A 57,671-nucleotide genomic window follows, 5' to 3' on the forward strand; every position below is an offset into this window, starting at 1 on the left:
GCATGCACAAGTGGACAAATCCAGGCGTCTCATGTGCTTGCTGCAATCGGGTTTTCGGAAGTCGAAATGCGCGAAACTATTCGTATCTATTGTGGCCGATATAATGACGTCTCACAAATCGACTACGCCGCGACCGCGATCGCCGACGCAGTTTATCGTATGACCCTTGCGCACTGGACTAATCCTCCAGTAAGGTCCGCGCATGAGGGATGTTCTCACCGATTCTGATCTGCGCCTGCAGTTTGCAGGCCACGAAACTTTCCCGCTTCGCCTGCTGTGGCTGAAGAAGGCGTTCGACGCCGTCGCATATCATGGGGCAGATCGCAGAACGTTTCAAGAACAGTCGGCGATCGCGCAGTTTGGTGTCGGCAAGAATATGGCGCTCGCCATGCGTCATTGGGCGATAGCGACCGGGATGCTGGCGGAAGAGGACGGCTCGCTCGTCCCGACACACTTGGCGTGGTTACTGCTCGACAATCGAGCGGGCCTCGATCCCTTTCTGGAAGACCCGAGCACGCTTTGGCTGGTTCATGCTGCCCTTGCGGGGACGCCGGAGCAGTCGACGACGTTCTTCTTCGCCTTTAATACATTGAATCAGGCTGTGTTTGATCGTGGGGGCTTGGTCGAGGCGATCCACGATCTGGCGAAGATGCGCGGTGCGCGCGCGACGGCGGAGACAGTGAAGCGCGACGTCGAGGTCTTCTTGCGCAGCTATGCCCCGCGCTCTGGCGACGCGGGTGAGGATGCGGCTGAGCCGCTGCTGGCCGAATTAGCCTTGATCCGCGAATCTCGGCTATCAGGGCAGTTCGAGTTCGTGCGTGGCCCCAAGCCGAACCTTCAGGATGGCGTCTTCGCGCTGGTCTTAAAGCGGTTCTGGGCGCGGTGGCATCCCGATGCGCCCACTCTGTCGGCCGAGCAGGCCAGCTATGGCGCAGGGTCGCCTGGCCGGGTGTTCAAGCTTGATGAGGATAGCGTCATGGCACGTCTGGCGAAGATTGGCGACGTTACGAGCGGCGCGATCATTTGGACCGACACCGCCGGTCTTCGACAGGTCTCAATGACCCGCAAACTTGACACCATCGACGACAACGCACTTATTACCTCCAGCTATCCCTATCGGAGGGCCGCATGACGACCCTCGCGAAGATCGTTCGCGTCGAGCGCCGCTTTGCCCTGTCGGCGCGCCTCGATTCCGACCTGACGGGGACACCGCCGTTGACCGGCTATATTCTCCAGCCGAGCGTGCGAAAGTCCCTCGAGGCCATGATCGCCGGTATCGCGGATGGCGGTCAGCGGGCGTTCACCTGGACCGGCCCCTATGGCGGCGGCAAGTCATGCGCCGCGCTTCTCGTGGCCAATCTCGTGGCCGGCGCGCCCGAGCAGCGCAAGATCGCGCGAGAGATTGCGGGCGAAGAGCTCGTCGCGCAATTCGGCCGTGCGTTCCCTTGCGACGATGGGCATTGGGCCGTCCTGGCCTTGACGGGACGCCGGGCTAGCCTTGCGGGCGACCTAGTCGCCGCGGCCACGGACGCGTTCAAGTGGACGAAGGCCACGCGGACGGCGGTCGAGGCGGACGATCGCGCCTTGATAGCGCAGCTCGAAGACGAGGCAAAAAAATGCGGCGGCCTCCTACTTATTGTTGATGAGCTTGGCAAGTTCTTTGAGCACGCAATAGCTGAAGGCGGCGACGTGCATCTGCTTCAGGATCTTGCCGAACGCGCCAGCCGCTCGGAGGGCAGCCTGGTAATCGTCGGTGTGCTACACCAGTCGTTCGAGCAATATGCGGGGAAGCTCAATCGCACAGCGCGCGATGAATGGGCCAAGGTGCAGGGCCGTTTTCAGAACGTGCCCTTCGTGGCGCAGGCCGACGAAATCGCGGCGCTCCTAGCGCGGGCGATCACCAGCGATCGTATACCGGCTGCGGCCGAGGTCCTGGCTCGGAAGACGGCCGAGGCGGTCTCAGCGCGTCGTCCGGTTGATGCAGACAGTCTGGCGGACGCCTTGCGGCAGGCCTGGCCGCTGCATCCGGTCACCGCGCTCTTGCTCGGACCCGTGTCTCGTCAGCGTTTCGCGCAGAATGAGCGCAGTGTGTTCGGCTTCCTGTCGTCGGCCGAACCGCATGGCTTTCAGGCACATTTAACGGCGACCGACGTCCGAGCGGCGGACGCCTGGTTCGGACCGGACCAGCTATGGGACTATCTGATAGCTAACTTCGGGTCGGCATTGTCGGTCGGTCCGGACGGAGCCCGAATGACGCTGGCGATGGAGGCAGTTGAGCGGGCGGCGCTTCGGAGTGCGCTCTGCGCCAGACTGGCCAAGGCGGCCGCGCTAATCGAATTCTTCCGAAACGGCTCTGGCCTGTCGGTCACCGACGACTTTTTGCGTTTGTGTGCGTCCACCGCAACGACCGCCGAGGTTGATGCCGCGCTGGCGGAGCTGGTCTCCCGGGCGATTTTGATCCGGCAACCGCGCCTGGGCGGCTATGCCCTGTTTGCCGGCAGTGACTTCGATCTCGATGAGGCGATGCGTCTGGCGAGTGAGAAGCTCGAAGCTGACGCCCTAATGGATTTACCGGTTCGGTTGGGGATCGGCCCGATCGCGGCGAAGCGTCATTACTTTGAAACTGGCGCGCTGCGCACCTTCGATGTTCTTTTGCAGTTTGGCGAACACGTCCCCAGCGACTGCACGCCCTGGGCGAGGGCGATCGCTGCGCGTTTGGCCAAGGCGAAGCGGCGCGCCAGCGGTGTGCTTATCTTGCTACTGCCTGATGCCTATACCTTCGAGGCCAAACCGGCGACGGCGGCGAAGGCGCTCGGCGAAGCGCTAGAGGAAGCCGGGATACTTGCCGCCGTGGCCACGGCCAAGAACATCTTCATGCTGCGTGAGCACGCGACGGACCTTTACGCCGTTGATCGTATCGAGGCGTCTCACCCTCAATTGGAGGGTGACCGCATTGCCCGTCGCGAGTTGTCCGCTCGCCGATCTCTGATCATTGATGCGGTCCGGCGGGAATTGCTGGACGCGTTCGCCTCCGCGATCTGGTGGCGGCTTGGCGAGCGCGATAAGGATCTCGACGGGCGGTCGCTCAGCATCGTCGCGTCGGCAGTGGCCAGCACGGCGTTCTATGATGCGCCGGTCATTCAAAGCGAGTTGCTCTATCGGGATCGTCCGTCAACTAGCGCCATGGCCGGCTTGCGGGCCTTGGCGCATGCCATGGTCTCCAAATCCGGAGAAGCGGATTTGGGTATCAGCGGATTTCCGGCGGAACGAGGTCTCTACCTGACGATTCTAAAGCCGCTCGGGCTTCATCGGCAGGATGCTGCTGGTGTTTGGCGGTTCCAGGACCCGGACGGCGAAACCGCCGGCAAGAGTTTGCGCCCGGCCTGGAAGGTGCTCGCCACGGCTCGACGCTTGCCGCTCGACGAGCTCTACGACAAATGGAGCAAGCGACCCTATGGCCTCAAGCGCGGGGTTATGCCGATCTTGATCCTGGCCTTTCTCATTACGCACCGCGCCACGATCGCCGTCTATCTCGATGGGCTGTACCAAGCTTTAATCGACGACGTCTTCGTCGATCGGATGCTCCAGGAACCCAAGGCGATCGAGTTCCGGCGCGTTGTGCGCTCGAAGAAGGATGATGCTTTCATTCTGCAGCTCGCCACCCTGCTCTCCCAGAGTGGTGAGGCGGTTGAAGCCGAGGCGTTGCCGGTTGCATCGGCGCTCTATCAGCGCTTCCACGCGCTTCCGACATGGGCGCAGCGGACTGTGAGCTTGCCGCCTGCTGTGACGCGGGTGCGCGACGTCATTTTGAAGGCGAAAGATCCAGAAGCATTGTTATTTGCCGATCTCGCTGAGGTTCTGAAGGATGAAGTCGATCCAGCCGTCGCCGTCGCCAAAGCGTTGGCGGCTTCCGAGGCCGCCTATCCCGCCATGCTCGCAGCGCTGAAGGGTGCGGTCGCCGATCACCTCGGTGTCGAGGTTGACACGTTCGAAGGACTGGGCATCCGAGCGGTTACCGCCGCCGGGGTTACGGCCGATCTGCGGCTGGACGCCTTTGCCATGCGCGCCGGCGCCTTTGAGGCCAACGCGGGCGATATTGAGGGTCTGGCGAGCCTGCTGGTGCATAAGCCACCGCGCAATTGGTCCGACCGTGAGCATGAGCAGGCTCTGTTCGAACTAGCCAAACTCTCGCGCCGCTTCCGCGAAGCGGAGACCTTTGCGGGGGTGAAGGGTAGGGCGCCAACATCGCAGGCTATCTCGGTGATGGTCGGCCTTAATCCGAGGGAGCAGCCGGTTTTCCATACATTTGAAGTGACAGACAAGGAGCTCGCGCAAGCCGAGAAGCTGGCCGATGACTTCCTGCGGCGAATGCGCGGACGCAATTTGCGGTCGACTATCGAGTTGGCGGCGCTAGCGCGGATCGTCGAGCGGTTATCTGTCGAGGAAGCAACGGAGGCTGCATGACCGATATTCGCGAGCGTCATATTCTCGGCATTTCGGGTGGACGAGATAGCGCCGCCTTGGCGGTCCATATGCGGCAGACCCGGCCCGATCTGGATTTGGAGTATTTCTTCACCGACACCGGCAAGGAACTGGCCGAGGTCTACTCTTTTCTGGACCGTCTTGAAGGTTTTCTGGGACGGCCGATTACGCGGCTTAATCCGGATAGGGATTTCGATTTTTGGCTGAAGGAATACAAGCATTTCCTTCCGTCGCCGCGCACGCGCTGGTGTACCCGTCAGCTGAAGCTGCGGCCTTTAGAGCACTGGCTCAAGGATGATCTCGAAGCTGGCGTTATCGTCCATTCCTATGTCGCGATCCGCGCCGACGAACCGAACCGTGAGGGCTACCAGGCGACGAACGGCAACATGGTGGTGCATTTTCCCTTGCGCGAAGCCGGTATCGATCGGGCCGGCGTGACCGACATGCTGGAGAGTGCCGGCGTCGGCGAGCCGGAATATTATCAGTGGCGGACACGGTCGGGTTGCACCTTTTGCTTCTTTCAGCAGAAGATCGAGTGGGTGCGGCTGAAACGTGAGCATCCCGACGCTTACGAGGATGCCAAGCGCTACGAAAAAACGGCGCTTGAGCACGGTTCACCATTCACCTGGAGTCAGGGCGAGAGTCTTATCGACCTTGAACAGCCTGATCGCATCGAAGCGGTCGAAGTCGAGTTCGAGCAGCGGCGCGCGCGCCTCCTAGCGCGGCGTCGCGTTAATCCGCTGGCAGGTGACAAGACCCTGACCGTTGATGACTACTATGGCATCGACGAATCCTCGGCAGGCTGCGTGGTATGCCACAAATAGGTAGCCATGATCCGGTGGACCAGCCGGAATGCTGAGCCGCTGATAGGAACGTCTATTCGCGACCGGCACCCGGCCGCAGGCGCGTGACGAAGGACTGTGGCGCGATCTCGTATTTGTCGCGTAAGAAGTACGTCAGCCATTCGCGAACGATTTGCCAACGCGCCACTGCACTCATGTCGGAAGTTCCAACAAGCGTTTGGATCAAATCAGCAGCGGCCGCATCCGACAAGTCGCTCTGAGCCGCTTTCAAAATGGCGCTAACGGCAGGCATGGTGGAAAACCGATCAGCAACCTGCGTCCGGAATGTCGGTTCGTTCAGCTGGGGCTCGATGGCCAGCGCTTGAAGGTCATGGTCGGCGGCTTCGATAGCCGACGACGTCAACCTTTCTCGGCCGGAAGGCATATAGGCGGTGAACAATCGTTCGGGAGCCGCTAGCTTCGGGAGCCACGGTCGGGCCAGCGCGTCGTCAACTGTCTTCGCGTCAGGAAGAGGAGGTCGTTGCAAAACATCTACGACGGCTTGAATGGCTGCGCGTTCCTCGGCTGTTGCCAAGCGCGCTCCGGATAGTCCCGCCCGACACCGTAGGACCGCCTCGTCGTTTGACGGTACCGGCATGAGCAATTCAAGGTTGGGATCGTTGCACCAGCCAAGTGCCGTCGCAGTCAGGTTTGCAGACCCCGCAAGCAGCAGATCGTCGGAGGCATAAAGTTTGGCGTGCAGGTTATCGAGAAGCCGCAGCGTCACGCCGGATCGGCTGGCGGCGATGTCGAAGACGGCCAAGTCGCTAACGCCGGCCGCGATCTCCTCAGCATGCCACCGGGTGACGATTTCCACTGCGACATCGGGATCAATGGCGTCCAACAAGCGTTTCACCACGCCGAGCTTGATGAAGGGCGCACAGAGTAAGACGCTCCTTTTTGCTCGCGCCAAATGCGCGACGCGTAGATCGCCATCTCGACGCATCAGTCAAGGCCGGAAATGTCGACAGGATCAAGGAAGTCGCGCGCAAGTTTGCCCCAGCTCTCGCGGACCCTTTCATAGCGCGCCTGGTTTGGCGGATCTTCGCGCTCCATGCGCGCCCAAGCGGCGAAGAGAAGCTGGACGGCTTGGCCGGCCTTCAGCAGGCGATCCTGCAGTTCGGTGCTGGACAGCGCGTCAAGGTCGTCATCGGCAGAGACCGTATCGAAGATCATATCGAAGGCGGGATGTCGGCGGTTAAAGACTACCTCGGTGAGTGGCCCACGAGCGACGACGGTGAAGAGCTCGGACGACCCCCCAAGGGCTTTGTCGATGAAGACGACCTTCAGGTCGCCGGATACGACACGGGCGACGATTTCCGACGTGTCTTCGGCATTGCGCCCGTGCTCGGTCAGATCTCCCGAAAGCTCATTCAGATCATCGGTCGACGGTTTGGTATCCCCATCGGGAATCGGGTTGGTCTCGTCCCGCTGCTTCCAGCGCTTGTTGGCCTCTTCGGTTGGGTCGCCGTCGGTGTGTCGTTTGCCGCCCTTTCGGGTGCCTTTGGCCTGGATCTTAATCGTGCTTCGAAGCTGGGCGAGGTTATGCTTGATAGTTTCGCTGAGGTGAAGGAGCACCCCCTTTGGATCGCCCTCATCCTTGAGGCGTGCAACGACCTCCGGCATGGTTTCACCAGGATCAGCGAGATCCTTCCAATCGAGGCCGGAAAGCTCGTTGAAGACTGTTGCCGCCTGCTTATTGTTGGTGACGCCGAAGATTTCGTCGAGGGCCGCGGGAAATTCGACCTCGCATCCCCACCAGCGATCACGCGGGTCGTACTGAATCGTCCAGGATCGGTCGAGCATTAGCTCCCGGCCCTCGCGCATTACCGAGACGCCAATATTGCTAGCCGCATCCTTCCCGTAGGCGGTGTCGCCGCGGTTCACCGAGCCCGCGAGATCAAGCGTAATGTCCTTGGCGACCGAGTAGCGAGTCTGGACCTGATAGGTCTTCTCATTGACCTCCACCGTCACCGGAACGCTAAATACGTCCTTGAACATGGGTTCTTTGTTGAACGGCGGCAGCATGGTCGGCGCCGCGATCAGGTACATTGGATCGTTGATCGTGACCGCATCGGACTCCAGATAGCCGTCCTCGCCGCCCGCTAGCCGGATACTGAGACTTTGGTCACCGACAAACCGGCGGTGGATGCGTCCGAGTAGCCAGCCGGTGTTCTTCAATGTGGCCTTGGCGCCCTTCCAGGTGAGCCTGTCCGGACTAAGCTTGGTCCAGACGACCAATGTGCCGCTATGTCCTAAGCTCAACGCTCTATCACGCCATTCAGCCGGAACCGCAGACGGTTGCGGGATGGGCACATCCCTGCGCAGCCGGTCTCGAATCTCCTGAACATCGAGGAAGCTGTGTAGGGCATTATCGGGCCCGTTCTCCCAGCTCCAAACATCGAGCCGTCCAGCCTGTGAAATGGAAGCATTTGGAAGGCCCATGCCGAAGCGACCGATGCCCGAGCGGTCGTTCAGGCGGGTCCCGTTGCCGAATTGCAGTGCTTTCCGAAGCACTGACGCATTCATGCCCAGCCCGTCGTCGAGCACCGCGATCTTGGTCAAGCGTTTGCGCTTGCGGTCGGCTAGTTGCACCAGCTCTTCGATGCAGATGATCTCAATGCTCTTGGCTTCGGCCTGCACAGAGTTGTCGATCAGTTCCGCTAGAGCATAGGCGGTGTTTTTGTAGCCGCTGTCGCGCATCGCTTGGATCGCGAGATCGGCGGGTATGAAGGACGCGTCTTCAATCGTCGTCTCGTCAGTCGCCATGCCAGACGTCCTCCCAGTTAAAGAATGCCTCGGCAATGTCTCCGAACCCAGGATAGGCGGGATCGTGGACAGTGAGGATTTCGCAGGTATCGTTGCCGCCAGCCTTGGGGCCGCGGGTGGCCCGGCCGACCATTTGGCTATAGAGCACAAGCGATTTAGTCGGCCGCGCGATGATGGCCGCGCTTGTGCGCGGAGCATCGAAGCCAGTGGTGAGGACGCCAAAATTGCAAAGTATCTGTGGCCGGAAGGTTGCACCCTTAAAGGTCTTCAGGATCGAAGTCCGCTTGGCGTTAGGAGTTTCGCCTGACACAACGGCGGACATGACACCATGCGCCGCCAGACCGCTAGCCATGTCCTGAGCGTGTTCGACACTGACCGCAAACAAGATGATCCGCATATGTCCGCGATCGATCAGTCCTTTGGCCGCATCAAGGATCGCAAGGTTCCGGGCCGTGTCTGCAGCGAGCTTGTCCAAAGTCTCATCGGCATAATCATCAAACCTCGCCAACTTCTTCAGCTCAGCCGGAGACGGACGAATGACGGGTGAGTACTCGATCTGTTGAAAGGCAGGCCGAGCCAAATAGCCGTTATCCAGTAGGTATTTGACGGGATTTGGATCGTCGCCGATCTCCAGCACGACCTTCGAACCACCGAAGAAATCCGACAGCGCCTCGTCGGCACCCATGTCATTCCAGGACCGACCTGGCGTGGCGGTCAAGCCGAGCAAGGCGCCTTCACCTCCAGCGCCACATAAACCTTCGACGACGTCCCGGTAGGTCGGCGCCACGGCCTGATGGGCCTCATCCATGATGACCAGGCGGACCTTGGCCGCCAGCTTCAGGAAAGCCAAGCCGTCGCGCTCGCGCCAAGAATGTAATTTGGCGAGCCCAGCGATGAGAATACCATCGGCCATATCGTCTGGCGCTGGCGTGCGAGCGCCCCAGAAACGACGGAGCTCCAGATCACGGTTGCCCATTGACGACCAAGCCGCCTCAAATGTTTCGGCGGCTTGCTCCAAAAGTTCACGGCTGGTGGCGAGCCAGACAACGATGCCCGGCTCAAATTCATTCAGTGCTCGGGAAACCAGGTGCATCGCAGTTCGCGTCTTACCCGAGCCTGTCGGCATGTGAATGAGGGTGCGGCCATATCCGCCACTCACCCGCACATAGGCGCGTCGGACCACTGACCGCTGATGCGCAAAGAGCGAGAAGGACGGCTGAACCTGTTGGCGGTGCAGCGCCGTCGTTCCAACGGCTGCATCCTCGCCCTGCAGACCGAGAAATCCGCTAGCAATAGCCCAGGGCCGAGGAGTTGCGAGATCCCTGATATCGTGTTCGTCCGCGGCGACGTCGACCCCACCTTGGCTTAATCGCGTCTTCAATTCTTCTAGTTTGCCAGGGTCGAGATTGCGTAGCAGGGTCTTCCTCGTCTCAGTATCTGCGATAGATTGCTGCGCGCGGTCCTGCAAAGCTCGCTCGGCCGCAGCTATGAGGGAGGACCGATCGCCTTTAGACGCCAATGGAAGGAGTGGAAGCACGCGTGGGCCGACAATAATCTGAAGATCGCGCGCGGTTAGGCGATCAAGCAAGCTCCCTAGATTCTGACCTGGAGAGGCACCCGCATAGCCCCGTTGTGGATCGAATACCAAACCCCTAGTCGCCCCTGATCGCGATTCGCACCTGCCCTAAGCGCAGCGACTATAGCGGAGGAAGGACCATCCACCACATTTTAGTTTGAATTATTATGCCGCGTTATCATCTTCGGGCCGAACGCCGCGGGTTTGCACGACAATCCCGGCCTTCGAGATCAATCCGCTGTCGATAAGCCCATCCTCCTTTCCGTTTCTGAGGATCAGACCGATGTTTCTCGGATTCTGTCCGATGAGCGCCGCTAGGCGAAGATATGACCCATCACCCTGCTCGGCATCAAACGCGTAGCCGCCCTTCACCTTAGCGACTTCGTTCCCTGCCCGCGTCTCTATGATCTCGCGAATGGCAGCTTCCGCTTTCCCCCTATCCTGCTGCGCTGCGTAGTGGTGTTCCTTGCCGGGGAACAGGGTCCACCAGTCGACTAGCGCCTTTCTCTTCCCCGCGAGATAGACAATCCTTTGAAATAGCCGCTAAAGCCATAATTCGTGTGGCCTCCGGCCGAGGCGAAGCGTCCGTGCATGTCGGATTTCGGCTGGATCTGGATATCACCGTCATTCGGCTTCGCCGCTCGGATTGCAAGAATGCTGTTCCCGACGGTCACGACGAAATAGCCGTTAGCCTCGAAATCCCCCGCTTCCTCGGGCTTGATCGCGACTTCGTCACACTCCTCGTGGTCCCAATCGATGACGCGGCCAGTCAACTTAATTGCCGTCATCTTTGTCATGCTCCGTGCACGAAAACAGGTGATGGAATGTCCTTATCAGTTGGTAGTACTGCCAATGAAACGAGACGAGCGACACATATTGCAACATATAGCCGATACTGCTTACGGTGTCGGGATCACAGGCGAGGGGGAGACCTCACCACATTCCAGCATCAGTTTGGGCAAAGCGGCTATTAATAGCATCGTGGCATTCAGCCGTGCCGACATCAAGAACACGGATGAACTCTACAATGATGAATTTTCCCACGTGACTACAATGCGCTCCGTCGCGCTCTGGCGAAGACCACGTTTGGAAGCGCTGGCTCTACCCTTGGACTCTTGGTCGACGGTGACGAGTCTATCGCGCATGGCCCGCCGGGGAGGCCATTGGCGGCTAAGTAGGCTGTGCCTGCCATTGCGTGCTTTGACCCCGTTATTCCAGTGATCGCCTTGTGAGGACACAGGTGATCGACTGCGGATCGATTTGCGAAGCGCTGCTTGGCGACTGCATTCTTCACGGCGTTATCCGTAACGACAAGATGGAAAAGAGAACATTCCAATGGCGGATCGAGGTTGCCGGGGCCATCGTAACCGCGCCCTTAAAAGGTTCTCTCACCCAACTCCGAAACCTGCGTAATACGGTGCACATCACCAAGATCGCCACGACCAGCGCTATTACCGGACTTGGCAACGGCCTCTTACACGACGGTACCCGAGACTATCAATTCGACGAAAGCATGGAAGGCAGCGCATCCATCGGCAAGCGCGGCACAGTGAACATCATCGACGGGAGAGCGACAACGAAACCGGATCGCGCGACCGCGCAACTGAGACTCCTGGTGGGTCGCTACGCCTGTGTGGTCGAGTTGTATCGAAATATCTTGATGGAGGATAGTGCATGACTGACGAAGAAACCAAGGCGCTCGCCCGAATTGCGAGCAGCACCGATCAGGACGCGCGGCGACAGATGGCGATCAACGCCCGTCGGACATCTGAGACCGTTGAGAGAGCTGCTCTCCGTCGGCTGGCTTCGTTCTCTGCAAGGCATGCCCCAGGTACGGTTGAACACGATTGCTGGGCCATGGTGCACGCGGTTGAGGAACTGCGTCGGCTCAACGGACGGAAAGTGAGCCGCAAGAATCGCTATGCGGCCAAAGATAGAGAGGGAGGGCGAGATTGCCGCCCTCGAATACTGTGCTCTCAATCAGACCGAACGATTCGCGGAGGTGATGGACTACGGGACACCGGAACTCACGGCCGAGGCCATCGTCCTGAGGCACAGGGACCATTTTAGCCAACCGGCGCTTGCCGCCGCCCGCGCGAGGCTATTGAACGTGCTGTGTAGGCTGGCCAGCAGATCAGTTGCCTATCCACCTCATCCTTGAGCTTGTTGATTGATGCCACGAGCGGTAAATTAGCGGCGAGTCCTTGGCCCTGCGCCAACGGGCCAAATGGAGAGGGCAATGTCGGCTTTCGATAGCTCACCTTATTCCGACATTCTCCGCAACCGCGCCTGGCGAGCGAAGCGTTCGGATGCGCATCCACATGGCACAATCACCTAAGCCAGCGCCGCGTCTGCGGCAGCTGCACAAGCTCGTGGGGATGTTTCATTGACGAGGCATCCATTTGGCTGAAGACTCGCGATTCGATCGTTGTGCCCAGCGCCGAAGGGGTGCGCGGCGTGCCGGCGCTGCGGCTGGTCTATCCCGAGCTGATCTACCGGCCATTCACTGCTGGTCTATGTCGCGTCCTGATGGAATCTAGCTGGTTGGTGCTGTTTAGCACCCGCGTCGGCGTAGGGCTTCGCGCGGTCGACGACAATCCGGCCGCCGTTGACACCACTGGCATTTCGCGACTTGTCTGCGCTATCGTGCGGCATCTTCACCGGCGTTCTGACGGGCATGGCCGGCGCGTAGCTGTCGCTCGCCCAGAATGCCGGGTTGTCGAAGGATATGACCGCCAGCGAGGGTTCCATCGCGCTGGCAGCGCTCATCGTCGCCAAATGGAAATCGGTGCCGGCGAGGTTCGCGTGTCTGGCGGCGAAGGTCGCCATTGCCCGGAGGTGAAGCCGGCCAGGCGCTTGCGCTGGTCCATGCGTAATCATGCGGAGGATCGCGCCGCGCCGTGCCGATTGGATCTCTCGTCCCGCTGCGCTGCTGAGGCCTCTTCTGTCAGGCGGTCTAGGTTTCGCGCTTCGGGCCAAGCAGGAACACTGTCAGGGCGGCGACGAACGTGGCAACAGCACTGTAGGCAATGGCACTGGTAATCCCGGCATTGTCCACCAATAGTCCGCCGAAAATCGCGCCGGCTGCGATTGCCACTTGGAACGCTACGACCATCAGCACACCGGCGCTTTCGGCGTGCTCGGGGACGGCCCGCCGCACCATCCACGTCTGCAATCCTACCGGCACCGCGCCGAAGGCAAAGCCCCACGCGGCAACCGCAATCGCCGAGGCCAAGGCCGATGCTCCCGCCGTCAGCAGCGAAACAGCGGCTATCGCTATGAGCAGCGGTGCAAGGGCCGCGACTGCCTTGAGACTGTACTCGGCCAGAAGCCCGCCGGCCAAATTGCCGAAGAATCCGCCGATGCCAAAAGCAAGCAACACAAGCGAGATCGTTTCGACATCCAGCGCGGGAATCTTCTCGAGGAAGGCGCGGATATAGGTGATTCCGGCGAAGTGGCCGGAAGCGACCAGCAGGACGACTAAAAGCGCAACCTTGACCATCGGAATCTTAGCCACATCCAGCAGGCTGCGGACGCTAGCCACTCCAATCGGAGGCAGTCTCGGAATGGTTATGAGTTGCACCAGCAGTGTAGCGGCGCCGCCGGCTGCGGCGAGCATGAAGGCGCTTCGCCATCCCCAGATATCGCCGACATAAGCGCCGATTGGAGCTGCGCAAACGGTAGCCACGGAAACGCCGGTGAGGATGACCGACATGGCGCGCGGCAGGAGGTGGCTTGGAACGAGCCGCATCGCCAGTGCTGCCGACATCGACCAGAAGCCGCCGAGCGCTATGCCGAGCACAACGCGTGCAGTGAGGAGAACCGCCAGTGACCACGCGCCAGCCGCCAGAACGTCCGACAGTATCAGCAGCAGCGTCATCGTCCACATGACGATCCTGCGGTCCAGGCGCTTTGTGATGATGGCCACCGTTGGCGCCGAAATGGCCGCGACCATAGCGGTCGCCGTCATCGCCTGTCCAGCCGCTCCCTCGGTGATACCGAGATCGTGCGCGAGCGGCGTGAGCAGGCTGACAGGAAGAAACTCTGCCGTCACCAGCCCGAAGGTACCCAAGGAAAGCGAAATGACCGCACCCCATGCGGGACCAGACGGTGGGGCGGGCTTTTCTGAGTCGTGCAGAACAGCGTCCACGACGCCTGCCGCGGATTGGGTCATGAACGAAGTCTCCACTTTGATGCAATGCAACGTGATGTTGGCTGCCTTGACCCAAATTTAAAAACACAAGCGCATTTGCCGGCGGCGTTGCACGGAGGAGGGGATGTTCATTGCTTCGCGATATTTTGTGACGGTGCGGCGTGCAACATCGATGCCGGTTTCCTTCAGCCGGGCAGCGATGTCCTCGTCGGAAAGCACGTCGCCGGGAGATTCTGCGGCAATCATCGCTTTGATCCGATGCCGGACAGCTTCGGCGGAGTGCGCATCGCCGCCTTGGCAGGACGCGATCGCGACGGTGAAAAAATACTTCAGTTCAAAGACTCCGCGCGGGGTAAGCATGTACTTGTTCGAGGTCACCCGGCTTACCGTCGACTCGTGCACGCCGATCGCGTCAGCGACGGTTCTAAGATTGAGAGGCCGCAGGTGGGCGACGCCATGTTCCAAAAAGGCATCCTGCTGACGCACGATTTCAGCCGCAACCTTAACAATCGTCTTGGCGCGCTGATCGAGGCTGCGGATTAGCCAGTTCGCGTTTTGCAAGCATTCGTCGAGAAATGCTTGATCTTTCGAATTTTGGGCAGTTTGACGCGAGACTTCGGCATAGTAGCTTTGGTTGATCAGCAGCTTTGGCAGCGTGGCGGGATCAAGTTCGATCTGCCACCCGCCTTGCGGTGAGGGCGTGACCCAGACATCGGGTATGATTGATTCAGACGCACCGGATTGGAATCGGTTCCCAGGCTTGGGATCGAGCGCCCGAATCTCATCCATCATGTCGAGAAGGTCTTCTTCATCGACGCCGCAATGCTGCTTCAGTGCCTCAAAATCCCGTCGCGCAAGCTTTTCAAGATGGGCAACCAAAGCTGCCATTGCCGGGTCGAGCCGGTTTCGCTGGCGCAACTGGATCTCGAGGCATTCTCTGAGACTTCGCGCAAAAACTCCCGGTGGATCAAATTGCTGCAAGGTTCCGAGAACCCGTTCCACAACAGCCTCACGGACATTCAGGCTCTCGGCCAGCTCCAAAAGGTTTGCCCGAATATAGCCAGTGTCTTCCAGATCGGCGGCAAGCTGGCCAGCGATCAGCCGCTCCTGTGGTGTGAACGCAGTGAGGGCGATCTGACGAGCGACATGGTCGTGCAATGTTTCGGCGAGGGTGGCAAACTCGTCGAGGGAAGGGCCATTGCCCGGCGGGTTGTTGGTCGTGTTGCCAAGTGATTTCCATTGCCCGAGCCGTTCAGGCGACCCTGCCCCGGTCGGTCCTTCAACGGCGTTTGCGCCAGGGCCGACAGGCTGATCCGCTCCCGAAATCGAAACGTCGTCAAAAGGCCCGCCATCGCTTGATGCAGATTCCAAAAGCGGGTTCTTCTCGATTTCCCGCTCCACGAACTGATGCAGTTCAGTATGCGCCAGTTGCAGCAGGCGAATCGACTCAATGAGTTGAGGCGATGCGACCATGGATTGCTTCTGGCGCTGAAGCAGGCTTGCTGAGGATTGCATGGTGAGCGCGATAATCCTGTCGAGGAGCCTCTTGGGGCCGGCAATGGCACCAGTGAGACGTATTCTAGGTCATGCGGCGGCTTTCAGCGTTTCGAGAACGTTTTGCGGGGACGAGACGCCATAGGGGTCGGCCTCGCAGTTGTCGGAGAAACCTTCCTCCTCGAACCAGTGCTCCACCACGCCATTGTTGATCAGGGCGGCGTAGCGCCAGGAGCGCATCCCGAAGCCGAGATTGTCCTTGGCGACCAGCATGCCCATCTTGCGTGTGAACTCGCCTGAGCCATCGGGGATGAGCTCGACCTTCTGCAGGCCCAAGGACTTCCCCCACGCATTCATGACGAAGGCATCGTTGACGGAGACGCAATAAATCGCGTCAATTCCCTCCTTCTCAAACTCATCATAGAGCTCTTCGAAATTGGGCAGTTGGTAGGTCGAGCAGGTCGGAGTGAAGGCGCCAGGCAGCGAGAACAGGATGACGCGCTTGCCGGCAAAGTAGTCGTCAGATGTCTTTTCTTCCCAGCGATATGGATTTGGGCCCTGGACTGACTCATCGCGAACACGCGTGAGAAAGGTGACGAAGGGAACCTTCTTTTGAACGGTCATCAACTTGCTCCTCAGGAAAAAACTGGCGCGCCGGATTCTGGCAGAGGCTGGCGCAATACCGAGCAAAGGCTCGTATGCCGGGCATGAAATGAGGCCCTCGCGGCTCGCACCCTCCTTTTTCCATCCCGATGTAGGGGAACGTCTTGGCTGCTGGTCTTCGTCACTCGAACGCCATCGATCTGAGCAAGTGGAGGCTGTCGAGCCGCTGGGGCAATCTTTCCACGGCTATGGCGCCGGAAGCGGCATCCATCGCTTGCGCTCGTGCCCGGGACAAAGTGATAGCGGGCCCGAAGTAGCCAATATCGAACGCGTGTGGAGGCCTCAAATGGGACTTCACGCAAGAGACCCGCGTTACTGAGCTGGTTCGGCGTATTGTCGAAGTTTGCCAGTGACCCGCCGACCTTGGCTTCGGTGGCTCTTTGATGGGGCTCTTGGGCACTCACATGCTGATCAGAACCGGTAAACGGCAATTGCGCGAGCGCCATGTGTTGGCGTGCCGGCATCGGACCAGCCATGCGCAAAGCGGCTGCCGAGGAGGGACCTCCGGAGGAGATGATGTACCGATGTTCAGCGGGAACAGGCACCGTCTCCTCAGGCCACGGTCTAGAGCTTCGCGTGTCGGGCATGGCGCAAGTCGCTTTCATCGTGTTTTGATGGGCTCTGACCAGGAGCAGCAAGCGGCGTGCCATTTCAAATAGAGATGCTTTTGGAGCGATCCTTTTTCTTGGAAGGACCGTGTCTTCAAGACCGGGCGCGCCCTATAACCGCCTCGTCAGCACGCTCGACAAGGGTGCTGTATGGTGCGGATATGCGGCTGCTTCCGCACCGGCTGGACAAAGACGAACCGAAAGCCGAGCCGATGCCCTACCTCACACCGGCGGGCACTGCAGCGATTTCATAGCGTTTGCCGCAAACGTGTTCTTGCGTGCGCAGGCTCGGCTTTCGCGAACATGCGCCTGTCGCAGCAACCATGAACGCGCGCTCTCGAGCAAGCGCCCTGACTCCGTGAGGATCGAATTCCCCAATCGTGTCTGTTTGCCGCCCCTTATGTTCGAAACTGGACCAGAATGTCGCAAGCCCGACCGAAAGGTCGCCCAGCGCGTACTATCCGACACTGTTCTGTCGCCTTTGTTGGTCCGCGACGCCGGCCTATTTCGCCGAGCTCTTGTCTGGCCTCAGGCTAAGCCAGTGAAAAGCAATCACAATTTTTTTCTTCTGCTGGGCCGGCCAAATTGGCACGAGTTTTGAAGCTCCTTCGTTGCGGGCCGGGAGCCGCCGACCGACCTTCATTTCGTGGATGGCACCGCGATCGATGGAACGAAGAAAGAAAAGCAAAATGTCAAATCCGCGTCGGATAGCGTCTATGGACAGGGGGTCCTCGGCGAGACCGCCCTTACCCAACAGCTCGCCGCCCTTGTCGACCCTTGCGCAGGAAATCTTGGCCGGCGGCGAGTCAAAGGCCCACCACACCGACTTTGTCCTGACCTCGAAGGTGCAGGATAACGTTCTGCATCTCGCCGCGCGATGTGCCTAGACAGGTACGCGTTAGCCGATCTTGATAATCGGTCTGCCTTCGGACGACGTCGTCTACAGCCGTCTTAGGTCTTCGCTGCCGCAGCGCCCGCCGGTCACCTTCCGCCCTTCCATCGCTATAGAGTGAAGTGCCACCATGTCCGAACAACCTTTGCCGACGCTGCCGATGTGGCGCGTCGATCACATTGAGCCCTCGCCCGAGATGTTGGCGCTACGCGCCAACGGTCCGATCCACCACGTGCGCTTCCCGTCCGGGCACGAAGGCTGGTGGGTCACAGGCTATGACGAGGCCAAGGCGGTGTTGTCCGACGCGGCGTTCCGGCCCTCGGGAATGCCGCCGGCGGCATTCACCCCGGATTCGGTGATTCTCGGATCGCCGGGGTGGCTGGTCTCGCACGAGGGGGGCGAGCATGCCCGGTTACGCACGATCGTGGCGCCGGCCTTCAGCAACCGCAGGGTGAAGCTGCTCGAGCAGCAGGTCGAGGCGATCGCCGCGCAGTCGTTCGAGACACTGGCGGCCCAGCCCCAGCCCGCCGACCTGCGGCGCCACCTCTCCTTTCCGCTTCCGGCCATGGTCATCAGCGCGCTGATGGGCGTGCTCTACGAGGATCACGCCTTTTTCGCCGGGCTGTCCGACGAGGTGATGACGCACCAGCATGAAAGCGGCCCGCGCAGCGCGTCGCGCCTGGCCTGGGAAGAACTGCGCGCCTACATTCGCGGCAAGATGCGGGACAAGCGCCAGGGTCCGGGCGACAACCTGCTGACGGATCTGCTCGCGGCGGTCGACCAGGGCAAGGCGACCGAGGAAGAGGCGATCGGCTTGGCGGCGGGAATGCTGGTGGCGGGGCACGAGAGCACCGTCGCGCAGATCGAATTCGGCCTGCTGGCCATGTTCCGCCATCCGCAACAGCGCGAACGCCTGGTCGGCGATCCATCTCTGGTGGATAAGGCGGTGGAGGAAATCCTGCGCATGTACCCGCCGGGCGCGGGTTGGGACGGCATCATGCGCTATCCGAGCACCGACGTGACCATCGCGGGCGTGCATATTCCCGCGGAGAGCAAGGTGCTGGTCGGCCTGCCGGCGACGTCGTTCGATGCGCGCCATTTCGACGACCCGGAAGTCTTCGACATCGGACGCGACGAAAACCCGCACCTGGCGTTCTCCTACGGGCCGCACTACTGCATCGGCGCGGCGCTGGCCAGGCTGGAACTCAAGGTGGTGTTCGGTTCGATCTTCCAGCGCTTTCCCGCGCTGCGCCTGGCCGTGGCGCCCGAAGAACTGAAGTTGCGCAAGGAGATCATCACTGGCGGCTTCGAGGAGTTCCCGGTGCTCTGGTGATGCGCGGACGCCGCCGGGAATCGCGATCTTCTCCGCAATTTGCCGGCGCGCCTGGCGCGCCGGTCAGATCAGCCAGCCAACAGGTAACCAATATGGACGTGCAAGAAACCACGGCAACATGCCGGGACGCCTTCGCCGAACTGGCGTCGCCAGCCTGCATCCACGACCCGTATCCATTCATGCGGTGGTTGCGCGAGCACGATCCGGTGCATCGCGCGGCGTCGGGCCTCTTTCTGTTGAGCCGCCACGCCGACATATACTGGGCGCTCAAGGCCACGGGCGATGCTTTTCGGGGACCGGCGCCGGGCGAACTGGCGCGCTATTTCCCGCGGGCGGCGACCAGCCTGTCACTCAGTCTGCTGGCGTCCACGCTAGCGATGAAGGAACCACCGACTCATACGCGTCTGCGCCGGCTGATCTCGCGCGATTTCACCATGGGCCAGATCGACAACCTGAGGCCGACCATCGCTCGCATCGTCGCAGCGCGCCTGGACGGCATGGCGCCCGCGCTGGAGCGCGGGGAGGCGGTGGACCTGCATCGGGAATTCGCGCTGGCCTTGCCCATGCTGGTTTTCGGCGAACTGTTCGGCATGCCCCAGGACGACACGTTCGGGCTCGTCGCCGGCATCAGCGCCATTCTGGAAGGCCTGAGCCCGCACGCCAGCGATCCCCAGCTCGCCGCGGCGGACGCGGCCAGCGCCAGGGTGCAGGCCTACTTCGGCGACCTCATACAGCGCAAGCGCACCGATCCCCGCCACGACATCGTGTCAATGCTGGTCGGCGCACACGACGACGATGCCGACATGCTGTCGGATGCGGAATTGATCAGCATGCTCTGGGGCATGCTGCTGGGCGGCTTCGCCACCACTGCCGCGGCCATCGGCCATGCGGTCCTGGCGATGCTGGCGTATCCCGAACAGCGGCACTGGCTGAAGGGAGATGCCGTGGGGGTGAAGGCATTCGTCGAAGAAGCCCTGCGCTACGACGCGCCCGCCATGTTCAGCTCCATTCCGCGTATCGCCCAGCGCGACATCGAACTGGGCGGCGTGGTGATCCCGAAGAACGCGGACGTGCGCGTGCTGATCGCGGCCGGCAATCGCGACCCGGACGCCTTCGCCGATCCCGACCGCTTCGATCCCGTGCGGTTCTACGGCACCAGTCCTGGCATGTCGATCGACGGGAAGATCATGCTGACCTTCGGCCACGGCATCCACTTCTGCCTGGGTGCGCAACTGGCCCGAGTGCAGTTGGCCGAGAGCCTGCCGCGGATCCAGGCGCGCTTCCCCACGCTGGCATTGGCCGAGCAGCCGACCCGGGAGCCCTCCGCGTTCCTTAGGACGTTCCGCGCGCTGCCGGTGCGGCTGCATGGGCAGGGGGGCTGAGATGCGCGTCCTGGTCGATCAGGATCTGTGCGGAACTACCGGGCAGTGCGTGCTGACGCTGCCGGGCACCTTTCGCCAGCGCGAACCGGACGGCGTGGCCGAAGTGTGCGTGGCGACGGTCCCGCAGGCGCTGCACGCCGCCGTGCGGCTTGCGGCCAACCAGTGCCCGGTCGCCGCCATTCGGGTCATCGAAAGCGACGCTGGCCATGACGAGCGCGCCAGCGCCGACCCTGCGCCTTCTCCGGCGGAGGCCGAGCGGCATGCTGCGAAAGACCAATACAATTCAGGAGACACGATGGGACGGTTTGAAGGCAAGGTGGCCGTGGTGACCGGCGCTGGCGCCGGCATCGGCAAGGCATGCGCTCTCGCCATCGCGCGCGGGGGGGGAAGAGTGGTGGTGGCCGACATTGATGGCTCGGCGGCCATCGCCTGCACCGCGCAGATCGCGGCCGAAGCAGGCCACGCGCTGCCCATAGGCATGGATATCGCCGATGAGCAGGCGGTGGCAGCGCTGTTCGAGACGGCGGAGCGGCACTTCGGGGGGGTCGACCTGCTGGTGAACAATGCGAGCGCCATGCATCTGACCCCGCGCGACCGCGCGATCCTCGACCTGGACCTAACGGTCTGGGATCAGACCATGGCGACCAATCTGCGCGGCACCCTGCTCTGCTGCCGGCAGGCCATCCCACGGATGATCGCCCGCGGCGGTGGCGCGATCGTCAACATGTCGTCGTGCCAGGGACTCAGCGGTGACACCGCGCAGACGTCCTACGCCGCGTCGAAGGCGGCGATGAACATGCTCTCGGCTTCGCTCGCCACCCAATACGGTCATGCGCAGATCCGCTGCAACGCCGTTGCGCCAGGTCTCGTCATGACCGAGCGTCTCCTCGCCAAGCTGGACGAGTGCATGCAACGGCATCTGCGCCGTCACCAGCTCCTGCAGCGCGTCGGCCGCCCCGAGGACGTGGCCGCGCTCGTGGCGTTCCTGCTCTCCGACGATGCTGCGTTCATCACCGGCCAGGTCGTGTGCATCGATGGCGGCATGCTGGCGCATGTGCCGACATACGCCGACGGTGGCAACAGCTGCGCCGCGCGCCCTGCCGGCGACACCGAATCGGCGGCGGCGGCGCGCTGCTGATGGACATGCTGCTCAACCCGCTCAACCGTCGGCACCGGCTGCGATGCGACATCCCGGTCATGCCTGGCGCTTTCCCCCTGGTCGGGCATCTCCCCGCCATTGTCTGCGACCTGCCGCGCCTGCTGCAGCGCGCAGAACGGACGCTGGGCAGCCACTTCTGGCTGGATTTCGGCCCTGCCGGACACCTGATGACCTGCGTGCATCCGGATGCGTTCGCACTGCTCCGGCACAAGGACGTGTCCTCGGCGCTGATCGAAGAGATCGCGCCCGAATTGCTTGGCGGAACGTTGGTTGCCCAGGACGGCGGCGCGCACCGGCAGGCGCGCGATGCGATCAAGGCGGCGTTCCTGCCCAAGGGGCTGACCCAAGCCGGCATCGGCGACCTGTTCGCGCCCGTCATCCGGGCGCGGGTGCAGGCCTGGCGCGACCGCGGCGAGGCAACCATCCTGCGCGAAACCGGCGACCTGATGCTCAAGCTCATCTTCAGCCTCATGGGAATCCCCGCGCAGGACCTGCCGGGATGGCATCGCAAGTACCGGCAACTGCTGCAGTTGATCGTCGCGCCCCCGGTCGACCTGCCCGGACTGCCGTTGCGGCGCGGCCGCGCCGCCCGCGACTGGATCGACGCGCAGTTGCGCCAGTTCGTCCGCGACGCGCGCGCGCATGCTGCGCGCACCGGGTTGATCAACGACATGGTGAGCGTCTTCGACCGCAGCGACGATGGGCTCTCCGATGACGTCCTGGTCGCCAATATCCGCTTGCTGCTGCTTGCCGGTCACGACACCACTGCCTCGACGATGGCCTGGATGGTGATCGAGCTGGCGCGGCAGCCTGTGCTGTGGGACGCCCTGGTCGAGGAGGCGCAACGCGTGGGCGCGGTGCCGACCCGGCACGCGGACCTGGCGCAGTGTCCGGTCGCCGAGGCGCTGTTCCGCGAGACGCTGCGCCTGCATCCGGCGACCACGCTCCTGCCTCGTCGCGCGCTGCAGGAATTGCAACTCGGCCAACGGCGCATTCCCGCGGGCACCCATCTGTGCATCCCGCTGCTGCATTTCTCGACCTCGGCGCTGCTGCACGAGGCGCCTGATCAGTTCCGCCTGGCGCGGTGGCTGCAACGCACGGAGCCGATCCGGCCGGTGGACATGCTGCAGTTCGGTACCGGCCCACACGTCTGCATCGGCTATCACCTCGTATGGCTGGAAATGGTGCAGTTCTGCATCGCCTTGGCGCTGACCATGCACCAGGCCGGGGTGCGGCCGCGGTTGCTGAGCGGCGTCGAAAAAGGCCGGCGGTATTACCCGACCGCACATCCGTCCATGGCAATCCGCATAGGCTTCTCATGAGCTGGCATCGCATGCCCCGTGTGGCGAGGCAGCGGCGCCGGCGAGGCGCGGCATTGCTGCACTCAGCGCACGCGCTCGGTGCGACGCCGGCAACACCGCTGCGGCTTGGCGCTCGCTGTGGCCATCTCGTGTCAGGTACAAGGACATGAAAAACATGCAGACCGGTTCCACGCTACACGACGACCGAACTGGCGTTTCCGCGCTCCGCGGATTGGGCGCGCAGGCGCGCGGCGCATCCGGCAGGCTGCTGCCGGAGATCTGGATGCAGGACGGCGCAAAGCGGGTCGAACAGGCGCTGGCGCGTCTTCTCTGCGCCGAAGACGACGGTGAGACAGAGCTGATGGCGGCGATGCGCTACGCCACCTTGCATGGCGGGAAGCGCACCCGCGCCTTGCTCTGTCTGGCTGCCGGCGCACTGGCCGACACGCCGGCGCACATGCTAGACGACGTCGGCGCCGCCATCGAGATGATGCACGCCTGTACCCTGGTCCACGACGACCTGCCCGCGATGGACGACGACGTGCTTCGCCGCGGCCTTCCGACCGTGCACGTCAAGTTCGGTGAAGCCACTGCGATCCTGGTCGGCGATGCGCTGCAGGCACACGCCTTCCTGACCCTGGCGAGCCTCGATGCGCCGGGCGACAACCGTATCGCGCTCGTGCGCGAACTGGCGCAGGCCGTGTCCGCCGAGGGTGCCGCAGGCGGGCAGGCGATGGATCTGTCGCTGGTCGGAAAGCACGCCGAGCTGGACAGGATCGTGGCGATGCACCGGATGAAGAGCGGAGCGCTAGTGCGCGCGTCCGTTCGCATGGGCGCGCTATGCGCCATCGCGGAGGATGCCGCGCACGCTGCGCTGTACTGTGCGCTCGATCGCTACACCGCCTGTTTCGGCCTGGCGTTGCAGGTGGTTGACGACATTCTCGACGCGACAGCGGATACCGCGACGCTGGGCAAGACCCCCGGTAAGGACGCGGCGGCGCAGAAGCCGACCTGCGCGTCCATCATGGGGCTGCAGGCAGCGCGCCAGTTCGCGCTGGATTTGTTGCGCGACGCCGGGGAGGCCATCGTCCCGCTGGGGCCGCGTGCGGAACGGTTGGCGCAGATGCTGCAGCGGGCCAACGTGTATCTGTCCGCGCCATACGCATGAGCGCGTCCGTCCGCATGGACTCGCCCCCGTCTGCTGCGATCGGCCGGCGGGCGGTGAATGCTGCACTGTGTCCGAACCGACGGGGACGTGCGCGGCGTCTGCCCGACCTGGTTCTCGTTAGCCCTCTGCAGAAGGAACATCCCGCGTGAACGCGCTGTCCGAACAGATCCTTTCCGAATTGCGCCACCTGCTGAGCGAGATGAGCGACGGCGGCAGCGTCGGTCCGTCCGTCTACGACACGGCGCGAGCTCTGCAGTTCCACGGCAACGTCACCGGTCGGCAGGACGCATACGAGTGGCTCATCGCGCAGCAACAGGCCGATGGCGGATGGGGAAGCGCGGACTTCCCGCTGTTCCGCCATGCGCCCACGTGGGCGGCGTTACTGGCATTGCAGCGTGCCGATCTTCTTCCCGGCGCTGCCGACGCTGTCCAGGCTGCAACCCGGTTCCTCGAGCGCCAGCCAGATCCCTACGCGCATGCGGTGCCGGAAGATGCGCCGATCGGCGCGGAGCTGATCCTGCCGCAGTTGTGCGGCGAGGCCGCATCCTTGCTGGGCGGCGTGGCGTTTCCGCGTCACCCGGCGCTGTTGCCGTTGCGGCAAGCGTGCCTGGTCAAGCTGGGGGCGGTGGCGACGTTGCCGAGCGGCCATCCGTTGCTGCACTCCTGGGAAGCCTGGGGGACGTTGCCGACCACCGCATGCCCGGATGACGACGGCAGCATCGGCATCAGTCCGGCGGCCACCGCCGCGTGGCGTGCGCACGCCGTGACACAGGGGAGCACGCCGCAGGTCGGGCGCGCCGACGCGTATCTGCAGGCGGCATCGCGGGCGACGCGCAGCGGCATCGAAGGTGTCGTTCCCAACGTCTGGCCGATCAATGTGTTCGAGCCATGCTGGTCGCTGTACACCCTGCATCTGGCCGGGCTGTTCGCGCACCCCGCGCTCGCCGAGGCGGTGCAAGTGATCGTCGCGCAGCTCGACGCGCGCCTGGGCGTGCGCGGTCTGGGCCCGGCCTTGCACTTCGCGGCCGATGCGGACGACACCGCCGTTGCGTTGTGCGTCCTGCGCCTTGCAGGCCGTGACCCGGCGGTCGATGCGTTGCACCATTTCGAAATCGGCGAGCTGTTCGTCACCTTCCCCGGTGAGCGCAATGCCTCGGTGTCGACCAACATCCATGCCCTGCATGCGTTGCGACTGTTGGGAAAGCCCGCCGCCGGCACCAGCGCCTACGTCGAGGCCAATCGAAACCCCCACGGTCTATGGGACAACGAGAAATGGCACGTTTCGTGGCTGTATCCCACCGCGCATGCGGTCGCTGCGCTGGCGCAAGGCAAGCCCCAGTGGCGCGACGAGCGCGCGCTGGCGGCGCTGCTGCAGGCGCAGCGCGACGACGGCGGCTGGGGCGCCGGTCGCGCGTCCACATTCGAGGAAACCGCCTATGCGCTGTTCGCGTTGCACGTGTTGGACGGGAACGAAGAGCCGACAGGGCGCCGGCGCATCGCGCAGGCGGTGGCGCGTGCGCTGGAGTGGATGCTCGCCCGCCATGCGGCGCATGCATTGCCGCAAACGCCGCTGTGGATCGGCAAGGAACTGTATTGCCCCACCCGAGTGGTGCGCGTGGCCGAACTCGCCGGCTTGTGGCTGGCGCTTCGTTGGGGGCGGCGCGTCCTGGCTGAGGGAGCAGGAGCGGCGCCATGATCCAGAACGAACGCGCGCTGCAGCAGGTGCTGGAGTGGGGGCGTTCCCTGACCGGGTTCGCCGACGAGCATGCCATGGAAGCGGTCAGGGGCGGCCAGTACATCCTGCAGCGCATCCACCCGAGCCTGCGCGACACCAGCGCCCGCACCGGCCGCGATCCGCAGGACGAAACGCTGATCGTGGCGTTCTATCGCGAACTGGCGCTCCTGTTCTGGCTCGACGACTGCAACGACCTTGTCCTGATCGCGCCGGAACAGATCGCCGCGGTGGAGCAGGCGCTGGGGCAGGGCGTGCCGTGCGCGCTCCCCGGATTCGAGGGCTGCGCTGTGCTGCGCGCTTCGCTGGCCGCGCTCGCCTACGATCGTCGCGACTATGCTCAGCTTCTCGACGATACCCGGTGCTACTGCGCGGCGCTGCGCGCCGGACACGCGCAGGCGGCAGGGGCGGAACGCTGGTCCTACGCCGAGTACCTGCACAACGGCATCGATTCGGTCGCCTACACGAACGTGTTCTGTTGCCTGTCGTTGCTGTGGGGGCTGAACATGGCGACCTTGCGCGCGCGTCCGGCGTTTCGCCAGGTCCTGCGGCTCATCTCCGCGATAGGGCGCCTGCAGAACGATCTGCATGGCCGCGACAAGGACAGGTCGGCCGGCGAGGCCGACAACGCGGCGATCCTGCTGCTGCAGCGCTATCCGGCTATGCCTGTGGTGGAGTTCCTCAACGACGAGCTGGCCGGCCATACGCGCATGCTGCACCGGGTGATGGCGGAAGAACGCTTTCCCGCGCCGTGGGGACCGTTGATCGAGGCCATGGCGGCCATCCGCGCGCAGTACTACCTGACCTCGAACAGCCGCTACCGCAGCGACGCTGCGGGGGGAGGCCAGCGTGCGCCGGCCTGAACGCGCGGGAGGCGGCGGCGTGCGCGCGCTGCCGTCGGTCCGATCCGACGCAACGCCGTCGCCCGATGAGACGGATGGAGCGAGCATGAGCGACACCGCCCTGAGCCGGCGCAAGGACGACCATCTGGACATCGTGCTGGATCAGCGAACGGCGCCGGCCACGGTCGCCGCCGGCTGGGAGTACATCCGTTTCGAACACTGCGCATTGCCCGAGTTGGACCTGACGCAGATCGACCTGCGCGCCTCGCTGCTGGGCAAGACCATGCGCGCGCCGCTGCTGGTCAGCTCCATGACCGGCGGCATGCCACGCGCCGAGGCCATCAACCGGCATCTGAGCGAGGCAGCGCAAGCCTTGGGGATCGCCATGTGCGTCGGTTCGCAGCGCGTGAGCCTGCAATCCCGCAACTCCCAGGGGCTGACGCGCACGTTGCGCCGCCTGGCCCCAGACATTCCCTTGCTGGCCAATATCGGCGCCGCACAACTGCGCGAGGCCGACGGCCTGGACCTGGCGCGCCGGGCGGTGGATGCGCTGGAGGCCGATGGACTCATCGTCCATCTCAATCCGCTGCAGGAAGCGGTACAGCCGGAGGGCGACCGCGACTGGCGCGGCGTCCTGGCGCAGATCGCTCGCGCCGCGCGCAGCGTGGGCGTGCCGATCGTGGCCAAGGAAGTGGGGTCGGGCCTATCCGCCCCGGTGGCCTGTGCGCTCGTCGAGGCGGGCGTGGCGGTGATCGATGTCGCCGGCGCCGGCGGCACCAGTTGGGCCGCGGTGGAGGGCGAGCGCGCCCGCGATGCCGCCGACCGTGCAGTGGCGATGGCGTTCGCCGATTGGGGGATTCCGACCCCGGCCAGCGTGCAGGCGGTACGTCGGGCGCTGCCAAAGGTGAAGCTGATCGCGTCGGGCGGGATCCGCGACGGCGTCGACGTGGCCAAGGCCATCCGCCTGGGCGCGGACATCGCCGGGCAGGCGGCCGGCGTGCTGCGAGCGGCTACGGTATCCACCGAGGCGGTTGTCGCGCATTTCGAGATCGTCATCCGCCAGTTGGCCGTCGCCTGCTTCTGCACCGGCTCGGCTGATCTGGCGTCGTTGCGTCAGGCGCGCTTGTTGCCCTCGGCACATCTGCCCGCCGGTTGATGCCGGGGTCGCCCGCACGTGGCGGCGGGCGCCTAGTCTTACTGAGTCAGAAAGGATGGAAAGCGCTACCGGGCTGGGCTTCGCCGTCGCCACCACTCTCGCCGAGTCGGCGGTGAACTCAGTCGTCGGGAAACGTATGGTCAAGAAGCAGCAGATGCGCTGGTCACTTCACGGTGCGCATATGCTCGTGCAGCTCCGGGCGGCGGAGATCAACGGCGAACTTCGCAACCGGCTTCGGGCGCCTTTCCGACAGCCAGAACTGAACGGGCCGCCAATAGCCTACGCGCTTTACCGTCTATCTCAGCTGCGCTGTCGATTATGTCCGCAGCCAGGGCATCGATATTCCCGCCGAGTTGCTCTCCCAGGTCGCACCGGTTCCTTGGGCTCATATCGCACCCACCGGAGCAATGAGATACCTTTGCGTATCATCGCGCATTGGAATAGATCGTATAGGTATCATGATGGCATCTGAATCGGAAATTCTGCGCGAAATCGGTCGGCTTTTCAGGCAGGCGAGGCTGGCCGCTGCCATGACGCAGGAGCAGGTCGCTGATTTGGCGGGTATATCCCGTCCCCGCTATCGCGACATTGAAAAGGGAGCCGCAGCGGCGCGTGCGACGACGCTCATGAATATCGCTCGCGCACTCGGTCTGGAAATGATGATGGTTCCGCAAGTCATGGTGCCGGCTGTCCAGGCTCTATTGCGTCCGAATGATGATGACGATCGACCCGCTTTTGTTCCTCAACCTGACGATGACGATCATGGCTCCAGTTTTTCGCGCCGCTAAGACGATCCCGTCGCTGGACGTGCTCTTGAACGCACTGAAGGTCGGCACAATCGTTAGGACGCCGGGCGATTTCAATGCATTCAACTTCGATGAGGCCTACCGCGCGACGGGCGGCTTTCCGGTTTTCAGCCTGTCGTTCCGGGCAGCGACGGGAGGATTGCGGAAAGATCCGAAGCCTCTGGCGGGCGCCTTGCCCGCTTTCTTCGCGAACCTCCTGCCGGAGGAGAAATTGCGCGAGGCGATGGAAAAGCACCACGAAGGCATTGTCCGGCCAGGCAATGATTTCGATCTTTTAGCGGCGCTGGGCGCCGATCTGCCGGGAGCCGTACGGGCGTTGCCCAGTGACGGCGCGATAGCGGTTTCGCAGGATGCTTCAAAAGATAAGCCCAAGGCACGGTTCTCACTTGCCGGCGTGCAGATGAAGCTGTCGGTCATGAAGAACACTGGAAAAGGCGGTGGCCTTACCTTGCCGATGGACGACGAGCAGGGCCGGTACATCGCCAAGTTCCCTTCGGCGGCGTTTCCGGGCGTTTCCGAGAACGAATTCGCCAACCTGGCGCTGGCTGCAGCGATCGGCATGGAGGTTCCTGAATGCGAACTGGTCGAGAAGTCCGATTTTGAGGGCGTTCCCGAAGAATTCAACACGCTGTCGGAGGGCAAGGTCCTTCTCGTCAAACGCTTCGATCGCGGCGCCGATGGCGAGAGGATACACATCGAGGATTTCGCTCAGGTCTTCGGTGTCTATCCCTCGCGCAAAAATGAGGGGGCCGCTTATCACGACATAGCCTTGGCCCTTGGCGTAGCCGTCTCGCCTACGGCGGCTCTCGAATTCGTCCGCCGCCTGGTGCTGACGGTCATCACCGGCCATGGCGACATGCACCTGAAGAACTGGTCTTTGATTTATCCCGGCAACGGCGACAAGCCGGTGCTTGCACCAATCTACGACGTTCTGTCGACCGTGCCATATATTCCCGCCGACGCCATGGCGCTTTCGCTTGGAGGGGAGCGCTCGTTCAAGGCGCTAGCAGCACCGCGATGGAAAGCATTCGCGAACCGTGCAAGGCTTCCGGAGCCGGCAGTCCTGAAGGCAGTGGTCGAGACCGTCGAACTCGTCAACGAGCACTGGTGGCATCTGCCTGAGCGCGACGTTGTCGCGGCGAAAGTGCTCGAGCGGATCGACGAACATGTGAAGGCGATGACGCCGATACTGAACTCCTGCGCCGATAAGTGAGCCGAGCCTCTTGGGTTGATGCCGGATGATCGCCCGCAGCCCCGAATTGCTGGCGGTGGCTCGCAGGTATGCCAGCGTGGCGCAAGATTCCGCGCAGTGTCGATGAGGGCACGCGAGACCAAGCACGTCAGCTCGCCGGAACAGGAGAGTTCGCAGCATCCCGCAAAAACGCAAGAGGGTCGAGATGCTGTTCGCCCACTCAACACAACGATGCGGTCCGAACGAATGCGTGACTGAGGATCGCGATCCGCCGCTTTGTGTCGCCATTGTCGGGTCCGCTACACGGCTTGTTCCGACGATCCTTTCTGCGGCTTCAAGCTAAATACCTGAAAAACAACCACAAAATTATTCTTCGATTCGACGAGCCAAATTGGCACGAGTCTTGAAACCTTGGGTGCGAGGCGGCGACAGCTGCCCGACCGGCATTCGTGTCGCGGCAGCCGCGATGAATGGAACGAAGGAAGGAAAGCTACATGTCAGGTTTGCGTCAGATCGCCTTTTACGGCAAGGGCGGCATCGGCAAGTCCACCACCTCCCAAAATACCCTCGCCGCCCTTGTCGACCTCGGGCAGAGAATCCTCATCGTCGGCTGCGACCCCAAAGCCGACTCCACCCGCCTGATCCTGAACGCGAAGGCGCAGGATACGGTCCTGCACCTCGCGGCAGAGGAAGGTTCGGTGGAAGACCTCGAACTCCAGGATGTGCTCAAGGTCGGCTACAAAGGCATCAAATGCGTGGAGTCGGGCGGCCCCGAGCCGGGTGTCGGCTGCGCCGGTCGCGGCGTGATCACCTCGATCAACTTCCTCGAGGAGAACGGCGCCTATGACGATGTCGACTATGTCTCCTACGACGTGCTCGGGGATGTAGTGTGCGGCGGTTTCGCGATGCCGATCCGCGAGAACAAGGCTCAGGAAATCTACATCGTCATGTCCGGCGAGATGATGGCGCTCTATGCCGCCAACAACATTGCCAAGGGTATCCTGAAATACGCTCATTCGGGTGGCGTGCGGCTCGGCGGCCTGATCTGCAACGAGCGCCAAACCGACCGCGAGCTCGACCTCGCCGAAGCGCTGGCTTCGAGGCTCAATTCCAAGCTCATCCACTTCGTGCCGCGCGACAACATCGTCCAGCACGCCGAGCTCAGGAAGATGTCTGTGATCCAGTATGCGCCGGACTCCAAGCAGGCCGGGGAATACAGGGCGCTGGCCGAGAAGATCCATAACAATTCGGGCCAGGGCACCATCCCCACCCCGATCACCATGGAGGAGCTCGAGGACATGCTGCTCGACTTCGGCATCATGAAGACGGACGAGCAGATGCTTGCCGAGCTTCAGGTCAAGGAAGCGGCGAAGGCGGCCGCACGGTAACGACCGCTACTGACTGGTGGCGCGGCCTGACGTGGCGCGCCTTTCAAAGAACGGCGCCTCGTTGGTGAGGCGTCACCCTGAACCTTGAAAGGGGTCTCATGAGCCTGGAATACGAGAATGACGGCGCCCTCCATGCGAAGCTTATCGAGGAGGTGCTGTCGCAATATCCTGACAAGGCGGCGAAGCGCCGCAAAAAGCACCTCAGCGTCGCAAAGAGCGGCGACGAGGCTGGCGAGGAAAGCGAGGTCCTTTCCGAATGCGAGGTCAAATCGAATATCAAGTCCATCCCCGGAGTGATGACGATTCGCGGCTGCGCCTATGCCGGCTCGAAAGGCGTGGTCTGGGGTCCAGTCAAGGATATGGTCCATATCTCGCACGGCCCGGTCGGCTGCGGGCAATATTCCTGGTCGCAACGCCGCAACTACTACGTCGGCACGACCGGCATCGACACGTTCGTCACGATGCAGTTCACCTCCGATTTCCAGGAGAAGGACATTGTTTTCGGCGGCGACAAGAAGCTGGAACGGATCATCGATGAGATCGAGGAACTGTTTCCGCTGAACAAGGGCATGAGTGTGCAATCCGAATGCCCGATCGGCCTGATTGGCGACGACACCGAAGCGGTGTCCCGCAACAAGGCCAAGGAGCACGAAAAGACGATCGTGCCGGTGCGCTGCGAGGGCTTCCGCGGCGTCTCGCAATCACTCGGCCACCACATCGCCAACGACGCGATCCGCGACTGGGTGTTCGAGAAGAAGGACGTCGAGTTCGAGGCCAGCCCGTACGATGTCAATGTGATCGGCGACTACAATATCGGTGGCGACGCCTGGGCTTCGCGCATCCTGCTCGAGGAGATGGGCCTGCGCGTGGTCGGCAACTGGTCGGGCGACGCTACGCTGGCCGAAATAGAGCGAGCGCCAAAGGCCAAGCTCAATCTCATCCATTGCTACAGGTCGATGAACTACATCTGCCGGCATATGGAGGAAAAGTATGGCATCGCCTGGATGGAGTACAATTTCTTCGGCCCCTCCCAGACTGAAGCCTCTCTGCGCAAGATAGCCAAGCATTTCGGGCCGGAAATCGAGGCCAAGGCCGAGGCGGTCATCGCCAAATACCGACCCCTGGTCGATGCCGTCATCGCCAAATACCGGCCGCGCCTCGAAGGCAGGACGGTGATGCTCTATGTCGGCGGCCTGCGCCCCCGTCACGTCGTCACGGCATATGAGGATCTGGGCATGGTGATCGTCGGCACTGGCTACGAATTTGGCCATAACGACGATTATCAGCGCACCGGCCATTACGTGAAGAAGGGCACGCTGATCTATGACGACGTGACTGGTTACGAGCTGGAGAAGTTCATCGAGGGGATCCGTCCTGATCTCGTTGGCTCCGGCATCAAAGAGAAGTACCCGGTCCAGAAGATGGGCATACCGTTCCGTCAAATGCATTCCTGGGATTATTCCGGCCCGTATCACGGCTACGACGGCTTCGCCATCTTCGCCCGCGACATGGATCTGGCCATCAACAACCCGGTCTGGGGCCTCTACGACGCTCCCTGGAAGAAAAAAGCCGAGCCGTCGGCGGCGATCGCTGCGGAATGAAAAACCTGGCCTCCCGGAAGCCGGGAAGGCCGATGAACGCCTGCGGCGCTTTGTCCGCGGGAGACCTGAAACGTTTCGACGTCCCTGTGCCGCCGTATGGCGCGGCCAGATGGAGAAGAGGTAACCATCCATGCCGCAGTCGGCTGAAAAAGTTCTCGACCATGCGCCCCTGTTCCGCGAGCCGGAATACAGGCAGATGCTCGCCGAGAAGAGGCTGAATTTCGAATGTCCTCACCCGGACCAGGTCGTTACCGACCAAGGCGAATTCACCAAGACGTGGGAATACCGCGAAAAGAACCTCGCTCGCGAAGCGCTTGTCGTGAACCCCGCCAAAGCCTGCCAGCCGCTCGGCGCGGTGTTCGCGGCCGCCGGTTTCGAGCGAACCATGTCCTTCGTCCACGGCAGCCAGGGCTGCGTGGCCTACTACCGCTCGCACCTGTCGCGCCATTTCAAGGAGCCTGCTTCGGCAGTTTCCTCCTCGATGACCGAGGACGCGGCAGTGTTCGGTGGCCTGAAGAACATGGTCGACGGGCTCGCCAACACGTACCAACTCTACGACCCGAAGATGATCGCCGTCTCGACCACTTGTATGGCGGAGGTCATTGGCGACGACCTGCACAGCTTTATCGAGAACGCCAAGGACGAAGGCTCGGTCCCGCGCGACTTCGACGTGCCCTTCGCCCACACGCCGGCCTTCGTCGGCAGCCATGTCGACGGCTATGACGTCGCGGTCAAGGGCATTTTGGAGCATTTCTGGAAAGGCGAGGAGCGAACGGAAGCCGAGGGAACCATCAACATCATTCCGGGCTTCGACGGCTTCTGTGTCGGCAACAACCGGGAACTCAAGCGCCTGCTCGATCTGATAGGCGTGTCCTATACCTTTATCCAAGACGCCTCTGACCAGTTCGACACGCCGTCGGACGGCGAATATCGCATGTATGACGGCGGCACGAAGATCGAAGACGTGAGGAAGGCACTCAACGCCGAGGCGACACTTTCGTTACAGCATTACAACACCCGAAAAACACTGGAGTATTGCGAGGGGGTAGGGCAGGCGACTGCCTCGTTCCATTACCCGCTCGGAGTCCAGGCGACCGACGACTTCCTGATGGAGGTCTCCGCGATTTCCGGCAAGCAAATCCCCGAGGCAATCCGCCTGGAGCGCGGCCGACTTGTTGACGCCATGGCGGACAGCCAATCCTGGCTGCACGGTAAGAAATATGCCATCTACGGCGATCCGGACTTTGTCTACGCCATGGCCCGCTTCATCATGGAGACGGGCGGCGAGCCGACCCATTGCCTCGCCACCAACGGCACCTCGGCATGGGAAGCGGAGTTGAAGGAACTGCTTGCATCATCGCCCTTCGGCAAGGACGCTCAAGTCTGGGCGGGCAAGGACCTCTGGGCCATGCGCTCGCTGCTCTTCACCGAGCCGGTGGACCTGCTGATCGGCAACTCCTATGGCAAGTATCTGGAGCGCGACACCGGCACGCCGCTGATCCGGCTGACGTTTCCGATCTTCGACCGGCACCATCACCATCGCTTTGCGCTCATGGGCTACCAAGGCGGGTTGCGCGTCCTGACGACGATCCTCGACAAGATCTTCGACAAGCTCGATCGCGAGACAAGCGAGACGGGCATGACGGACTATTCGTATGACCTCACCCGCTAAGGGTGGCGGCCGGCTCTTCGGTGAGGCCGGTTATCTTCCCGAAGGGACTTCGGAGACCAACGCAATGTCCTCGCTCAGAGCCAAAATCCAGGATGTCTTCAACGAGCCTGCCTGCGAGCAGAACCGCGGCAAGGATGCCAAGGCGCGCAAGGAGGGCTGTTCGAAGCCACTGACCCCCGGGGCGGCGGCCGGCGGCTGTGCCTTCGATGGCGCCAAGATCGTGCTGCAGCCGATCACCGACGTCGCGCACCTGATCCATGCGCCGCTCGCCTGCGAGGGCAATTCCTGGGACAACCGCGGTGCGGCTTCGTCCGGGCCAACGCTGTGGCGCACGAGCTTCACCACCGATCTCACCGAACTCGACGTGGTGATGGGGCGGGGCGAGCGGAAGCTCTTCAAAGCGATCCGCGAGATCAAGGAAGCGTATGGGCCGCCGGCTATCTTCGTCTATCCGACCTGCGTGACGGCGCTGATCGGCGACGACATCGAGGCCGTCTGCAAGCGCGCGGCGGAAAAGTTCGGCCTACCGGTGGTGCCGGTCAATGCACCAGGCTTCGTCGGCTCCAAGAATCTCGGCAACAAGCTTGCCGGCGAGGCGTTGCTCGAGCATGTCATCGGCACGGTAGAACCGGACGACGCCGGACCCTATGACATCAACATTCTTGGCGAATTCAACCTCTCGGGTGAATTTTGGCTGGTGAAGCCGCTGCTGGATCGGCTCGGCATCCGGGTGCGCGCCTGCATTCCGGGCGACGCGCGTTACTTCGACATTGCCTGCGCGCACCGCGCCCGGGCGGCTATGATGGTGTGCTCGACCGCGCTCATCAATCTCGCCCGCAAGATGGAGCAGCGCTGGGACATCCCGTTTTTCGAGGGCTCCTTCTACGGCATCACCGACACCTCGGAAGCGCTCAGACAGATCTCTCAGCTGCTCGTGAAGAAGGGTGCCGATCCGGAGATCCTCGGCCGCACCGAGGCCTTGATTGCAGAGGAGGAGGCGATCGCTTGGAAGAAGCTCGCGGCCTACCGGCCGAGGCTCGAAGGCAAGCGCGTGCTGCTCAACACCGGCGGTGTGAAGTCCTGGTCCGTCGTCCATGCGCTGATGGAGATCGGCATCGAGATCGTCGGCACCTCTGTCAAGAAGTCGACCGTCGAAGACAAGGAGCGCATCAAGCAGATCCTCAAGGACGACAACCACATGTTCGAGCAGATGGCGCCGCGCGAGCTCTACGCCATGCTCTCAGAACACAAGGCCGATATCATGCTGTCGGGCGGGCGCACGCAGTTCATCGCGCTGAAGGCCAAGACACCCTGGCTCGATATCAACCAGGAGCGCCAACATCCTTACGCCGGCTATGACGGCATGGTGGAACTCGTACGCCAGATCGACCTCGCCATTTATAACCCGATCTGGTGCCAGGTGCGCGAGCCCGCACCATGGGATTGCCAGCCTGCGGTGAGGGAGGAACTGCCGAGCACGAAAAGCGAGACCGCGATCTTGCATGTTGTCCAGGAATTCGCCGGCACGACGGCCGACGATTTCGGCGAGTGTTGAGGAAAGCCGATGGTCCGCATCCTTCCCAAGACCAAAGCGGCGGCGGTCAATCCGCTGAAGTCATCGCAGCCGCTGGGTGCCGCCTTGGCCTTTCTTGGCGTCGACGGTGCGATGCCGTTGTTCCACGGCAGCCAGGGGTGCACCAGCTTTGCGCTCGTGCTGTTCGTGCGGCATTTCAAGGAAGCCATCCCCTTGCAGACAACGGCGATGGACGAGGTGGCGACGATCCTCGGCGGGGCAGACCATCTGGAAGAGGCGATCCTCAATCTCAAGGCCCGCACAAAGCCAACGCTGATCGGGGTCTGCACCACGGCGCTGGTGGAAACCCGGGGCGAAGACTCCGCAGGCGATATCGCCAATATCAGGCTGAAGCGCAGGGAAGAACTCGCGGGTACGGAGGTGGTGCTAGCCAACACACCGGATTTCGACGGTGCGATCGAAGAGGGCTGGGCCAAGGCTGTCACCGCGATGATCGAAAGGATTACGCGGCCCGGCGAGCAGGCGCGGCAATCGAAGAAGATCGTGATCCTGCCTGGCTGGAACCTCACTGTGGCTGATATCGAGCATTTGCGTGAGATGATTGAAAGCTTTGGACTTAAGCCGGTGATTCTGCCGGACGTCTCCGGCTCGCTCGACGGTACGGTGCCCGACCGCTGGATCATGACCACCTATGGCGGCACCAGCGTCGAGGATATCCGCGAGCTTGGCACGGCCGAGCAATGCGTCGTCATCGGTGAGCATATGCGCCGCCCGGCCGAGCTGCTGCAGAGGTTGACCGGCGTGCCTTACGTGCTGTTCCGGTCGCTGACTGGATTGAAGGACGCCGACCGGTTCGTCTCGCTGCTGTCCGCGGTTTCGGGCGCGGCGGCGCCGGCTGGGGTGCGCCGTCGCCGCGCGCAGTTGCAGGACGCGTTGCTCGACGGACATTTCCACTTTGGAGGCAAGAAAATTGCGATCGCTGCTGAACCAGACCAACTCTGCCAACTCGCGAGCTTCTTCATCGGAATGGGCTCCGAAATCGCGGCGGCGGTCACCACGACCGACATGTCGAAAATTTTGGAGGAAGTACCGGCGCAGTCGGTTCAGATCGGCGATCTCGGCGATTTGGAAGCTCTTGGCGCCGGCGCTGATCTTCTCATCACCCATTCCCACGGCCGCCAGGCGGCGCAGCGCCTCGGCATTCCGCTCATGCGGGTCGGCTTCCCGATCTTCGACCGGCTCGGCAGCCAGCACAAGCTCACAATCCTCTACCAGGGGACCCGCGACCTGATCTTCGAGGTTGCCAACATCTTTGAAGCCAACCGGCACGCGCCGACGCCTAAGGCGCTTGATCCACTCCGTAAGCGAGAAATACCAGATGAGCTCCGTTCGTCGCCTCTCGCTCGTCACTGACGAGGTCCACGCACTGACACCGAAACGCCAAGCCGGCGCATTGCGCGTGGCGATCGCCACGCAGGACATGAAGAACCTCAACGCCCATTTCGGTTCGGCCAGGCGCTTTGCTGTCTACGACGTGATGCGCGAGGAGTGGAATCTCGTGGAAGCCGTGGCCTTCGATGACGTTTCCGACGAGAGCGGGAAGCATCGGACTGAGGGCGACGACCGCATCACCCCGAAGGTGGAGGCGCTGAAGGGCTGTCATCTCCTGTTTTGTCTGGCGATCGGAGGGCCTTCGGCAGCCAAGGTTGTTTCGGCAAAAATTCATCCGATCAAAGTGCCGCACCCCCAAACCATCCAAGAGGTGCTGTTGCGCACGCAGATGATGCTCAGGACGTGTCCTCCCCCTTGGCTGCGCAAGGTGCTGACGCAGGCAGGTGTCGCCGAACAGAAACCGTCCTTTGAGGACGAGGACTGAAATGAGGAGTGGGCGAAATGTCTGACGCCGTGGTTAGCCCTGCTGTCGCCGAAGACGAGGCGGCCCTTGCCACCCCGTTCGTGAAATGCCTCGTGCGGCTGGTCCGGGCTCATGATTCCCACGGGTCTTGGGAAGGCAAATCGGACGCCGAGCTGCTGGGCGACTTCATCATCACCAGGGAACAGCGCCGCGCGATCCCGATCATCGGCGATCCCGATCCGGACGTACTGTGGAGGCTCGAGATTTTTTACGCCGCCGTCGGGCTTGCGATCGAGGAACGCTCCGGCCTGATGGCATCGCCGATGATGGAGGTGAGCCATGAGGGCTTCGGGCGCGTGCTTTTCACGGCCGGGCGGTTGGTCGTTCTGTCGAAGACCCTGCGCGACGTCCACCGGTTCGGCTTTGAGACGTTCCGGAAACTCGCTGCGGCCGGTACGAAACTGGCCGGCGATGCGACCGCAGCCATTGAGGCTCATCCCGAGGTGGCGCGGGCGTGATGGAACCGATTTTTGATCAACGGGATCGTGTCAGGCCTTGAGGACATGCGATGGCCAGCCCTCTCAATCGAGGCGATGGAGGCCGATGTGGTTCTTGGGGCAGCGCTGATGAAGCCACTGGTCCTGATCTGTTCGCAGGATCCGGAGTTCTATCTGGTCCACAGCCACATTCTGGAGGTGGACGGCTTCACGATTCAACTGGCCGGCGGCGTGGAGGAGGCGCTTGCATTGGCCAGTGAACGGGAGCCGAAGGCCGTGGTGCTGGACTGCCAGCCAACAAGCGCGACAGGCTCCACAATCTGCGCCCGGTTCAAGGGGGAGCCCCGGACCGGCGGCCTGCCCGTAATTGCGCTGATCGCGCCCGGCGCCGAGAACCAGCACCTGGATCTCTTGAAGGCTGGTATTGACGAGAGCTTTGTGCGGCCCTTCGCGCCGGCCAAGCTGCTCGACTGTCTACGGACGAAGCTGGCGCTGCCGAAGCCGGGTTCAAACGGGATTGAAAACGGCGGCTGGATCTCCTGTGGCGATCTTGAGATAAGGCTCGATGCCCACCGGGTTCGGGGTAATGGCCACGAAGTCCACCTTGGGCCGATCGAGTTCAACCTGCTGCGGCTTTTGCTTGAGAGTCCCGGCAAGGTCTTCACCAGAGACGAGCTGATCAGCGCGGCCTGGCCGGCCAATATCCATGTCGGTGTACGCACCGTTGATGTCCATATCAGCCGGCTCAGAAGGGCGCTGAAGGCGGCCTCCCCCTCCAGCGTCATTCGTACCGTCAGGTCGGCCGGCTACTCGCTCGAGTGGCCGGACGGCTGAATAGCGAACGGATGTAGTGCCACCCCCCCATCTCCGTCGTGCTGGGGGCAAATCTTGCGGCTTCGAAACGCGCCTACAGGTACGACATATTCAGAAAGAAGCAGTCAAATGGCTTTCAGAAGCGTACTCAGTGTGACGGGAGCTGACCACTCCGATCAGGATGTCAGAACAGCTGCCAGCTTGTGTGCCGAAGTCGGCGCGTATCTTTCCGTACTGGTGATGTCGCCTCCGCCGCTCATTATGCCGTCTCCGCTGCTCGGCGATTTCATCCCCGAGTGGCCTGGACAACGCGCACAGGCCATCGCCAGACTGGACAAACGGTTTAGGCAGATCGAGAGATTTTCACAGGACATGGCCAACCTGGAAAAGACATCCAGGGAAATTCACAAGCTGCTGAGAGCCACGTGGCGCTGCTATGAGGTCGATACCGAACACTGGGACAAGGCCGGCGTCGGTGACGCGGTGCGACAGCGGGCGCTCTGCACCGACGTGACCATCATCGGCCCCGCACTTCTCGACGACACTCGTCTCGGACCTCTTGTTATCAACGGCAGCTTGTTCGATACGGGAAAGCCGGTGCTTGTCGTGCCGGAGGGCGCTGAGGCAACTCTGTCTCCACGGCGCGTGCTGGTCGGCTGGGATTCGCGAGTCGAGGCGTCCCGTTCGGTTCGGGAAGCGCTGGATCTGCTAGCCGGTGCTGAGGAAGTTCGTGTCGCACTAGTCGATCCGGAGGCGACCTGCACCGGAAACGGCGCCGAGCCGGGAGCCGACATCGCTGCCTATCTCACTCGGCATGGTGCTCGGGTGTTGGTCGACCGGCTGCCGAGCGCCGGCAAACCGGTGGCCACGGTGCTCGCGCAGCACGCAATAGACACGTCTGCCAACATGATTGTCATGGGTGCCTATGGCAGCCGCCGGCTGCGCGAGCGGCTCTTCGGTGGCGTGACAAGATGGATAGTTGGCAAGCCGCCATTGCCGCTGTTTTTGGCTCGCTGACGGGTTCTGAAGTAGCACCGATGCTGTCCGAGGCGCTCTACTCCCCTGGTCACCTACCCTGATGCGAAGTCGGAGAAAGGTCGCGGCAAAGCGCAACTTTCGCGAAGCTCGAATCTGCAAGCGCCGTCGCCGAGACATCCCGGACGTCTCTAACGCGCGCTCGGGGGTTCTTCTCGCCCGAGATGATCCGTAACGCGGAGCTCAAAGGCCGCGCAGAGGTACAGGCGCTCCTCAATGCGCTCAAAAACACCGATGCTTGGGTCGGCGTCAGGTCGAGAAAGAAAGTCGTTTCAGCGCAGCAGGCCGCGTTCGGACCGTAGCCGCATCCGTATTGGCGTTATCGCGATTTCCCTCACCACTGGCCGTGAGTGAACACCGCAACGACCGTGCAGGGCCGAGGCGCCGACCTTCGAGTCGGACGGTCGGGCTCTTGCCGGCTCAACGATGGCATCAATCACGTTGTCATCGCCTGGGATGGTAGCCGGGTCAGCGGCGAGGGAGGCCGCATCTTCGGCGTTTTCAGTCTGCCCGGCCCACCGCGTGGCGACCGAGCGGCCTTGAGGCTGGTCAAATTCCGACAACGCTCACATTCGCACCAGGCGGTCCCTTTAGCGCCTGAGCACAGGGAACACGGAAGATAAACGACAGCAGCAGGAACCCCGGAAGGCCGCACATGCCAGCACTCATCCTGACCTTTTCGCCACGACCACAATGGTCGAGCTGACGATGTGGCGGTATTGGCGAGCCGAAGCTGGACCGGCTTCGTCGTGAAGAACTCCCATGACGTCAGCCAGGAATTCAATCGCAAGGCGGGTGAGGGGGCCACAGGCCGCGCTCGGATGTAACAGCCTTTTGCAATCGCAAATGGCGAGATCCACTACCGCCTGAGGTACCGGAACGGCAAGACGCTCAAGCCAGTGGCGTGAAGCGGTGACGACGAGCCTGTCGGCAGCTAACGCAGTCAAGATGTCCATCTGCTCGTCGCTCAGCCCGAATGCCTGTTCAGTCATTCGTGGCCACGCTTCTGGCGGGGCAAAGCGAGTGATGCGTGTCCAAAACCGGACAGCGGCAGAAAACATGTCGGGTTCAATACAACCGGCCATCTTGGCAGATCGAGGCTTTTGAAAGCGAAATCATGGGGTTACTGCCCGCTGAGCGCGCTGGCACGGCCTTTGCGAATTGAGATGCGGCAACACGAAGTGAAGGCTGACTGCACGCAGACGCGCGAGACGAGCGATGCTCTCTTTTCCCTGCCCGTGTGCCCCCTTTCCAGAGGGAAACAAGCTCGCGCATAAAGTCGCGCAACCTTTGGCCATAGCTTTGGAGAGCAACATGGTATTGCAGATGGGGTCATCGGCTCCTTCGATCAAAGTGGAGAACTGGCTGCGTGGCGAGCCCCTTACGAACCTCCAGCCCCGCAAAGTGTATATCGTCGAATTTTGGGCAACTTGGTGCGGACCATGTGTGTCGGCGATGCCCCATCTGATGCAGCTGCAGGAGAAATACAAGGACAGCGGACTTGAGGTCGTCGGGATCGCGGCTGATGAGGACGCTCCAACGGCCGTCGAGGGCCGAACCAGGTTGGACGCTTGGTTGACCGAAAAGTGCTCGAATCTAAACTATCGGATAGCGTTCGACTACACAGGCGAAATGAACAAGCTTTGGATGGAACCCAGCTTTTCTGTCGGGATTCCGACCTCGTTCGTGGTCGACCGAGACGGCCACATCGCCTTTATCGGTCATCCGACGGAACTCGATGAGGTCTTGCCGAAAGTGCTTAACGGCAGCTGGCGCACCAGCGATCAAGCGAAATCCGCCGATACGGAGCGGATCGCCAAAAACGAGCCCATGGCGCGCGAACAAGCGTTGAAGAAGCCGATCAATGACAGATTTTGGGCGGCGGTGAAGACAGAGGATTGGAAGACGGCGCTCTCGGCGATCGAAGAGGGCATTGCCTTGTTGCCGGACAACCTCAATTTCCGCCTGGCTCATGCGAATCTGGTGCTTCACAAAATGCACGACATGTGGACCGGCTTGCCCCTCATGCACCAATTGGTTCGCGACGCGATCGACAGAAACTCCGAGGACTGGATGATCGCGGCGCTAGACCAACTCTTCCATCCGAACCTTGACCATTCGCGCTTTCCGTCTGCTGAGCGCTTCGCGATAGGCAAAGAGCTGTCCGAACACGTGCTGGCACTGAATCCCCCGCAAGGCGACAGCCCAAAGTTTTGGTCTTATCCGGCGGTCGCTCGGTATTATCATCAGAGCGGCAACAAAAATCGCGCGATCGAGTTGGTCGAGCTGGCACTGAAGTCGCTGGACGGTCCGGAGCCTATCCCTGACGAACTGAAAGAGCACCTTCTACCGGAGTTGCTACAGGCCTTGGCCAACTACAAGGATGAAAAGGTTTGTCACGGCGCTCTCTGCGCGGCACCGCAAAAGAATTTTTTGCCGAAGGTGTCAAAGCGCCCCCCGTAAAAGGGGGTGATGGTTGGAATGTGTACTGGCCAATTCGTCCATTTCCCTGGCGCGGCCGCAGCAAGTCGGTTCCATGCAGCACAGTGTGGATCGCTTGCAGCGGGTTCGAGGCTCCAATCTTGCGATGACCTCCGGCCGCATCACGGCGGAAGCGATGCTCGACGCGAATTCCGGCCGGGGTGGAAGACCTCGCAGTCGAGGACGTGTTCAAGGTCGGCCACTGGGACATCGATTGCGTGGAATCGGCCGCCCCGAGCCGGGCGCCGGCTGCGCAATTGTGGCCGAAGTAGGCGTCCCCGAAAAAAGGAATCGTCAATCGAGGAAGAGGACTGCAATGAGGAGAATATGAAATGCCTGAAGCCGCGGTCAGCCCTGCTGTCAACGAGGACGAGGCGGCGCTTGCCACCCCGTTCGTAAAATGCCTCGTGCGGCTGATCCGTGCTCAGGAGTCCTACGGCTCATGGGAAGGCAAATCGGACGCCACGCTGCTGGCCGACTTCATCGTCACGAAGGAACAACGTCGTGCACTCCCCACCATAGGGGATCCCGATCCGGCCGTGCTGTGGAGGCTCGATATGTTCTACACCGCCGTGGGGCTTGCGATCGAGGAGCGCTCCGGCCCGGTGACATCGCCAATGATGGAGATGAAACCCATGGGGGCTTCGGACGATTGCTTTTCACGGCCGGGCGGTTGGTCGCTCTGTCGAGACATCCACCGGTTCGGCTTCGAGACGTTCAGGAAGCTCGCGGAGGCCGGTACGAAACTGGTCGACGATGCGACTGCAGCCATTGAAGCCTATCCCGACGTGACACGGGCGTGAAGAAACAGATTTCGAGGAAGGATCTATGTCAAAGCTAGATGAGATGGGGAAGAAAGTCCGAAAGCTTCAGCTGCGCGCGGCAATTGCCAAGATGAAATTGCGCGACCTTGCAGAGAATCTGCCGGGAAAATGGACGGAGTTAGAGGATGTTGCCGAGGAAACGTCGGCCGTTTTTGCCGAGTTGGATGGTGCCAAGAGAGCGCTCGCTGCAATGAAGAAGTTACGATGACGAGCACATTCACCACCCGCGACGGCTCGGGATGGGTGCCGGAATATCTCACCGCTATAGACGGCACGACCTGCATCGGCTGCGGCCGCTGTTTCAAGGTCTGCTCGCGCGAGGTCATGCATCTTTACGGCGTCGATGACGCGGGTGAAATCCTCGGCGCCTGCGACGACGAGGATGACGATTTCGATGGCGATCTCAATCGCATGATCATGGTCGTCGATCATGCCGGCCGCTGCATTGGCTGCGGAGCCTGCGCCCGCGTCTGCCCGAAGAACTGCCAGACCCATATTGCGGCCGACCAGGTCGCAGCATGATCTGAGGAGACAAAACCAGGAGAACGGCGTTGCCCTTAAAAATCTTTTCTCGCGTCCTGGGGCTGGTGCTGTGCAGCAACGCTCTGATTGTCTACTTCGCTTCTCATTCCATCCGCACAGTAGTCGTCACGACGCTGGCTTGCTCGTTGCTCCTTCAGTTGGCCTATTTCGCAAGCGTGCTCTTTCTGATCTGGCGGTCTGGCTGCGTTAGCCGAGCTGGCCAAAGGGCTGAGCATTCCGACAGTTGCAAGGAAGTTGGATCCGAGCCACCAGACCTTGATGAGGTGACGAATGAATCCGCAGATTTGCTCCAGCGCGACCAAATGTTGGCCATATCGCTGCTGCTGCCTTGAGGTGCCATGACAAGGTCAGAGCTCAAGCTGGCGCAAATTTTGGACCAACCATAAACATCGAGCAGATATTAGAAGGAATACTGTGCTTGAGAAATCGATAGTGACCGCAATCCGGTCGTTCTAGTTAATCCAGGATACAGTTCTTGAATGCCACGCATTGGGTAGTCTCTCGCACGCTGGCGTGCGGTTGCAACTCTCAATGACGAACGGGGCGCTGGAAATAGTAATGGGACTCTTCGGCGCCGGATAACGCAGAGGACGTCAAATCAAAGACACCTGTAGAATGAATCGTGCATGGCAAATTCAGCTCCATCACGTGTTGCCGGAGAGAAAATGCTGGAAAAGTTCGAACGCTATCCGCTCACCTTTGGACCCACGCCCATCGAGAAACTCGACCTTTCCCAGCATCTGGGGGGCAGGGTGGAAATCTACGCCAAACGCGAGGACTGCAACTCCGGTCTCGCGTTTGGCGGAAACAAGCTGCGCAAGCTCGAATACATCATCCCCGATGCGATCGCGTCAAATGCCGGTACGCTTGTCTCCATCGGCGGCGTGCAGTCCAACCACACGCGGATGGTCGCCGCGGTCGCCGCCAAGATCGGCATGAAATGTCTCCTTGTTCAGGAGAGCTGGGTACCACTTGAGGACGCCGTCTACGACCGGGTCGGCAACATTCTCTTGAGCCGGATCATGGGAGCAGAAGTGCGCCTTGTCGACAAGGGCTTCGATATCGGCATCCGCCGCAGTTGGGAACAGGCGCTCGATGAGGTCAAGTCAAGGGGCGGCAGTCCCTACGCGATACCGGCCGGGGCCTCAGTTCACAAATATGGCGGGGTTGGGTACGTCGGGTCCGCGGAGGAGGTGCGCGCCCAAGAGAAACAGCTTGAGTTTGGCTTCGACTACATCGTCGTTTGCACGGTCACGGGCTCGACGCATGCCGGCATGCTCGTCGGGTTCGCCAAGGACGGTCGACAGCGCAACGTGCTCGGTATCGATGCCTCCGCCACCCCCGCCCAAACCAAGGCGCAGGTGCTAAACATTGCCCGGGATACTGCGAAGCTCGTCAAGCTTGGCATGGAAATCGTGGACGATGACGTGGTGCTGCTCGAGGGGTACGCGGCTCCCGGTTACGGCCTTCCGTCCGAGGCAACGAAGCAGGCCATCCGCCTGTGTGCGCGGCTCGAGGGTATAATTACCGATCCCGTCTACGAGGGCAAATCCATGCAAGGGATGATCGACCTCGTCCAGAAAGGCTTCTTTCCAGAGGGATCGAGGGTGCTTTACGCGCATCTCGGCGGCGCGCCGGCCATCAACGGGTACAGCTACACCTTCCGCAACGGCTGACGCTCGACAGATTGCGATTGCGCCGTCCTGCCGTGCCGGCGATGGCGCCCAACGCTCGTTCGAGGGCCGCCCGGCAAACCGGAGCCGGCGGTTGGTTGCCGCCCCTTGGGAAGCTGACTGAGTTCATTTGGAAAATTTTGATCGAGGGATTTTTGCTGAGGAAATCGAAAATTCGCCGAGAGTATTACCGTGGAAACACTATAATACTAGTCGATAGACCGGTATCGTAAGGACGTAACTAAATATCTGCTGGCAGAAGAAGCAACATTCCATCAGAATTAAATAAGCTAACTTGTTGTTTGAAGTTCAGGATTGGCCAAGAGCGTCAGAAAAGTGGAGGTATCCGATGATCTTACAGGAACTGGGCTCTGCCATCCCGGGCGGCAGGGTTTTAGAAATAACGACGACCACCGGCTGCATCGTCGGATGTTCTTATTGTCCGCAGGACAAGTTCGCCCATCGGCAAAGAGCGGTCTCTCATGTGAAGCATCTTCGTCTTGAAGATTTCAAGCGATGTCTGGCGCGCGTTCCAACTTCCGTCGACATTAGTTTCGCCGGGTACTCCGAGCCTTGGCTCAATCCGGATTGCACCGAAATGGTCGAGCACGCTTACGCCAGAGGCCATGGCATCCGGATTTTCACGACACTTGTAGGAATGAAGGGGCGGGATCTACAACGGCTGCGAGCGCTGCGCTGGAGGGTATTCGTGATCCATGTTTTCGATGATGGCGCGTATATGAATGGCCGCCTTGTCGGAGACAAGTATCTCGCTTTGATTCGTCAAGTGGTCGACACAGACATTGCCTCGATTCGGTTTATAGTCCTGGGCGAGGTCCATCCGGATATCGCCGGGATAATCCCCGCCGAAGCGCTAGTTCGCGCGCGGCCTCTGAGCAGCAGGGGTGGAAGCGTCGATCGGAAGGTCGTCGAACCACGGCAGCCAGTCGTCGGAGAGCTGACATGCGTTGACGGACGGCAGTATCGGAATGTTCTTCTCCCAAACGGTGACGTTACGCTCTGCTGCATGGATTTTGAACGGCGCCACGTATTGGGCAATCTTCTGCGCGACGAATACGCAGATCTTTTTGAAGGGCCAGTTTTTAGCGAAATCGCCGATCGCATGAATGGGAGAGATGGCTTTCTGCTTTGTAGGATGTGCGAATATGCCCATCCAACGGCGTCCGCATGCTGATTGGAGGTCGGCGAACCGCCTGAAAGCGGGGCCGGAGCGAATGTCGATCCTCTTGAGACTGCATCAGGCGGGCCGCCTCCTTCTGCCTCGCGTGAACCCGGTCGATGGAGTCTAGTCCCCATTTTTACGCGGCTTCGACACATCCTGTGGTAGCATCTCCCAGCACGAAGCTGTCTGGTTATTGGCCCAAGAGGGGGGAGAACCGGCTTAGCCTGGTCTCACCTATATCCTCCGCTGTCGGCTTTTCGAAACCCTAATCCTCATTCAGGGCAGAGTTGGTCGAGACGCTTCAGAAGCGGTCCGAAAGCGCCCCGACATTGAAGAACGCCGACATCGCCGCTACGCCGCTCGCTCGCTACCGCGCTGTTGAGGGCGCGCTCGCGAGCGGCTTCGCTACCGCCGAGCTACACCACTAGCCGGGGCACGATGGTTCGTGTTGCTGCCGGAGCGCCTGCAACACGTTAGCATGCTGCTGCATGGCAGAAGCGCCTGTCACCCCATGAGCCGGTGCTAGCGCTGAGCTTTGATAGGATTGGCAGGGCGTTTCGCCGGGTACAAGCAGGTGCGTCAACTACCAAATACCGTAGTATCGACGCTTCCCCGAAAACTCTAGAACTGAGTTCGTTCCAACGCATAGACGAGAGATATCGCCATGCAGAGCAACGTGACTACGGTGGAGGTTCCGAAGGCGTCAGTGCAGTTGAGCTGGCGCGCGAGTCCGGTCTCCCTTTTGGCGCGGACCTTTTTGAGGAGCGTGTCGCATTACGAACACACTCCTGGGAGGTCACGACCGTCCCAAAGTTCCGCCTGGACCGTTCCGATCTTCAGTGAAACTAAAAACAACCGCAACCGACCAAACGCATTTAATCACTGGCTCGTTGAACGCGGCACGACATGCAGAGGGACCCTGAAATGAACAGCGACGTTTTTGCAGCTCATGAGTCTAATGTTCGTCGCTATGGGCGATCGTTTCCCACAGTCTTCACGAAGGCGCTTGGGGCGACAATCTGGGACGAGGCCGGCAACCCATATATCGATTTCCTCGTAGGGTCCGGCGCCCTCAATTACGGACACAACAACCCGAATATTATGGCGCCAGCAATTGAATACCTGGTTGGCGAGAACATTCTTCTATCGCTCGACATGTATACGGCGGCAAAGCGTGACTTTATTGAAGCGTTTGTTGATTCGATCCTGAAGCCCAGAGGCCTCTCTTACAAAATCCAATTTCCTGGGCCGACCGGCACAAACGCAAACGAGGCGGCGCTGGCCCTGGCGCGAAAATATACCGGCCGCCCGAGCGTAATGGCCTTCTCGAACGCGTTTCATGGCATGTCGCTTGGCTCTCTGGCGGTATCGGGTTCGGCGTCAACTAGGGATCTGGGCGGCGTCGCTCGCCACGATGTGATCCGTGTCCCTTATGACGGATATCCGAACCAAGATTTCGATTCCGCGGGCTACATAGAGTTCGTATTGGGCGACCCAGGGAGCGGCATAGAAAAGCCCGCCGCAATCATCCTGGAGACCATCCAGGCAGAAGGCGGCATGAACGCCGCATCCGCAGCTTGGCTTACAGAAATTCAGCGCATTTGCCGCAAGCACGGTGTTGTTATGATCGTCGACGACATCCAGGCGGGTGCGGGACGAACGGGCGAGTTCTTCTCATTCGAGTTCGCGAAAATCGAACCCGATATCGTATGCCTTTCGAAATCCCTAAGCGGTTCAGGTAGTCCGTTTTCCATTGTTCTGATTCGCCCCGACCTGGACATATGGAGACCCGGAGAACATAGCGGGACTTTCAGAGGCAACAATCTCGCCTTCGTGACAGCAGGAGCTATGTGCAAACTGTGGTCCGACAGGCAGTTTACTGCAGGCATCGAGCGGACTGCGGTCAAGCTGCAAACGCACCTTGACCGCCTTGTTGCGAAATTTCCCAAGTGCATCGAACAAAAGCGCGGCCGCGGTCTGATGGCCGGCCTCAAGTGCCGTTCGCAGGCCGTTGTCGGCCGTGTGCACGATGTCGCGTTCGAAAATGGCCTGCTGATCGAATCTTCAGGACCAAATCGCGACGTCATCAAAGTCCTTCCGCCGATAACCATCACCGATGACGAACTCGATCATGGCATCGCCATCCTTGATCACGCACTAAAGGAGCAAGCCAATGGAGACTAATCAGTTATCCCAAGCCCCAGCCACCTCGCCTGTTGCGATCAGAGAACGAACCGGCTCGATCAGCACTGCGGACATCACCTCAGTCCTGAAAGGTGAGATCACCGCTCTGCACATCAGGCAAGCTTTCAGCACCGAAATAGCCGAGGAGATCACCGCGAACTTCAGTGGCAGTCCCGGTCTCAAGGAGCGTAAGGATGGCGTTCCCGGACAATATGTCGGCGCATCCCACTACAGGAAGGATGCAGCCACCTATTTCGCAGAGGCGGAAACTGCGCGACCGTACGTCGACGCGCTTTTTGAGAATCTGGTTGATCCGGTCCGAGCATTGTTCGACGCGTTGAAGCGCGACCTTCGCAAACAGGGCATTGAATTGCGGCTGGCCCGTTCGGAGCACGGTCAGGCTAATGTTTGTCGCGCTCTCAGTTGGTCTGGCAGCGGCAGGTTCTCCTTGGACCCCCACGACGACGTCGCTCAAGTGTTATGTGCTGGGAACGATTACGAGCTTTCTGCGGTGGCGCACAACACCGTCGCAGCACTCAACTTCTATCCCAGCATGCCCGAGGAAGGTGGCAATCTGCGGCTCTGGAGCCACAAGCCGACAGTCACGGACCGAAAGTCGCAAGGTGTGGAGACTACGGGCTATCCCTATTCGGCAGCCTATCTCGAGGGCGTTCCTTGTCGCGACTTCCAGCTCAGGGCGGGGGATATAGGCCTGATCGATGGCGGTTTCGTTCACGGGGTCACCGGTCAATCGGGCAACGGAAAGCGTCGCCTGGTGTTGAACAGCTTTTTCGGGTTTGCTCGCCCGGATCTTGTTCTCTGGTGGACCTGAAGTTGGACGTCGTAACGACCGACCGGCTCCCGCCGACAGGTGTCACATCGGTCGAACGCGGGGGGGAGGCCCCTTTAGTCACAGCGGCCCTCGGACTGTTTCAGACCGACACTATCATGAAGCCCTTGGCGTTTCAGGTGCTGCCGGTCTACGACACGATTTACCAATTACCTGTCCGCGCTACCCGGCGCTCCACCGTTCCCGGTGCCGAGCCGAACACGCATCGCGAGGTGATGTTAAGCAAGGCAGAAGCAACGCGAGAGGTGATCTAGCCGACGTATACTTCTTCCTACATCGATCGGGTATTTACTTGCGTCAGTGTGCAGTGCACCGCGGCTCGACTTGGACCGTTTCCGAAATGGACCGAAGATTAGTGCTCACACCGCTCCGACAGATGCAGTTCAAGAAAACTCCTGGCACAACCGATGTTAAAATCGCCGACTCGCAAGAGTACGTACATTTCTCCGTAACAGAAGGATCGTGGTTTAGCCATGACATTTCTTTGTGCGAGATTTTCGGCCGATCTTTTACAATTCGATAATTCTAGATTGAAGCGCTTTTATTGCTGCTGTTGTTCTACTAACAGTATCCATCTTTCTCATAACATTTTTTATGTGGAAGTTAACAGTGTTTACAGATATACCTATAATCTGCCCTATTTCCCACGACGACTTCCCTTTCGCCGTCCATAGAATGCACTCCTTTTCTCTTGGAGAAAGGGTAGGTATCTCCTCGATGCCGCTAATCCGCCGGTGTTCCATCGTCTCTGCTCCACAGCCGTTTGCACAGGAGGGTGTCACTGGCGCGCAAAACTGCCGGGGTTGTAAGGCTTCGGCTCTGCGCGCCGTCCTGGGCAGCTCTGCATCGCCTCAGCTCTACCATCTCATTGCGGTTGGCGAGGTTATTTCAACTTAAAGTTATGTTTCGCCATCATCATGCGAGTGCAACATAGAGGAAACATAGTCTGTATTCTTCAATCACCGTAGCGTTCGATCAATAATCAACAGTGATGTTGAAAGTGTTTTTGCGACCGCATCGTTTAATTCGGCGCGACAAAGAAGAAGTTGAAACCCAGAGACCTCAAATCGGTTTGTCAAGGTAAGGCATATGCGATTAATTTAGGCCTGAGGCAAATCCGAGGACCTGCGGGCTCTGCGGCACGCCTCATCCTCCGAGGATCGGATGGTCATCACATTCGAGGCAGACCCCAATGGTGCTGGAGGATGCCAACAGTGCAGGGATATCCCTGGCGCTGAGCAGGCAAGTTATCCCGCGATCACCCTCTTGAGATTGGGGATCGCCTCGACGAGCGTGACGACATTGCCGGCGCAAACGACCGAAGGCGTGTGCGCCCCCGCGCAGGATATCCGCTCCGGGATCGTCGCCTTTCCGAGCGCGCCGGCCGCAATGCCCAGGGAAGAGGTAATCAGGGGCTCATCGACGGGGTGTGGCGGGTTCGTCTTCCGGCAAAGGCGCGCGCACAAAACTCTGACCATACGGTCCCGTTTTTCACTTCAATTTGCGCGGTCGGCGGCAAATTCGAACGAGTTCCGGCCGATTTTCGGAGTAGGTCAAGCAGGCTTTCGTAGATCATTTATAGAAAACTCTTCTAGACTAGCATTACATTCTGTGTACCATTTGTAAATTGTTCCTGCAAAATATCTAACAGCGACGAACGAGATGTAACAATAGCTCTACAATTATTAATTTATCCCGTATTGCCATTGCCGGCAATTCGATAGATATATTCGTGCATGGTGAAACTATATCCAGCCGAGATACACCGCGGACAAGAACGCCGACTTCTAAGCTTTCCAGAGCCCCACAAGGGCCAAAGCACCAACGGAGAAGCGAATATGACCACGCTACCACAAATTTCACTGGCGAAACTGGCAGCCGATGCAACGCAACGTGAAGAGCAACGGCGCTTGCAAATGGCCTGCGAGGAGTACGGATTCTTCTACCTTGTCGAGCACGGCATCCCGAAGGAACAGATCGCACAAGCCATCGAGGCTTCCCGGCGGTTTTTCGCGTTGCCAGAGGCGATCAAGGAACGCTATGGTCACGCCTCTCAAGGCATGTATCCTACTATCGCCCGTGGATACAGTCCGTTGCACGGCGAAATACTCCATCCCGAGGCCGGCCGCGATCCAAAGGAATTGTTCGATCTCGGAATTGAGAACGAAGGCGACCGGCGTCCGTTTGCTGGAATCACGCGCTTTCCGGATGAGGCCTTGGCTCCTGGTTTCGCCCGAAGCCTGCTTGCTTTGCAGGCTACCGTGCTCAGCGGAGTTGTCCCGCTGCTTGGAACCGCGCTTGCCGACCTGATCGGTATGGAACAGGGCTGGTTCCGAAGCCATTTCAGCCCGCCGACACTCTTGCAACGCGTGATCCGGTATCCAGCTCGCGGCGGCACGTGTGCCAAGCACACCGACGGTGGCTTCTTCACGCTGTTGCTGCAGGAGGAACTCCCCACCCGGTCCTTGCAAGTGTGGTTCCGCGAGCGTTGGATGCCAGTGCCGAGCCTGCCCGACAGTCTCGTAGTCAATTTGGGCGACATGCTTCAGGCCTTGAGCGACGACCGCTTCAAGAGTACGCCGCATCAGGTCGCCCACAGTGGACTGAGTGACCGAATTTCGCTTCCCTTCTTTATCTATCCCGATATCGACGCTAGCCTGACTTCGCCGCAAGGGCGGCACACCTTCAGTGTTGCGGAAATGATGCTGCGCAACTTCGAGTCAGTCGAAACAGGGCATGGCGCCGGACGCGCACGAGACTTGCAGTAAGTGTTCGATTTTCTCAAGCGTGCGCAAACTATGGCAACGACCCGGCGCCCCCTCGGTGTGGTACGGCGGAAGAACACTCCTACAATCTAGACCGTCCCGCCGTCCACCGTCGCCCACATTGCGCAACGGCTATGCGCCTCGGCATAAAGCGCGCTGATGCTGTCGTATTGTTTGAGTTGTGGCCGCACGAGATCCAGCGGTGCTTTTCAGGCGAGTCTACAGCGCCATCGCTGCTCTGAGGCGATGAATCCGGATTTGGGAAGCGAAGCGACCAATCCGGGATGGAACGAGGAGTACTTCTCCAGGCCGCGACGGGCCCCGCACAAATGAGCGTATTCGCGGACCCTGCGGTCGTAGTTCGCAGATCCGAGCGAATTCCGGGGTTAGGTTTTGTCTTTGGGATTTAGTCCGCGACCGCCAGGGACATCGGCACCAACGGCATCATCTCTCAGCCACGTCCATCCGCCGTTTTCCTGGCAGCGCTAGGCCCTCCTGACCAGGTTGGTCTGCCTCAAGGCCGACAAAACGCATTTCGACACTTAATGGCGACTAATCTGATCCTGACAAACCTTTAAGGACAGGAGAATGCTTATGTACGTGAGCCGTGATCTAAACTATGCATTGCAAGCAACGCTGAATTGGATCAGCGATCTGGCGTGGAGACTTCGCTGGCATGATCGCGAGCGGGTTTTCCAAGCCCTGATTGCGACGCTGCATGCCCTGCGCGACTGTCTGGACCGCGACGAGGCTGTGTACATGGGCGCGCAGCTGCCAGCCTTACTGCGCGGCTTTTACTACGAGGGTTGGCATCCCGGCCGCCGCGCGATAGCCAGAAACCGCAATTCGTTTCTCGACCGGATCCACGACAGCGTCCACTGCGACCCGGCGGTGGATCCGGAAGAGGTTGCCCGCTCGGTCCTAGGTCAATTGGCCGACCGTTTGTCTGCAGCAGAGATAGAAGAGGCCAAGGCCGCCACTCCAAGAGTGCTGCATGACCTTTGGCCAGCCTGAGACACACGTCTGCCCCATGGGCGTATACACGAAGCCACCGCTTTTGCTATGCTTCCTGACGCTGCAACAAAAGCAATCTTGGCACGCTTGAATACCTGGCGTAGGCAACGCTCTGATATCGTAGAAAGAGTCTGCTGCGAACCAGCATTGCTTCAATAATCGCCAGGTGTCCATGGCGCCTGGTTCGCTAGGCTAAGGCTAGTGAGTTTGGCGATTTCGAAAGGTTCTGGGCGGTGGCCGGGAGGTGGAACTCGTCGCGGGGACCGCACGGCTCGTACATCCCGCCATACTCCACCCTATACGCTACCACACCCACTGCGTTCAGTCAGTATCGCGTCAGATATCTTTTCGGCGACCATAATTGTTGGGATATTCGTATTTGCTCTAGGGCAGAATGGCATCACCGACGCATCGGCGACTCTTAAGCCCGATACTCGGTGAACGCGCCCGGATGGATCCGTAACACTAGTTGGATCCAGAGCGGCTCCCATCCGGCAAGTTGAAGTCGGATGGAAGTTTCCAAAGACATTCTGGCGTACAAAGCGGTCAAGAAACTCGTCGCTATCGAGGAGGTCTGATATACTACGACCATCGGTGATCGTATATCTTATTAGCCTTCGACGCAACCACGAGGAACTATCCATAAGCGTGGCGACAATGTAGGTGAGCCCGAAATTTAGGCGATTGTATTTGCTGATCCGCTTTGCTCGTCCAGTCCAAGTAGAAGGAAATGGGTCAAGCGCGACCGCCACCAGCGCCTTGTGCTCAAGCAGCTGTGCTACTAACCGAAACGCCTCCTTCAATCGCTCAGCATCGCGTTTGTCGCTCAACATATTGAAATTCACCCCCGGCTCAGTAGCATGAGAAGAATTCTTGAGCGAAACCGTTCCTGTCGAGTAGGCGCGGTTGACCCAGAAAGCCAAGGTGCCAAGGCGTTTGCCGACCGGATGCCACGCAGACTTGGCGAGGGCCGAGATAGCCATGTCGGTTGAAGGGCAGCCCTCGTAACCTGACGAGTAACGAGCATGCATCTGAATATAGCCGGTCGCGTTAGGCGCCATACGATCGTCCGGCCTCAAATATGCTGAGATAGCCACCCCCGGGTGCTCTTGCAGATTTTTTCCGACGCCGTTTATATCTGCGACAACTGGAATGCCGAGTTTTAACAGCTGCTCAGCTGGGCCGATCCCGGATCGCATCAGCAAGGCCGGCGAATGAATGGCCCCGGCACATAGGACAACCGTTGACGCGCGATAGGAGTGCCGGCCGGTCTTACTTTCGGTCTTCACACCAGTTATGTGACGGCCTGCACAGGTTAACCGTGTGACCGTCGTCTCAGACAAGATTGTAAGGTTGGGCCGAGCTCGGATGGTCTCCGACAAATAAGCCATCGCAGCTGAGACGCGACGTCGGTTGCGGTTCGTCAATGGAACAACTGAGTGACCATCGCCAAATTCGCCGTTAAAGTCTGGTCGGAACGGTATACCTCTGTCTTCATAAGCCATCGATACAGCACGAATAAAGCCAGACCATTCTGCTTTGGACACGCGTCTAATTGGCAGCGGACCGTCGTTGCCATGAAATTCATTGCTAAAATCAAGATCGCACTCAAGTCGGCGGAGGTATGGCAAGACACCTTCCCAATCCCAGCCCGTCGCACCGCTAGACGCCCATTCGTCATAGTCCGCAGGGCCTCCCCGATTAGCTACTTGAGCATTGATGCTAGAGCCCCCGCCCATTACCCGGGCTTGCTCATAGCGTGTACGCCTGCTTAGATCCTGCACTATGGTCGCGTTGAGTGACGGCCACTGATAACGAGGATTGTAGTAAGCCCTCGTAGGGTCGCCATCGAGGATATCATCTGGGATGGCATCTGGGGAAAAGTCAGGACCGGCCTCAATGAGCAGGACGCGACTTCCATTGGCCGATAGCCTGTTCGCCATGACGCATCCGGAGGAGCCGCCACCTACAATTATATAGTCGAATAACAAAGACGATCTCGCTTCCATCTGTATGCCCTGCACTACGGTTGCCGGTGTTCATAGGTACTTCAGCAAAGTGCGTCCTCCTAACGCAGGAAATCCACACTAAACGTTAGTAGTTGGCGAGCGGTAGAGATCACCAAGCTTGAGCGATGATCGCTAAACCATGTTCACCTCTCGCGCCTTCACGCGCACCATGGGTCCACAGATATGGTCAGTCGCCCTCGATGGGTCTTTCAAGGAACGCTTTGACCCGTCGATCTCTTCGCACAGCCGGCTGACCTGGCTTTTGGAGATGCCGCTCATGCCCATGGCCTTGACCAGGTCGTCGACCGAGCGGGTCGAGCTCCCCTGGACATAGGCCTCTGGATGACGGCGGCCTCTCGGCCATGCGGCGCGGTTCTAGGAAACCGGGGAAATAGGAGCCCTTCCTGAGCTTGGGGATGCGCAGCTCGACGGTGCCGGCGCGCGTCTCCCAGTCGCGCTCGCGATAGCCGTTGCGCTGGGCCGTGCGCAACGGGCTCTTCTCGCCATAGGCGGCGCCGGTGGCGGCGCCCACCTCCAGCTCCGTCAGCCGCTCGGCGGCAAAGCCAATCATCTCGCGCAAGATATCGGCATCGGGGGTCTTCTCCACAGCGTGCGCAGGTTCATCATGTCGTCGGTCATCGATGGTTCCTTCGAATCAGGTTGGTGTCAGCAACCCGACCTTACCGGCGAACTGTCGGTCACCACCGCAAAGCCGCTCGCTCGCTACAGCGCTATCGAGGGCGCGCTCGCAAGCGGCTTCGCTACCGCCGAGCTACACCACCTGTGCGGCGCGGCCGCGATACACGCCGGGCACATTCGTGCCCGGTGTTGTGCCGCAGCGCCCCAACAACGGCACGAGCCAACGCTCCAAATCAGCTTGCCAGTGTCCATCCATGGCCGGCGCCTCCCAAAAACCCGACCTCCAATGGGCACTGAAGACTCCTCTTGGGAATTTCAAAATGCCCGTCTCGCTAACAATCTGCCAAAGTACGGCGATAGTCACCTACGTGTGTTGGTAGGTATCACGAGGCAGAGGACAAGCTATTTTCAAAACTGGTAGATGTGATCGAGATGCGACTTGATGATTTTTTTAGTAAGGAGATTTTTAGATCGTCGAGTAGCATTGTAGTACTCAGTTTTGTGGGTGCCGATATGAGGAAGACACATCTTGTTGCAGATTACGATGCATTTGCCTATATATGAATAGTAAATCACTATCTTGAATCCAAATCGAGAAATAAATTTGGGCCCGCGCAGAATATCTCCGATTATGCTCGGGCAATCAAATTTATCGAAGGAGGACTTCAAAGTTGATGTGTGGCGACATAGAGCTGTTGACCGCTTAGAGCGTACGGGTAAGCGGTTGCAGGTCTTGGCGAAAGCTCTCGACATCTAACCGCCACCGGTCATGACGCGGGCTCACGGTTAAGCCGAGGCCTTTGCCAGGCCATCCGTGCAACCCGCGACACCTACGTCAGCAGTGGTGCGCGTCGAGGAGATTTCCAGAGAGGACTTCGATGTCTGGCACAGAAGTGATCAAGAATTTCATCGATGGGGAGTGGAGGGATTCTTCGTCAGGCAAGCGGATCGAGGTTGATGATCCCTCAAGCGGGGAGACGATCGCGGTCGTCGCGGAAGCAGGATTTAAAGAAGTTCATCTCGCCGTTGCTGCCGCCGACCGCGTTTTTCGCGACCGCGTTCTTATAGACATGCACCCTTACGACCGTGGGCGGATGCTGTTTCGCGTGGCGGACGTACTCGAGGCTCGCGGCGACGAGATCGCGATCATCAACTGCATCGAGACGGGCAAGGCGTTGGACCTCGCCCATGGCGAAGTGCGGACCGCCGTCAGACACTTGCGGTACTATGGTGGCTTAGCCGACAAGCTTGAAGGTCGCTCGATCCCACGCGGGGCCAATCTGGTCGACTACACTGTCAGAAGTCCGTTCGGTGTGTCCGCCCAGATTGTTCCGTGGAACGGTCCACTGGAACTGACTGCCCGTTCGCTGGCCTGCGCCATCGCGACCGGCAATTCAGTGGTGGTGAAGTCGCCAGAGCTGGCTCCCTTGTCCGGAATTGAGATCGCACGTGCTTGCGAGACCGCGGGGCTGCCTGCCGGAGCTGTGAACGTGCTCACCGGTTACGGCGAAACGGCAGGTCAGGCGCTAATCGACCATCCCGATGTGCGCCACATCGTCTT

49 protein-coding genes and 4 pseudogenes (2 of these 53 running past the window's edge) are annotated in these 57,671 nt (G+C 60.7%); 40 read left to right on the plus strand and 13 right to left on the minus strand.

Annotation, left to right across the window (positions count from 1 at the left end; translation table 11 throughout):
- The 4 genes in view from NKH42_RS15970 to NKH42_RS15985 are tightly spaced (each overlapping or abutting the next) and all read left to right on the plus strand, a layout consistent with a single transcriptional unit that may run on beyond the window.
- A protein-coding gene (locus NKH42_RS15970) for a cysteine desulfurase family protein (protein ID WP_352974243.1) crosses the window boundary here: on the plus strand, positions 1 to 228 show its final stretch. Its footprint begins 993 nt before the window's first position; the window shows 228 of its 1,221 coding nt (coding positions 994-1,221); the start codon falls outside the window, past its left edge; it ends in the stop codon at positions 226 to 228.
- Positions 203 to 1,132, plus strand: coding sequence for a DUF4007 family protein (locus NKH42_RS15975; protein WP_352503038.1), 930 nt, complete (start codon positions 203 to 205; stop codon positions 1,130 to 1,132). Before NKH42_RS15970 ends, NKH42_RS15975 begins: the two co-directional genes overlap by 26 nt.
- The gene (locus NKH42_RS15980) at positions 1,129 to 4,464 is read left to right on the plus strand and encodes a hypothetical protein (RefSeq protein ID WP_352494980.1); all 3,336 of its coding nucleotides are present in this window, start codon (positions 1,129 to 1,131) and stop codon (positions 4,462 to 4,464) included. The genes NKH42_RS15975 and NKH42_RS15980 overlap by 4 nt, the downstream gene beginning before the upstream one ends.
- Positions 4,461 to 5,306, plus strand: a complete 846-nt coding sequence (locus NKH42_RS15985) for a phosphoadenosine phosphosulfate reductase domain-containing protein (RefSeq protein ID WP_352494981.1) — start codon at positions 4,461 to 4,463, stop codon at positions 5,304 to 5,306. The genes NKH42_RS15980 and NKH42_RS15985 overlap by 4 nt, the downstream gene beginning before the upstream one ends.
- Before the next feature lie 52 nt (positions 5,307 to 5,358).
- Here the strand turns inward: NKH42_RS15985 and NKH42_RS15990 are convergent, their stop codons facing one another.
- From NKH42_RS15990 to NKH42_RS16010, 5 genes are all read right to left on the minus strand, one after another.
- Positions 5,359 to 6,270 carry a phospholipase D family protein gene (locus NKH42_RS15990; RefSeq protein WP_352974245.1) on the minus strand — a complete coding sequence of 304 codons (912 nt, stop codon included), beginning with the start codon at positions 6,268 to 6,270 and terminating at the stop codon, positions 5,359 to 5,361.
- Positions 6,270 to 8,093: an ATP-binding protein gene (locus tag NKH42_RS15995; RefSeq protein ID WP_352974247.1), complete on the minus strand. Its 1,824-nt coding sequence runs from the start codon at positions 8,091 to 8,093 to the stop codon at positions 6,270 to 6,272. Before NKH42_RS15995 ends, NKH42_RS15990 begins: the two co-directional genes overlap by 1 nt.
- Positions 8,083 to 9,561 carry a DEAD/DEAH box helicase gene (locus NKH42_RS16000; protein ID WP_352494984.1) on the minus strand — a complete coding sequence of 493 codons (1,479 nt, stop codon included), beginning with the start codon at positions 9,559 to 9,561 and terminating at the stop codon, positions 8,083 to 8,085. The genes NKH42_RS15995 and NKH42_RS16000 overlap by 11 nt, the downstream gene beginning before the upstream one ends.
- A 273-nt stretch (positions 9,562 to 9,834) precedes the next feature.
- On the minus strand, positions 9,835 to 10,041 hold the full coding sequence (locus tag NKH42_RS16005) for a hypothetical protein (RefSeq protein ID WP_352974249.1): 207 nt from the start codon (positions 10,039 to 10,041) through the stop codon (positions 9,835 to 9,837).
- Between the two features lie 122 nt (positions 10,042 to 10,163).
- Complete coding sequence (locus tag NKH42_RS16010; RefSeq protein ID WP_352974250.1) at positions 10,164 to 10,457, minus strand: hypothetical protein; 294 nt, start codon at positions 10,455 to 10,457, stop codon at positions 10,164 to 10,166.
- A 452-nt stretch (positions 10,458 to 10,909) separates the two neighbouring features.
- Between NKH42_RS16010 and NKH42_RS16015 the strand changes: the two genes are divergently transcribed.
- Together NKH42_RS16015 and NKH42_RS31270 are read left to right on the plus strand one after the other, a co-directional pair.
- Complete coding sequence (locus NKH42_RS16015) at positions 10,910 to 11,347, plus strand: hypothetical protein (RefSeq protein WP_352494986.1); 438 nt, start codon at positions 10,910 to 10,912, stop codon at positions 11,345 to 11,347.
- Positions 11,348 to 12,111: 764 nt separating this feature from the next.
- Positions 12,112 to 12,481: pseudogene (locus NKH42_RS31270) on the plus strand (ABC transporter permease subunit); the annotation flags it as partial.
- Positions 12,482 to 12,625: 144 nt separating this feature from the next.
- Here NKH42_RS31270 and NKH42_RS16025 read toward each other — a convergent pair.
- The 4 genes from NKH42_RS16025 to NKH42_RS16040 form a co-directional block, all read right to left on the minus strand.
- A complete protein-coding gene (locus NKH42_RS16025; RefSeq protein ID WP_352974252.1) occupies positions 12,626 to 13,843 on the minus strand; it encodes an MFS transporter in 1,218 nt (405 codons plus the stop codon).
- A 57-nt stretch (positions 13,844 to 13,900) separates the two neighbouring features.
- Positions 13,901 to 15,337 carry an RNA polymerase factor sigma-54 gene (rpoN, locus tag NKH42_RS16030; protein WP_352974254.1) on the minus strand — a complete coding sequence of 479 codons (1,437 nt, stop codon included), beginning with the start codon at positions 15,335 to 15,337 and terminating at the stop codon, positions 13,901 to 13,903.
- Positions 15,338 to 15,406: 69 nt separating this feature from the next.
- Positions 15,407 to 15,940 carry a peroxiredoxin gene (locus tag NKH42_RS16035; protein WP_352472428.1) on the minus strand — a complete coding sequence of 178 codons (534 nt, stop codon included), beginning with the start codon at positions 15,938 to 15,940 and terminating at the stop codon, positions 15,407 to 15,409.
- Between the two features lie 1,149 nt (positions 15,941 to 17,089).
- Positions 17,090 to 17,410, minus strand: coding sequence for a hypothetical protein (locus NKH42_RS16040; RefSeq protein WP_352974256.1), 321 nt, complete (start codon positions 17,408 to 17,410; stop codon positions 17,090 to 17,092).
- Positions 17,411 to 17,609: 199 nt separating this feature from the next.
- Here NKH42_RS16040 and NKH42_RS16045 point away from each other — a divergent pair, with 199 nt between their 5' ends.
- From NKH42_RS16045 to NKH42_RS16140, 21 genes and pseudogenes are all read left to right on the plus strand, one after another.
- Positions 17,610 to 18,812 (plus strand): cytochrome P450, encoded by a 1,203-nt coding sequence (locus NKH42_RS16045; RefSeq protein ID WP_352974258.1) that lies wholly within the window; start codon positions 17,610 to 17,612, stop codon positions 18,810 to 18,812.
- Positions 18,813 to 18,904: 92 nt separating this feature from the next.
- On the plus strand, positions 18,905 to 20,194 hold the full coding sequence (locus NKH42_RS16050) for a cytochrome P450 (protein WP_352974260.1): 1,290 nt from the start codon (positions 18,905 to 18,907) through the stop codon (positions 20,192 to 20,194).
- A 1-nt stretch (position 20,195) separates the two neighbouring features.
- Positions 20,196 to 20,321, plus strand: a pseudogene (locus tag NKH42_RS16055) (ferredoxin); the annotation flags it as partial.
- Positions 20,322 to 20,489: 168 nt separating this feature from the next.
- On the plus strand, positions 20,490 to 21,332 hold the full coding sequence (locus NKH42_RS16060) for an SDR family oxidoreductase (RefSeq protein WP_352798338.1): 843 nt from the start codon (positions 20,490 to 20,492) through the stop codon (positions 21,330 to 21,332).
- The gene (locus tag NKH42_RS16065; RefSeq protein WP_352798316.1) at positions 21,332 to 22,675 is read left to right on the plus strand and encodes a cytochrome P450; all 1,344 of its coding nucleotides are present in this window, start codon (positions 21,332 to 21,334) and stop codon (positions 22,673 to 22,675) included. The genes NKH42_RS16060 and NKH42_RS16065 overlap by 1 nt, the downstream gene beginning before the upstream one ends.
- Before the next feature lie 154 nt (positions 22,676 to 22,829).
- The gene (locus NKH42_RS16070; protein WP_352798339.1) at positions 22,830 to 23,822 is read left to right on the plus strand and encodes a polyprenyl synthetase family protein; all 993 of its coding nucleotides are present in this window, start codon (positions 22,830 to 22,832) and stop codon (positions 23,820 to 23,822) included.
- 145 nt (positions 23,823 to 23,967) lie between these two features.
- Positions 23,968 to 25,518 (plus strand): hypothetical protein, encoded by a 1,551-nt coding sequence (locus NKH42_RS16075; RefSeq protein WP_352974262.1) that lies wholly within the window; start codon positions 23,968 to 23,970, stop codon positions 25,516 to 25,518.
- Positions 25,515 to 26,417 carry a terpene synthase family protein gene (locus NKH42_RS16080; RefSeq protein ID WP_352974265.1) on the plus strand — a complete coding sequence of 301 codons (903 nt, stop codon included), beginning with the start codon at positions 25,515 to 25,517 and terminating at the stop codon, positions 26,415 to 26,417. The genes NKH42_RS16075 and NKH42_RS16080 overlap by 4 nt, the downstream gene beginning before the upstream one ends.
- An 85-nt stretch (positions 26,418 to 26,502) precedes the next feature.
- Entirely contained in the window at positions 26,503 to 27,552 is a 1,050-nt protein-coding gene (fni, locus tag NKH42_RS16085; RefSeq protein ID WP_352974267.1) for a type 2 isopentenyl-diphosphate Delta-isomerase, read from the plus strand.
- Positions 27,553 to 27,643: 91 nt separating this feature from the next.
- Positions 27,644 to 27,790, plus strand: a pseudogene (locus NKH42_RS31275) (ISKra4-like element ISMet1 family transposase); the annotation flags it as partial.
- Positions 27,791 to 28,013: 223 nt separating this feature from the next.
- Positions 28,014 to 28,340: a helix-turn-helix domain-containing protein gene (locus NKH42_RS16090; protein ID WP_352565968.1), complete on the plus strand. Its 327-nt coding sequence runs from the start codon at positions 28,014 to 28,016 to the stop codon at positions 28,338 to 28,340.
- Positions 28,315 to 29,571, plus strand: coding sequence for a type II toxin-antitoxin system HipA family toxin (locus tag NKH42_RS16095; RefSeq protein WP_352974269.1), 1,257 nt, complete (start codon positions 28,315 to 28,317; stop codon positions 29,569 to 29,571). Before NKH42_RS16090 ends, NKH42_RS16095 begins: the two co-directional genes overlap by 26 nt.
- Positions 29,572 to 30,044: 473 nt before the next feature.
- Positions 30,045 to 30,938, plus strand: coding sequence for a nitrogenase iron protein (nifH, locus tag NKH42_RS16100; RefSeq protein WP_352706820.1), 894 nt, complete (start codon positions 30,045 to 30,047; stop codon positions 30,936 to 30,938).
- A 98-nt stretch (positions 30,939 to 31,036) separates the two neighbouring features.
- Complete coding sequence (nifD, locus tag NKH42_RS16105; protein ID WP_352706817.1) at positions 31,037 to 32,539, plus strand: nitrogenase molybdenum-iron protein alpha chain; 1,503 nt, start codon at positions 31,037 to 31,039, stop codon at positions 32,537 to 32,539.
- Positions 32,540 to 32,669: 130 nt separating this feature from the next.
- Positions 32,670 to 34,211 (plus strand): nitrogenase molybdenum-iron protein subunit beta, encoded by a 1,542-nt coding sequence (gene nifK / locus NKH42_RS16110; protein ID WP_352974271.1) that lies wholly within the window; start codon positions 32,670 to 32,672, stop codon positions 34,209 to 34,211.
- Between the two features lie 64 nt (positions 34,212 to 34,275).
- Entirely contained in the window at positions 34,276 to 35,766 is a 1,491-nt protein-coding gene (gene nifE, locus NKH42_RS16115) for a nitrogenase iron-molybdenum cofactor biosynthesis protein NifE (protein WP_352974301.1), read from the plus strand.
- 9 nt (positions 35,767 to 35,775) lie between these two features.
- Entirely contained in the window at positions 35,776 to 37,158 is a 1,383-nt protein-coding gene (gene nifN, locus NKH42_RS16120; RefSeq protein ID WP_352974274.1) for a nitrogenase iron-molybdenum cofactor biosynthesis protein NifN, read from the plus strand.
- Positions 37,124 to 37,621, plus strand: coding sequence for a nitrogen fixation protein NifX (gene nifX / locus NKH42_RS16125; protein WP_352974276.1), 498 nt, complete (start codon positions 37,124 to 37,126; stop codon positions 37,619 to 37,621). Before nifN ends, nifX begins: the two co-directional genes overlap by 35 nt.
- Positions 37,622 to 37,638: 17 nt before the next feature.
- The gene (locus NKH42_RS16130; RefSeq protein ID WP_352974278.1) at positions 37,639 to 38,118 is read left to right on the plus strand and encodes a NifX-associated nitrogen fixation protein; all 480 of its coding nucleotides are present in this window, start codon (positions 37,639 to 37,641) and stop codon (positions 38,116 to 38,118) included.
- Positions 38,119 to 38,145: 27 nt separating this feature from the next.
- Entirely contained in the window at positions 38,146 to 38,931 is a 786-nt protein-coding gene (locus NKH42_RS16135; protein WP_352974302.1) for a response regulator transcription factor, read from the plus strand.
- A gap of 54 nt (positions 38,932 to 38,985) precedes the next feature.
- Positions 38,986 to 39,927: a universal stress protein gene (locus NKH42_RS16140; protein WP_352974279.1), complete on the plus strand. Its 942-nt coding sequence runs from the start codon at positions 38,986 to 38,988 to the stop codon at positions 39,925 to 39,927.
- A 683-nt stretch (positions 39,928 to 40,610) separates the two neighbouring features.
- Here the strand turns inward: NKH42_RS16140 and NKH42_RS16145 are convergent.
- On the minus strand, positions 40,611 to 40,937 hold the full coding sequence (locus NKH42_RS16145; RefSeq protein WP_352974280.1) for a hypothetical protein: 327 nt from the start codon (positions 40,935 to 40,937) through the stop codon (positions 40,611 to 40,613).
- Between the two features lie 322 nt (positions 40,938 to 41,259).
- Here NKH42_RS16145 and NKH42_RS16150 point away from each other — a divergent pair, with 322 nt between their 5' ends.
- From NKH42_RS16150 to NKH42_RS16195, 10 genes are all read left to right on the plus strand, one after another.
- Positions 41,260 to 42,408, plus strand: a complete 1,149-nt coding sequence (locus tag NKH42_RS16150) for a TlpA disulfide reductase family protein (protein WP_352974281.1) — start codon at positions 41,260 to 41,262, stop codon at positions 42,406 to 42,408.
- A 350-nt stretch (positions 42,409 to 42,758) separates the two neighbouring features.
- A complete protein-coding gene (locus tag NKH42_RS16155) occupies positions 42,759 to 43,229 on the plus strand; it encodes a DUF269 domain-containing protein (protein WP_352974283.1) in 471 nt (156 codons plus the stop codon).
- A 25-nt stretch (positions 43,230 to 43,254) separates the two neighbouring features.
- On the plus strand, positions 43,255 to 43,458 hold the full coding sequence (locus tag NKH42_RS16160; protein ID WP_352516014.1) for a CCE_0567 family metalloprotein: 204 nt from the start codon (positions 43,255 to 43,257) through the stop codon (positions 43,456 to 43,458).
- The gene (fdxB, locus tag NKH42_RS16165) at positions 43,455 to 43,772 is read left to right on the plus strand and encodes a ferredoxin III, nif-specific (RefSeq protein WP_352974284.1); all 318 of its coding nucleotides are present in this window, start codon (positions 43,455 to 43,457) and stop codon (positions 43,770 to 43,772) included. The genes NKH42_RS16160 and fdxB overlap by 4 nt, the downstream gene beginning before the upstream one ends.
- A 29-nt stretch (positions 43,773 to 43,801) precedes the next feature.
- A complete protein-coding gene (locus NKH42_RS16170; RefSeq protein ID WP_352974287.1) occupies positions 43,802 to 44,125 on the plus strand; it encodes an exopolysaccharide production repressor protein in 324 nt (107 codons plus the stop codon).
- Positions 44,126 to 44,458: 333 nt separating this feature from the next.
- A complete protein-coding gene (locus NKH42_RS16175; RefSeq protein ID WP_352974288.1) occupies positions 44,459 to 45,469 on the plus strand; it encodes a 1-aminocyclopropane-1-carboxylate deaminase in 1,011 nt (336 codons plus the stop codon).
- Positions 45,470 to 45,815: 346 nt separating this feature from the next.
- A complete protein-coding gene (locus NKH42_RS16180) occupies positions 45,816 to 46,661 on the plus strand; it encodes a radical SAM/SPASM domain-containing protein (protein ID WP_352974289.1) in 846 nt (281 codons plus the stop codon).
- A gap of 912 nt (positions 46,662 to 47,573) precedes the next feature.
- Positions 47,574 to 48,833: a diaminobutyrate--2-oxoglutarate transaminase gene (ectB, locus tag NKH42_RS16185; RefSeq protein ID WP_352974291.1), complete on the plus strand. Its 1,260-nt coding sequence runs from the start codon at positions 47,574 to 47,576 to the stop codon at positions 48,831 to 48,833.
- Positions 48,823 to 49,665: a 2OG-Fe(II)-dependent halogenase WelO5 family protein gene (locus NKH42_RS16190; RefSeq protein WP_352974292.1), complete on the plus strand. Its 843-nt coding sequence runs from the start codon at positions 48,823 to 48,825 to the stop codon at positions 49,663 to 49,665. Before ectB ends, NKH42_RS16190 begins: the two co-directional genes overlap by 11 nt.
- 116 nt (positions 49,666 to 49,781) lie before the next feature.
- Complete coding sequence (locus tag NKH42_RS16195; protein ID WP_352974293.1) at positions 49,782 to 49,937, plus strand: hypothetical protein; 156 nt, start codon at positions 49,782 to 49,784, stop codon at positions 49,935 to 49,937.
- Between the two features lie 255 nt (positions 49,938 to 50,192).
- Here NKH42_RS16195 and NKH42_RS16200 read toward each other — a convergent pair whose 3' ends face one another.
- A complete protein-coding gene (locus NKH42_RS16200) occupies positions 50,193 to 50,426 on the minus strand; it encodes a helix-turn-helix transcriptional regulator (RefSeq protein ID WP_502906424.1) in 234 nt (77 codons plus the stop codon).
- Between the two features lie 1,095 nt (positions 50,427 to 51,521).
- Here NKH42_RS16200 and NKH42_RS16205 point away from each other — a divergent pair.
- Both NKH42_RS16205 and NKH42_RS16210 read left to right on the plus strand, forming a co-directional pair.
- Positions 51,522 to 52,451, plus strand: a complete 930-nt coding sequence (locus NKH42_RS16205; RefSeq protein ID WP_352974294.1) for a 2-oxoglutarate and iron-dependent oxygenase domain-containing protein — start codon at positions 51,522 to 51,524, stop codon at positions 52,449 to 52,451.
- 585 nt (positions 52,452 to 53,036) lie between these two features.
- Positions 53,037 to 53,462: a DUF2267 domain-containing protein gene (locus NKH42_RS16210; RefSeq protein WP_352974295.1), complete on the plus strand. Its 426-nt coding sequence runs from the start codon at positions 53,037 to 53,039 to the stop codon at positions 53,460 to 53,462.
- 296 nt (positions 53,463 to 53,758) lie between these two features.
- On the opposite strand, the gene NKH42_RS16215 is transcribed toward NKH42_RS16210, so the two are convergent.
- The gene (locus NKH42_RS16215) at positions 53,759 to 55,453 is read right to left on the minus strand and encodes a GMC family oxidoreductase (RefSeq protein ID WP_502906426.1); all 1,695 of its coding nucleotides are present in this window, start codon (positions 55,451 to 55,453) and stop codon (positions 53,759 to 53,761) included.
- 208 nt (positions 55,454 to 55,661) lie between these two features.
- A pseudogene (locus tag NKH42_RS16220) lies at positions 55,662 to 56,110 on the minus strand (transposase); the annotation flags it as partial.
- Between the two features lie 893 nt (positions 56,111 to 57,003).
- Between NKH42_RS16220 and NKH42_RS16225 the strand changes: the two are divergent.
- Positions 57,004 to 57,671, plus strand: part of the annotated coding region (locus NKH42_RS16225; RefSeq protein ID WP_352974297.1) for an aldehyde dehydrogenase family protein (this coding region is incomplete at its 3' end). 44 nt of the annotated region lie beyond the right edge of the window; 668 of its 712 annotated nt are in view.

Source organism: Mesorhizobium sp. M1142 (assembly GCF_040318565.1).
Lineage (GTDB): Bacteria > Pseudomonadota > Alphaproteobacteria > Rhizobiales > Rhizobiaceae > Mesorhizobium.

Bases quoted from the DNA above. Each gene is read 5' to 3' on its own strand.
- NKH42_RS16035 (WP_352472428.1), bottom strand. From the start codon at position 15,940: ATGACCGTTCAAAAGAAGGTTCCCTTCGTCACCTTTCTCACGCGTGTT.
- NKH42_RS16070 (WP_352798339.1), top strand. From the start codon at position 22,830: ATGCAGACCGGTTCCACGCTACACGACGACCGAACTGGCGTTTCCGCG.
- ectB (WP_352974291.1), top strand. From the start codon at position 47,574: ATGAACAGCGACGTTTTTGCAGCTCATGAGTCTAATGTTCGTCGCTAT.
- NKH42_RS16145 (WP_352974280.1), bottom strand. From the start codon at position 40,937: ATGACTGAACAGGCATTCGGGCTGAGCGACGAGCAGATGGACATCTTG.
- NKH42_RS16060 (WP_352798338.1), top strand. From the start codon at position 20,490: ATGGGACGGTTTGAAGGCAAGGTGGCCGTGGTGACCGGCGCTGGCGCC.
- NKH42_RS16050 (WP_352974260.1), top strand. From the start codon at position 18,905: ATGGACGTGCAAGAAACCACGGCAACATGCCGGGACGCCTTCGCCGAA.
- NKH42_RS16205 (WP_352974294.1), top strand. From the start codon at position 51,522: ATGACCACGCTACCACAAATTTCACTGGCGAAACTGGCAGCCGATGCA.
- NKH42_RS16095 (WP_352974269.1), top strand. From the start codon at position 28,315: ATGGCTCCAGTTTTTCGCGCCGCTAAGACGATCCCGTCGCTGGACGTG.
- NKH42_RS15975 (WP_352503038.1), top strand. From the start codon at position 203: ATGAGGGATGTTCTCACCGATTCTGATCTGCGCCTGCAGTTTGCAGGC.
- NKH42_RS16045 (WP_352974258.1), top strand. From the start codon at position 17,610: ATGTCCGAACAACCTTTGCCGACGCTGCCGATGTGGCGCGTCGATCAC.
- NKH42_RS15980 (WP_352494980.1), top strand. From the start codon at position 1,129: ATGACGACCCTCGCGAAGATCGTTCGCGTCGAGCGCCGCTTTGCCCTG.
- NKH42_RS16010 (WP_352974250.1), bottom strand. From the start codon at position 10,457: ATGACGGCAATTAAGTTGACTGGCCGCGTCATCGATTGGGACCACGAG.
- NKH42_RS16210 (WP_352974295.1), top strand. From the start codon at position 53,037: ATGCTTATGTACGTGAGCCGTGATCTAAACTATGCATTGCAAGCAACG.
- NKH42_RS16180 (WP_352974289.1), top strand. From the start codon at position 45,816: ATGATCTTACAGGAACTGGGCTCTGCCATCCCGGGCGGCAGGGTTTTA.
- NKH42_RS16080 (WP_352974265.1), top strand. From the start codon at position 25,515: ATGATCCAGAACGAACGCGCGCTGCAGCAGGTGCTGGAGTGGGGGCGT.
- NKH42_RS16190 (WP_352974292.1), top strand. From the start codon at position 48,823: ATGGAGACTAATCAGTTATCCCAAGCCCCAGCCACCTCGCCTGTTGCG.
- NKH42_RS16150 (WP_352974281.1), top strand. From the start codon at position 41,260: ATGGTATTGCAGATGGGGTCATCGGCTCCTTCGATCAAAGTGGAGAAC.
- rpoN (WP_352974254.1), bottom strand. From the start codon at position 15,337: ATGCAATCCTCAGCAAGCCTGCTTCAGCGCCAGAAGCAATCCATGGTC.
- nifK (WP_352974271.1), top strand. From the start codon at position 32,670: ATGCCGCAGTCGGCTGAAAAAGTTCTCGACCATGCGCCCCTGTTCCGC.
- nifE (WP_352974301.1), top strand. From the start codon at position 34,276: ATGTCCTCGCTCAGAGCCAAAATCCAGGATGTCTTCAACGAGCCTGCC.
- nifD (WP_352706817.1), top strand. From the start codon at position 31,037: ATGAGCCTGGAATACGAGAATGACGGCGCCCTCCATGCGAAGCTTATC.
- nifX (WP_352974276.1), top strand. From the start codon at position 37,124: ATGAGCTCCGTTCGTCGCCTCTCGCTCGTCACTGACGAGGTCCACGCA.
- nifN (WP_352974274.1), top strand. From the start codon at position 35,776: ATGGTCCGCATCCTTCCCAAGACCAAAGCGGCGGCGGTCAATCCGCTG.
- NKH42_RS16200 (WP_502906424.1), bottom strand. From the start codon at position 50,426: ATGGAACACCGGCGGATTAGCGGCATCGAGGAGATACCTACCCTTTCT.
- NKH42_RS15990 (WP_352974245.1), bottom strand. From the start codon at position 6,270: ATGCGTCGAGATGGCGATCTACGCGTCGCGCATTTGGCGCGAGCAAAA.
- NKH42_RS16195 (WP_352974293.1), top strand. From the start codon at position 49,782: ATGAAGCCCTTGGCGTTTCAGGTGCTGCCGGTCTACGACACGATTTAC.
- NKH42_RS16025 (WP_352974252.1), bottom strand. From the start codon at position 13,843: ATGACCCAATCCGCGGCAGGCGTCGTGGACGCTGTTCTGCACGACTCA.
- fdxB (WP_352974284.1), top strand. From the start codon at position 43,455: ATGACGAGCACATTCACCACCCGCGACGGCTCGGGATGGGTGCCGGAA.
- NKH42_RS16130 (WP_352974278.1), top strand. From the start codon at position 37,639: ATGTCTGACGCCGTGGTTAGCCCTGCTGTCGCCGAAGACGAGGCGGCC.
- NKH42_RS16155 (WP_352974283.1), top strand. From the start codon at position 42,759: ATGCCTGAAGCCGCGGTCAGCCCTGCTGTCAACGAGGACGAGGCGGCG.
- fni (WP_352974267.1), top strand. From the start codon at position 26,503: ATGAGCGACACCGCCCTGAGCCGGCGCAAGGACGACCATCTGGACATC.
- nifH (WP_352706820.1), top strand. From the start codon at position 30,045: ATGTCAGGTTTGCGTCAGATCGCCTTTTACGGCAAGGGCGGCATCGGC.
- NKH42_RS15985 (WP_352494981.1), top strand. From the start codon at position 4,461: ATGACCGATATTCGCGAGCGTCATATTCTCGGCATTTCGGGTGGACGA.
- NKH42_RS15995 (WP_352974247.1), bottom strand. From the start codon at position 8,093: ATGGCGACTGACGAGACGACGATTGAAGACGCGTCCTTCATACCCGCC.
- NKH42_RS16065 (WP_352798316.1), top strand. From the start codon at position 21,332: ATGGACATGCTGCTCAACCCGCTCAACCGTCGGCACCGGCTGCGATGC.
- NKH42_RS16090 (WP_352565968.1), top strand. From the start codon at position 28,014: ATGGCATCTGAATCGGAAATTCTGCGCGAAATCGGTCGGCTTTTCAGG.
- NKH42_RS16175 (WP_352974288.1), top strand. From the start codon at position 44,459: ATGCTGGAAAAGTTCGAACGCTATCCGCTCACCTTTGGACCCACGCCC.
- NKH42_RS16160 (WP_352516014.1), top strand. From the start codon at position 43,255: ATGTCAAAGCTAGATGAGATGGGGAAGAAAGTCCGAAAGCTTCAGCTG.